Consider the following 45,290-nt stretch of genomic DNA (forward strand, 5'->3'; position numbering starts at 1 on the left):
CCAGATGCACGTGTCCCGCCTTTTGACCCGTGCTTTGGCGAAGCTTCGTGCGGAGCTGAACGGTGCGCTGTAATCGCGCTTAGAGCGGCGAGACACTCTGAGCTGGCTGGCCTCGCTCCGCTCGGCGGGCGACGTCAGCGGGCTCAGCGCGACTTTGGTTGCGCTCAAACCAAGAGGCCCCGATCGAAGATCGGGGCCTCTTTCTGCTGGCTGGTTACTGAGCGCCGCTGGCGCGCCAGTTCAGCTGGATCAGGAGCTGGCGGGCCTGGTCGGCTACCTCCGAGTCGGAAGTGACCGCGTACTGGCCGGCTACCAGGGAGCTGCGCGAGGCGAAGTCGCGGCGGCCACCGGTGGCGGCGTGCGCGATCGCGCCGAAGATGGCACCCCAGGCCGCGCCGATCAGCAGGCAGACCAGGATGACGCCGAACCAGCCGGAATCGCTGAACAGGCCGAACAGCAGGCCGATGAACAGACCGAACCAGGCGCCGCTGGCCGCCCCGGCGATCGCCGCCCGGGCGGTGGTGAGCCGGCCCAGGACGTTCTCCACCAGGCGCAGGTCGGTGCCGATGATGGCGGTGCGCTCGACCGGGAACTTGTTGTCGGACAGGTGGTCGACGGCCTGCTGGGCCATCGCGTAGTCGGGGTAGGTGCCGACCACCTCGGTCGGCACGCTCGGCCCGGCCGGCGCCTGCGCGGGCACGCTCGGCACCGCACCGCCCGGGCCGGGCGGGATCTGCCCGGCGGCGCTGCCGGGTGCGGCCGGGATCGGCGCGGTCGGAGCGGAATCGGTGGGGATCGTCTCGGTCGGTGCCGCGTCGGGGGCCACCCGGGGTGAGGGGATCGGGGCGGTCGGTGCGTTATCGGTGGCCGAAGTGGTGATCGGCTTGTCGGACGGAGTTGTCACTTGCTGCCTCCCTTGGTGCGGCGGCGGACCGCCGTCTTCGCCGGTGCGGTCTCCGGCTTGTCGCCGGACGCCAGCCGCACCCAGATCAGAAATGCGCCGGCCACGGCGGCGGTCATGCCGGCCGAGCCGGCCAGGAACGCGAACCGGCCGGAGACGAGGTCCGGCGTGACGCGTTCGGACATGGCCGTGGTGATCAGGCCGAGGATGCCGGCGGCGCCGGCCACGACCGTGACGATCAGCAGGACGACGGTGCCGACCCGGCTGTGCCGCTCGGCCGGCCCGAGGTGCCGGGATCGCCGCAGCCGGATCACGAAGGCCACCAGCGACGACCAGGCCAGCACCAGCAGGACCGCGGCGACGGTGTCGCTCGGGCGGTGCCACTCGGCCCAGACGGTCGCGATCGCGATGACCGTGACGTAGCCGGCGCCGATCATGGTGACCATGCCGCGGACGGCGGCCGGCAGCACCAGGATCAGCGCGAACGCCACCGAGGCGGCCGCCGCGGTGTGCCCGCTCGGGAACGAGTTGGGGGTGGTCAGGCCGTCGTAGTCGGGCCGGTCGAGGCGCATCTTCAGCAGCTGGCTGGTGCCGTTGGCGCCGATCACCAGCAGGGCGGCACCGACCGCCAGGTCGATCCGCTTGCGCAGCACCCCGATGGTGGCCGCGGCGAGGCAGACACCCACCAGGCTGACCAGGGTGGTGCCGTTCAGCGTGCGGCTGAGCACCTCGACCACGCGGGGGTGATCGACGTCGCCGCCGCGCATGGCGGTCGTGTCGACGTACTGGCCCAGGGACGTCAGCACGCAGACGCGGTACAGGGCGGCGACCCCGGCGGCGGCCAGGATCGCGACGGCCAGAGGGGCGAGGACATGCCCGGCGCCACCGCGCGCCTTCGCGGGGGTGGGTGCCGATTCGGTTCGGGACGCCAGGGCCGTCATCGGCGAGGTCCTCCTGCAGGCTGCTGATCGTACGAGACGGAGGGCGTTTGCCCAATCGTGCCCAGTTTCAAGCACGCGTAAGTCTCACGCGTTTCGCTGTGTCGCAACAGCCTCCTCCGGCGACCGTGGCAACTCAGCCGCAACCGGGATCGCTCTTGCCCCGCAACGCCCCCTCGGGACCTTGAAACGGACAAATGCCTGACCGAGACCGGGGGACGTTTCATGGGCTTCGACACCCGCCGACTGCTTGCCGCACCACTACTGGTGCTCGCCGCCGGTGGTGGCCTCCTGGTGGCTCCGGCCGCCGCCCAGGCCGCCGGGGTGACCGCGACCGTCGACGTGCGCACCGCGCCGCTGAAGACGCGCACGAGCCCGTCGCTGGCGTCCCGGATCGTCGGCACGCTGAAGAACAACCAGAAGGTCACCGTGATGTGCGCGGTTACCGGCCCGTCCGTTCGCGGGTCGGTCCGCACGAGCACGCAATGGGACAAGCTGTCCACCGGCGCGTACGTGAGCCACGCGTACCTCCGGACCAGCGGAAGTGTGCCGCGGTGCGCGACCAGCGCGCCGAAGGCGGCCCCGGCCGTGACGGCCAGGACCGGCACTGTGCGCAGCACCGACGGCTCGGTCAACGTGCGCACCGCGCCGAACACCAGCGCCCCGGTCAAGCGGTCGATCGCCAACGGCGGCACCGTGCAGGGGGTGTGCGGGGTGGTGGGCACGAAGGTGTCCGGCACCGTGCGCACGACCACGCAGTGGAACCGGCTGACCGACGGCGGTTACATCTCGCACGCCTACGTCGTCACGCCGACGCTGACGCTGTGCCCGGGCGCCTCGCTGACCCCGGCGGACGACACCCCGGCGATCACGCCGGAGCAGTTCCTCAAGGCGTCGGTGCCGGGTGCGCAGCAGGGCTGGCGGGAGTACGGCGTGCCGGCCTCGGTGACGATCGGCCAGGCGATCCTGGAGTCGGGCTGGGGCCGCAGCAGCCTGTCGGCCACCGACCGCAACTACTTCGGGATCAAATGCCAGAACGGGGCGTACGGGAAGCTGGCCAGCGGCTGCCACAACTACGTGACCACCGAGTGCACCAAGGCCGGCCAGTGCTTCTCCACCACGGCGACCTTCCGGACGTACGCCACGATGGGGCACTCGTTCCGCGACCACGGCAGCTTCCTGCGGGTGAACAGCCGTTACAAGCCGGCCTTCGAGTACTCCAAGGACGCGAACAAGTTCATCTGGACCGTCTGGAAGGCCGGGTACGCGACCGACCCGAACTACTACACCAAGATCACTAGCCTGATGGCGTCGTACAACCTCTATCAGTACGACATCTGGAAGTAGAAGCTTTGTATCACCCCCGTCGGCCGAAGCGGCTGACGGGGGTGATTTGCGCATTACGCTGGTTTTGGTGAGGCGACGGGGGAGCGCGGTCGCCGGGCGTCCCGGACACGGGCGCCTGGCCGCGTTTCTCGCCGTCGCCGTGATCGTCGTGGGCCTGACCGCCACCGGGCTGATCGTGTCGGGCCTGCGTTCCGGGCAACGGGAGAACGCCGAACGAGTCATGGACCAGCGAGCCGAGATGGCGAAGGCCGCCGTGCTGACCGAGACCGCGCGCTACCGGTCGCTGCTCGAGGCCACCGCCACCGGCCTGGCCACCGACAGCAACATGACCTGGGACGACTTCGACGCGGCCACGTCGTCACTGGCCAACGCCGGGCTCAAGGGCGCGTCCAGCGTCGCGTTCGTGGTGCCGGCCACCGACGCGCAGATCCCGGCGGTGCAGGCGCGGTGGCGCTCGCGCGGGGCCGACGGGCTCGTCCTGCGGCCCGCCGTGACCGGCCAGGAGCACTACTTCTCGATCTTCAACCGGGGGCTGCGCAGCTCCGGCACGACCAGCGGCATCGACCTGGCCGCGGCCCGCGAACCGGCCGAGGCGATGCGGGACGCGCGCCGGATGAGCTCGCCCGCCGTCTCCGACACGTACGTCCTGCTGCGCGACCGCAACCTGCCGGCCGCCCAGCAGCAGCACTCGTTCGTCTTCGCCGCGCCGATCTGGCCGCGCACCGCCGATCCGCAGTTCCGCGGCTGGATGGTGCTCGGCATGCGTGGCCAGGACTTCCTCAGCGCCGTGCTGGCCGCGGTCAGCCAGGGTCAGCTCAACGGCGAACTGCTCGCCGCCAACACCGACGGCAGCCGGCCGGCGGTGGCCCACTACTTCGTGCCCGGCGAACCCGACATGGAACGGGAGAGCCTGCTCGACGTCGCCGACCGGGAATGGACGCTGATCATCCGGGCCGATTCCGGCAACCTGCCCGGCGCGCACAGCCCGCTGCCCGGCCTGGTGCTCGGTGGCGGGATCGCCATCACGCTGATCGTGGCCGGGCTGGTCTACGTGCTGGCGTCGGCGCGCTCCCGGGCCGTCGCCCGGGTCGAGGCGGCCACCCGCGAGCTGCGCCAGGCCGAGCAGGAGAGCCGCCATCAGGCCGTCCTGCTCGCCGCGGTGATGGCCAGCATCGGCGACGGGGTCGGCGTGGTCGACGGGAACGGCGAGTTCATGCTGCACAACCCGGCCGCCAAGGAACTGCTCGGCATCGACCAGGACACCTCCGACATGGCCGCCTGGCAGGAGCACTACGGGCTGTTCCGGCCGGACGGCCGGACCCCGTTCCCGCACGACGAGCTGCCGCTGATCCGGGCCCTGTCCGGGGAGAGCTCCAACGGGGTGGAGATGCTGGTCCGCAACGCGGGGCGGCCCGAGGGCATCCTGATCAGCGTGGACGGGCGGCCGCTCGACCCCAGCGCCGGGGAGGCCGGCGCGGTCGCGGTCTTCCACGACATCACCGAGCTGCGCCGCTACGAGAACGACCTGGCCGTCTTCGCCGGGGTGGTGGCGCACGACCTCAAGGCGCCGCTCACCGTCATCCGCGGCCATTGCGAGGAACTCCTCGAGGACGGCGAACCCTCGCACTCGCTGCTGCGCATCGTCCGGGCCGTCGACCGGATGGCCGCGATGATCGACACCCTGCTGGCCTACACCACCGCCCGGGACGCGCCGCTGAACTTCACCGCGGTCGACCTGTCCGCGCTGGTCGGCGAGGTGGTCCAGGACCGCACCGGGCACCTGCCGGACGACCAGGTGCCGGACGTGTTCATCGGCGAGCTGCCGATCGTCGCCGCCGACCCGGCGATGCTGCGGCACGTCCTGGACAACCTGATCGGCAACGCGCTCAAGTACGTCAGCCCCGGCTCCGCCGCCCGCGTCGACATCACCGCCGGCCCGGTCGGCGACGGCTGGACCCGGGTGGCGATCGCCGACCGCGGCATCGGCATCCCGGACGCCGACAAGCCCGCCGTCTTCGAACGGTTCCATCGGGCCCACGCCGACGCCGGCTACGCCGGCACCGGGCTCGGCCTGGCCATCTGCAAACGCATCGTGGAGCGCCACGGCGGGGAGATCGGCGTCGCCGACAACCCCGGCGGAGGGACGCGCTTCCACTTCACCCTGCCATTGGAGGAGTACGCCATGAAGCTCAGGTCCACGAAGAAGGACGCGCCCACCGACTCCGACGACGACGAGGCGCGCGAGAAGCTCGAACGTGCGCTCGCCGAGCGGGCCGCCATGGAGAACACCCGGCTGCCGGGGCTCAGTGCCCTGCCGTCGTCGGCGCCGTCGGGCGGGGATCCGGCCGGCACCCGGCTGCGCTCGCCGGTGCCGCACCACCACCCCGCCGACCCGGAATAGATTGGGGCGCATGACCATTCCCGCCCTCCCGGTCGCCGGCAGCGACCTGGCCATGCCGCTGCTCGGCTTCGGCACCTGGCAGCTGCGCGGCGAGCAGGCCTACAAGGCCGTCCGCGCCGCCCTGGACGCCGGCTACCGGCACATCGACACCGCCACCATGTACGGCAACGAGGCCGAGGTGGGCCGCGCGCTCGCCGACTCCGGCGTGCTCCGCGACCAGGTCTTCATCACCACCAAGCTGCCGCCCGAGCGGGCCGGCAAGGAGCGCGCGACCATCTCGGAGAGCGTGCGTCTGCTCGGGGTGGACGCGGTCGACCTGTGGCTGATCCACTGGCCGCCGTCCCGGGGCCGGTCGGTCGCGGTATGGCGCTCGTTCGTCGCCTTGCGCGACGAAGGCCTGACGCGGGCGATCGGCGTGAGCAACTTTGACATCTCGGATATCGATTCCCTGGTCTCCGAAACGGGCGAGGCGCCGGCCGTCAACCAGATCCGGTTCGGACCGGCGCTCTGGGATGCGGGGCTGGTTTCCGCGCACCGCGACCGCGGGGTCATCGTCGAGGGCTACTCGCCGTTCAAGACCACCGACCTGCACGACCCGGTGCTCACCCGGATCGCCGCCGCGCACGACGTCGACCCGGCCCGCGTGGTGCTTCGCTGGCACGTACAGCATGAGATCGTGGTGATCCCGAAGTCGGCGTCGCCGGCCCGGGTATCGAGCAACTTCGACATCGGGGGCTTCGCGCTGACCGACGAGGAGATGGCGGCGGTGGACGGGCTCGCCAAGCGGCGTTAATCACCAGGCGTTTCCGGCGGGTTCCGCCTATTCTTGCTGCGCCATGTCGATAACACCCGCCTCGCTCCGCGCCCTTTTTCCCGACCTGCTCCCTCGGGACGAACGGCGGCTCCAGCGCAGGCTGGACGGCACCCGCCGGATTCGTGACGAGGCGGCCCGGGCCACCGCTCTGGCCGAGATCGAAGCCGAGGCGGTCGCCGCGCGGGGCCGCCTCGAGGCCAAGCTCGCCTCCGTCCCGGCCATCACCTACCCCGAGTCGCTGCCGGTCAGCCAGCGCAAGGACGACATCCTCGCCGCCATCCGCGACCATCAGGTCGTCGTGGTGGCCGGCGAGACCGGCTCCGGCAAGACCACCCAGATCCCCAAGATCTGCATGGAGCTGGGGCGCGGGGTGCGCGGCCAGATCGGGCACACCCAGCCGCGCCGGATTGCCGCCCGCACGGTCGCCGAGCGCATCGCCGAGGAGCTCGACCGGCCGCTGGGCTCCACGGTCGGCTACAAGGTGCGGTTCACCGATCAGGTGAGCGACGACACCATGGTCAAGGTCATGACCGACGGCATCCTGCTCGCCGAGATCCAGAACGACCGGATGCTGTACCGGTACGACACCCTGATCATCGACGAGGCCCACGAGCGCAGCCTCAACATCGACTTCATCCTCGGCTACCTCCGCGAGATCCTCCCGCGCCGCCCCGACCTGAAGGTGATCATCACCTCGGCGACCATCGAGACCGCCCGGTTCTCCGCGCATTTCGGTGGCGCTCCGGTCATCGAGGTGACCGGCCGCACCTACCCGGTCGAAGTGCGTTACCGGCCGTTGGTCTCGGTGGATGCCTCGGACGAGACCGAGGAGCCGATGGACCAGGTGGACGGCATCGCCGACGCGGTCGACGAACTCGGCCGGGACGGGGACGGCGACATCCTGGTGTTCCTCTCCGGCGAGCGGGAGATCCGCGACACCGCCGAGGCCCTGGGCAAGCGCAACCTGCGCAACACCGACATCGTCCCGCTGTACGGCCGGTTGTCCGCCGCCGAGCAGCACAAGGTCTTCGAGCGGCACTCGCAGCGCCGGGTCGTGCTCGCCACCAACGTGGCCGAGACCTCGCTGACCGTCCCCGGCATCCGCTACGTCATCGACCCCGGCACGGCCCGGATCAGCCGCTACTCCAACCGGCTCAAGGTGCAGCGGCTGCCGATCGAACCGGTCTCGCAGGCCAGCGCCAACCAGCGCAAGGGCCGCTGCGGGCGGGTCGCCGACGGCATCTGCATCCGGCTCTACTCGGAGGAGGACTTCGAGTCCCGGCCCGAGTTCACCGAGCCGGAGATCCTGCGGACGAACCTGGCGAGTGTCATTCTGCAGATGACCAATCTCGGTCTCGGCGACCTCGCCAAATTCCCGTTCATCGACCCGCCGGACCGGCGCAACATCACCGACGGCGTGAAACTGCTCGAGGAGCTCGGCGCGCTCGACGACCGCAAGCTCACGCCGCTCGGCCGCCAGCTCGCCCAGCTGCCGGTCGACCCGCGGCTCGCCCGGATGGTGATGGAGGCGGACAAGCAGGAGTGCGTCGCCGAGGTGATGGTGATCGCCGCGGCCCTGTCCATCCAGGACCCGCGCGAACGGCCCACCGAGAAACAGCAGCAGGCCGACGAGAAGCACGCCCGGTTCACCGACAAGGAATCGGACTTCTTCAGCTATCTCAACCTGTGGCGCTACCTTCGCGAGAAGCAGCAGGAGCTGTCCGGCAACCAGTTCCGCCGGCTGTGCCGCTCCGAATTCCTGAACTATCTGCGGGTCCGCGAGTGGCAGGACATCTACGCCCAGTTGCGGCAGGTCGCCCGTACCCTCGGATTGTCTCTTGTCGAAGACCGTGAGGACGTCGCCGAGGGTGCCCATGTGCACACCGCCCTGCTGTCCGGTCTGCTCAGTCACATCGGCCTCAAGGAGTCCGACAAGCGCGAATATCTGGGCGCCCGCGGCGCCAAGTTCGCGATTTTTCCGGGCTCGGCGCTGTTCAAGAAACAGCCGCGCTGGGTGATGTCGGCCGAACTGGTCGAGACCAGCCGGCTGTGGGGCCGGGTCAACGCCCGGATCGAGCCGGAATGGGCGGAGAAACTCGCTCCGCACCTGGTCAAGAGCTCCTACAGCGAGCCGCACTGGGAGAAGAAACAGGGCGCGGTGATGGCCTTCGAACGGGTCACGCTCTACGGCCTGCCGATCGTGCCGCGACGGAAGGTGCTCTATTCCAAGGTCGACCCGGTGCTGTGCCGCGAGCTGTTCATCCGGCACGCGCTGGTCGAGGGTGACTGGGAGACGCACCACAAGTTCTTCGGTTTTAATCGGGCGCTCCTGGAGCGCATCGAGGAGATTGAGAACCGGGCTCGGCGCCGGGACATCGCGGTCGACGACGAAACCGTCTATGCGCTCTATGACGCCCGCATTCCCGCCGACGTGGTGTCGGCCCGGCATTTCGACGCCTGGTTCAAGAAAGCCCGGCGGGACGATCCGGAACTGCTCCAATTCACCCGGGAGATGCTGGTCAACGCGGGCCGCGACGCGGTCGACCCGAACGCGTTCCCGGACGCCTGGCTGGCCGGTGGGGTGAAGCTGCCGCTCAGCTACTCGTTCGAGCCCGACTCGGTGGCCGACGGGGTGACCGTGCGGGTGCCGCTCGCCCTGCTCAACAAGCTCGACGCCGACGACTTCGGGTGGTCGGTGCCCGGCTTCCGCAAGGACGTGGTGATCTCGCTGATCCGGGCGTTGCCCAAGGCGCTGCGCACCAACTTCGTGCCGGTGCCGGACTGGGCCGAAGCGGTCCTCGACCGGGTCCCGGCCCGGCGCGGCCCGCTGCCCGACGCGATCGGCACCGAATTACGCCGGCTCACCGGCACCGTCGTGCCGGCCGATGCCTGGCGGCCCGACCAGGTGCCGGCCCACCTGCGGATCAACTTCCGGGTGGTCGACGAGAACGACAAGATCGTGGGGGAGGGGCGCGACCTCGACGTGCTGCGGCGCTCGCTCGCCCCCGCGGTCCAGAAGACGATCTCCGCGGCCGCGGGCGACATCGAACGCCGGGGCATCACCACCAACGACTTCGGCGCGCTGCCGCGCCGCCTTCAGCAGGTCCGCGGCGGGTACGAGGTGAGCGTCTATCCCGCGCTGGCCGACGAGGGGGACTCCGTCGCCGTACGGGTATTCGAGACCGAGGCCGAGCAGCGGCTCGCCATGATTGCCGGGACCCGGAAGTTGCTGCTGCTGACCCTGCCGCCGGCCGCCCGCTACCTGCAGGGGCGGCTCGACAATCGGGCCAAGCTGGAACTGTCCCGGGGTAATCCCTATCGGTCCATCGCCGACCTGCTCGACGACTGCGCCGGGGCCGCCGTGGACCGCCTCGTCGCCGATGCGGGTGGGCCGGCCTGGTCGTCGCCCGCCTTCGCCACGCTGCGCGACACGGTGCGGGAGGACCTCGTCGACGCGGTGGCCAACGTGGTGACCCAGGTGCAGGCGGTGCTGGCCACCACCTACGAGGTGTCGCAGCGTATCGCCAGCAGCTCGAACCCGGCCCTGCTGGCCGCCCTCGCCGACATCCGCCAGCAGCTCAAGGCCCTGGTCTACCCCGGGTTCGTGACCGCCACCGGCTGGCGTCAGCTGCACCACCTGCCGCGCTACCTGCGGGCCATCTCGTACCGCCTGGACCGGGTCGGCGGAAACCTGGCGCGGGACCGCCAGTTGATGGCGCAGATCCACGAGATCGAGGCGGAGTACCGCGAGCTGCGGGCCGAGCTCCCGCCCTCCGACGAGCTCACCGCGATCCGCTGGATGATCGAGGAACTGCGGGTCAACCTGTTCGCTCAGGCGCTCGGGACCGCCTATCCGATTTCGGACAAAAGGATATATAAGGCGATGGACCAGCTCCCGGCGTAGCGAGCCCGTAGGCGCTCGGGTGCCGTTCGGTTACCCCCCTGTTTCGGGGTGCCCGCAGGCCCTAGCGTTCTGGCCATGACGAACGAATTCCTCGCCTTCGCCCCGATTTCCACCGCCGCGGACATCCCGGTTCTCGACCCGGCCGCCGCGCTGCTGGACGAGATGATGGCGCGCGTCGGCGTCGACGGCCTCGCCGCCGCGCTCGCCGACCCGGGCCTGCTCGCCCTGGTCGACCAGCACGCCGCCGCGGTTCGGGACGCCATGATCGACGCCGACCGCGACCTCGACGCCGCCGGCCTCGCCGCCTACGCCACGTCGATCGTCGCCGCCGCCCGCCGCGGTGGCCGCACGGTGCCCGCCATCGGCGAGGCCGCCACCCGCCCCGCCGACTGGAAGGCCGCCGACTGGCACCTGCTGCGCCTGCTCGGCGTCTGCATGCTGGCCGAGGTTCTGGACGTTCTTCCGTAACTAATCCGGCAAAACGCGTTCTCATAGGTATGAAGATCGCAATTGCTCTAGCGGCGGCAGCCGGGATGCTCATCCCGGCGTCGCCCGCCCTCGCGGACACTCCCGGCACGCTCGCGCTGGTGGCCCGCTGGGACTTCAACACCGGCGCCACCGCCGGCAAGATCGCCGACACCTCCGGCCGCGGCCAGGCACTCAGTGTCCGCACCGCCGACCAGGGCGTGATCCGCTTCGAGGCCGGTGCGGCCGTCTTCCCCGCCGCCTGCGCCGCGGGCGCCGCGACCTGCTCGCGCGGCCTGATGGAGGCCCCGAACGCCGCCAACCTCAACCCCGGCACCCGGTGGTTCCGCTGGTCGGCCCGGATCCGCCTGACGAAGGCGCAGCTGGGCGGCTCGGCCAACATCATGCAGAAGGGTGTGGCCGGCACCGGCAGCCAGTGGAAGATGCAGCTGGGCGCCACCAACGGCCGGGCCCACTGCGTCATGTCCGGCACCGGCAGCGCGACGGCGTACTTCGCCCGCTCCAGCGCACCGGTCACCGACGGCCAGTGGCACAAGATCCTCTGCCAGCGCCAGGGCACCAACCTGGCGATTTACGTCGACAACGTGCTGCGCGGCCAGACCACCATCCCGGCGACGCTGTCGATCAGCAACTCGCTGCCCCTGCGCATCGGCGGCCCCAACTTCAATACCCGCAGCGACATGTACCACGGCGCCCTCGACGACGTGTACGCCGAACTGGGCTGACACCCGCTCCCACTCCCGCTGATCGCCGGGCCGGGCTACTTCCGGCACCGGTCGCGTTGGCCGCCGGGCCGGGCTGCTTGCGGCACCGGTCGCGTTGGTCGCCGGGCCGGGCAGCTTCCCGGCACCTGTCCCGTTAGTGGCTCGGCCGTTCGGCCGGGCCACTTCCGGTGCCGCCCGTGTCGGCTTCTTGTGCGCGGGGAGCCCGGCGGGCGGTTGCCTGCCGGGCTCCCCGATGCGCAGCGGACCGCGCGGGCCGGCCTAGCTTCGGCGGAAGGCGTAGGAGCGGGACTTTCCGCCGCCGCTGCGGGCGTGGTCGCGTTCGGACCGGCCCCGAGCCGCCTGCCGGCCGTCCCGGGCACCATGGTGAACGGCTTCCGGCGCGGCGTCCGGACCGGCTGCGGTCTTCGCGGCGGGCCGGCCGAGGGCGGCGGCGAGATCCTGTTTGACGAGATCGTCCTGGTCTACGTGGACGGAAAAGCTCTGCGGGGGCATACGTACCTCCTTCGCGCCCCGCCCCGGGCGCCGGACCGCATGCGGCGGCCAGGCCCGCGAGGCCGGGCTGGTCAGGGTGAAGCCGTGGAAGAAAACAGACTGCTCCGGGCGTCGGCGCGCCGGTGTCTCCACGGCGGACAACCCGCCGGAGCACCCGGAGCCGGAACGCTGGGGCCGCGACCGCGGCCGGCGAGCATCAGGAGATCATGCGTGCCACGCTAGCCGGACGCCTCGACCGGCGCGACCGAATTAATTCGGCGCGGGTGCTCGCTTGCGGTCGTGCCGCACGATCGGTTCCATGATGCTCAATGTTCACGTGACCGGCCGCCGCGTCGTGGCGACCCTGCTCGACGGCGTGCTGTTCGGTTTCGTGGCCTCGGCACTGGGCGTCCAGCAGGACAACACGACCTACCAGCTGAGCAACGTCTCCTCGGCCGGCGGGCTGTGGTTCGTGCTTTTCGTGTTCCTCTACTACGTGCTGCTCGAGGGCCTGACCGGCCGCACCGTGGGCAAGCTGATCACCGGCATCCGCGTGGTGGACGCCGAGACCGGCGGCCGCCCAGGCTTGCTGTCCGGCATCGTCCGCACGCTGCTGCGCATAATCGACGGTCTGGTGGGCTACCTGGTGGCCCTGATCGTCGTAGTCAACTCGAAGAACCGCCGCCGCCTCGGCGACATGGCCGCCAAAACCCTGGTCGTCCGAGCCTGAGCACCACCGCCACCGGCCACGGCCGAGTCAGCTTTGATCGCCGGCCGTATTCGGAGTCGGCAGCCCGGCACTGGCCATGGTCGAGTCGGCAGCCGACGCCGGTCACCAGCGAATCGGACGGAACCGCCACCCGATCGCCAGGGACAACGACGGCGTAGCCACTCCGTAGCCCGGAACGTCCGACTCGTCCGGTCGACGTGGAGGCGAGAGCGGCTCGCCGTTCCCACCCATCGGCGACGCGTTCCACGATGCGGGCCGATCGCCAAATGCTGGACCTGGCTCCCGCATTCCGGTCGGAGGCGCCACATGATGGACACCGCTGGCCAGATAAATCCATTTATTTCATGCTTGACGCCGCGTGGTCGGGGTGCCGCCGGCTCAAAGTCGTGGATTTGCTGCTCGCAGCGAGCAGCAAATCCACAAGATCGGCCCAAGGAACCGCAGCCGAGAGAAGCGGCGGGCGCGGCGGTGCGCCGCGCCGGGTGCATCGATGCGGCGGCGACGGTGATGCGGCGGGCGGGGCGTTGCCGGCGTGCGGTGGGCCGGGCGGTGCCACGGGCGGTGATGCGGTGGGCGGGGCGGTGCTGGCGGGCGGCGGGTGACGGTGATGGGGCGGGCCGGGCGGTACCGGCGCGCGGTGGGCCGCGCGGTGCCACCGGGCCGGGCGATGCGGTGGGCCGGGCGGTGCTGGCGGGCCGGGCGATGCGGTGGGCCGGGCGGTGCTGGCGGCCGGCGGGTGACGGTGATGCGGCGGGGCGGTGCCGGCGCGCGGTGGGCTCGGCGGTGCCACTGGGTTGGGCGATGCGGCGTAAGGGCGGCGCCAAGATAGTGCGGTGCCGGATGATCTGCCGGGCCGGGCCGGGCCGGGCCGGGCTGGGCTGGGCTGGGAGAGGCGTGGACGGGGCGGGGTTACGGGGATAGGCGGGACAGGCCGGCGTCCAGCACGGACAGGGCTCTTGGGTAGTCATGTAGCTGGTCGCGGATCACCTGCAGGCCTGCTCGCAGGGCGGGGGACGGGACGCCGCGGGCCTGGAGTACGTCGTTGGTCCAGTCGACGAAGTCGGTGAAGATCTGGGGCTCGCTCAGGTACAGGGCGGAGGCCAGGAAGTCGACCACGTGGCCCATGTCTTCCAGGGTGGAGTCGGTCTGCTGGTCGTTGTAGGACGCCATCGCGGGGAAGGCGGTCATCAGCGAGCGCATGCCGGTGACGATCAGGTCGGGGCGGTGGCGGACCACATGGGTGTACTCGTCGTCGCCCAGGAAGGCGTGCACCTGGGGGTCGCGCGGTGGGGGTGGCCACGACGAGGCCAGGCGGGCCACGGCCTCCTCGGCGCCGGCCGCCCAGGCGTCGGCGCCCAGGGTTTGTGCGTAGCGGCCGCCGGGGCCGAAACCGCGGCCGCCGGCGATCACCGGGATGCCGGCCGAGCGGCAGGCCGTGATGGCGGCGTGGGCCCGGGGCAGGCGGGTGGAGATCATGCAGCTCAGGGCAACCGCGTCGGGGCCGGTCTGGTGCAGGTGGGTGACCAGGTGCGGGCCGGGGACCGAGGGGCCCAGGAAGTCGACCCGCCAGCCGTCCAGGCGGAGCATCTCGGCCAGGATGCGGACCGGCAGGGCGTGCCACTCGCCATCGACGCAGGCGATCGTGATGCGGCCGCGGTCGGGGCGGCGCGGGGTGTGGGCCGCGAGGGCCGCCAGGGCTCGTTCGGCGGTGGCGGTGGCGGCGTGTTCGCGGGCGACCGTCCACTCGTTCGCCGCCCAGAGCTCGCCCACCCGGGACTGGGTGCGGGCGATCAGGTCCATCATGATGCGCTGCGGCGGGATGTCCTGTTCCAGCAGTGCGGTGACCACCTCGACCGCGCCGTACTCGTCGCCGTCGCCGACCAGGCGGAGGAAGTGTTCGCGCAGGCCGGGATCGTCGAGGTCGAGTGGCGGGTTGGGCGTGAAGACAGTCATGAGCGCTGGCGGACCCTACGGGTGTTGAGGGCGAAGGAGGACTGGGTCTGGCCGCCGTCGCGCAGGCTCAGGGCCGTGCGGACGGGGGCGCGCACCGCCAGCATGGCGATGTCGTCGCGGGCGCCGCCGTGCATCCAGTCGGAGACCAGCTGGCGGACTCGCTCAACGGTGGCCGTGGCGGGCAAGCCTTGGCAGGTGGAGAGGGCGGCCTTGAGGCGAGCCTCGCCGTACTGGGCGGTGGTGGTCGGGCCGCCCCGGGCCTCGAACAGGCCGTCGCTGTAGAGCAGGCACAGCTCGCCGGGGGCCAGCTCCACCTCGGCCGGGCGGACCACCGTCTCGGTCACGGCGCCGATCAGGGTGCCGCTGACCGGCACCTCCTCGACGGTGCCGTCGGCCCGCAGCACCAGCGGTGGCGGGTGGCCGCCGGTGGCCAGGGTCAGCCGGACCCGGCCGTGGTCGGCCCGGCGCAGTGCGCCGACGACCAGCGTGACGAAGCGGTGCTGGCGGCCGGACTGGAGCAGGGCCTGGTTGAGCACCCGCAACATCTCGGCGGGGTCGGCGTCGACCAGGTGCAGGGCGCGCAGGGTCTGGCGGACCTTTCCGGTCAGGACCGCGGCCTCGGGGCCGGTGCCGCACACGTCGCCGAGGGCCAGCACGGTGTCGCCGCCGGGGTGGGTGGGCTCGAAGACGTCGTAGAAGTCGCCGCCGATCCGCAGCGCCTCGCGGGCCGCCTGGTAGGAGCCGACCAGCTCCACGCCGTCCATCTGGAGCAGCTCGGGCGGCAGCAGGTCGGCCTGCAGGACGGCGGCCGTGTCGGCCTGCTCGCGGTAGAGGGCGGCGGCCGAGATGGCCGAGCCGGCCCGGGCCGCGAAGATGCGGGCCAGGATCTCGTCGTCGGTGGTGAAGGTGCTCCCGCGCTTGGCCAGGATCAGCGCACCGGCCGGTTCGGCGGTGCCGGGCAGCGGGGTGACCAGCAGCGCGCCGATCTCGCCCAGGCCGAGCCAGGACGGCGCCTGGGCGGCGTCGAGCCAGCGACTGGGGATCGGCGGGAAGCCGCCGAGCACCTCGACCATGCCGGGCACGTCGGACAGCTGGCTCTCGGCGACCGAGCCCTCGACGATCCGCTCGCCACCGGTGAGTCGCAGCCAGGTGCTGCGCCGGCGGTGCGGCGGCAGGATGACGACGGCCGCGTCGGCCAGGTGGGCGACCGCCAGCTCGGCGGTGGTGCGCAGGCAGCGGCCCTGGTGCAGGGAGGCGGACAGGCGGCGGCCGGCGTCGGCCAGGAACGCCGTGCGGGCGCGCTCGGCGGACAGGGCGGCGGCGCGGTTGACCTCTTCGGTGCGATCGCGCAGATACCACGCGTAGTGATCTTCGTCGAGCGTGCGGCGCCGGCCGGCTATGTGGCGCCCGGCGTGTTCGACGGTGAAGGTGTCGGCCCCGGCGGTGAGAGCGCCGCGCAGCGTGGCGACGTCCGGCACCAGGTTCGCGGCGGCGGTGTTGACCAGCAGGATCGTGTCATCGGCGGTGCCGCAGAGGAGGACCGCCTCGGAGGCGGCGTCCAGAGCGGCGCGGAGCAGAGCCGGTGCGGGCACCAAGGCGCGCACGTCGCCGGCGACAGCCGGCGATTGCCCGGTCAATGATTTCCCCTTTCGGTCTCCCGCCGATGTGATCGTTCCGCACAGCCTAATCCTTGAACGGTGGCGCGGCTCGGTAGGACTGGCCGATCATGGAAGGTCATCCATCGATGTCGACGACGATCGGGGCGTGGTCGGAGGGGCCTTTCCCCTTGCGGGCCTCCCGGTCGACCACCGCGTCCGTCACCCGGTCGGCGACCGACGGGGTGGCCAGAACCAGGTCGATCCGCATGCCCATGTTCTTGTGGAAATTTCCGCCGCGGTAGTCCCAATAGGTGAACGGATGGTCGCCCTTCATGGGCCGGGCCGGGATGTCGCGCAGGCCCGCGTCGCGGATCGCGGCCAGGGCGGCCCGCTCGGGCAGGGTGACGTGGGTGGAGCCGACGAAGACCGCCGGGTCCCACACGTCGTCGTCGGTCGGTGCGACGTTGAAGTCACCGGCCACCACGGTCGGACCAGCCGATATATCCGAGAGAAGCGAATCCCGCAAAGCGGAAAGCCAGGCGAGTTTGTACTGGTAATGCGGATCGTCCGGGGTGCGGCCGTTGGGAACGTAGACCGACGTGAAGCGAATCCCGCCGCAGGAAGCGCTGATGGCCCGTGCTTCCGGGTCCGGATAACCGGGCTCGCCCGGGAAGCCCTGGCGCACGGCGGACAGGCCGATGCGGGACAGCAGCGCCACCCCGTTCCACCGGCCCTGCCCGTAAGCGGCGATCTCGTAGCCGAGGGCGGCGACGTCGGCCGAGGGGAAACCGTCGGCCGCGACCTTCGTCTCCTGCAGGCACAGCACGTCGGGCTTCGTGTTCGAAAGCCACTCCAGCAGCCGCGGCAGGCGGGCGTTGACCGAGTTGACGTTCCAGGTGGCGAAGCGCATCAGGCAAGCATGCCGGAGTCAGCGCACCGCCGCTGCCAACGCCGCGGCGAGCCCGACGGTGAGCACGAGCAGGGCTCCCACCATGGCGGTCATGTCGTCCTCCTCCCGGTATGGGCTGTGACGCCGGTTACCTCAGGGGAGGAATGATGCCCGAGTGGTACGACTCCTGCCAAGGGCCGTTCGGAAGGTTTTACCTTTGACGCTCAGTAAGGCCGGCGGCGAGGGTGGCCGCGGTGCCGGTGGCGTGCCAGGCGGCCGCGAATTCGGCCGGTGCCACCGCGGGACCCCAGAGCCAGCCCTGTCCGATGGTCACCCCGACGGCGGCGATCGCGTCCCGCTGCACCCGGGTCTCGACCCCCTCGGCGATCACGCTGAGTCGCAGGGCCTGACTCATCGCCACGATCGCGCGGACGATCTCGCCGGCCTCCTCGTCGGCGCCCAGCCCGACCACGAACGAGCGGTCGATCTTGACGCCGGTAACCGGGAACCGGCGCAGATAGCCGAGGCCGGAGAAGCCGGTGCCGAAGTCGTCGATGAGCAGTTTCACGCCGAGCTCGCGCAGCTCGTAGACCGTCCGGGCGCTGGTGCCGGAGTTGTCGACCATGACCGACTCGGTCATCTCCAGCGCCACGCACCGGGCCGGCACCCCGAACCGCAGCAGCTCGGCCGACACCACCAGCGGGAAGGTCGACACGGTCAGCTGCTTGGCGGAGACGTTGATGGACAGGTAGAAGTCGTCGTCGACGGTGCCGTCGGCGCGCCACGCCGCGAGCTGGCGCAGCGCCTCCTGGCGCACCCAGTCGCCGAGCATGCCGATCAGGCCGGCGTCCTCGGCGATCGGGATGAACACGGCCGGCGAGATCGGGCCGCGCTCCGGGTGCGACCAGCGGACCAGCGCCTCCGCGCCGATCGCCCGCCCGCCGTCGACGTCGATGAGCGGCTGGTACGCCACCCACAGCTGCTCGTCGACGATCGCCTGGCGCAGCGCCACCTCCATCTCGATGCGTTCGCGCACCTGGTCGTGCATGGAGACGTCGAAGAACGTGGTGTTGCCGGGCCCCTCGGACTTGGCCTGGTACATGGCGGTGTCGGCGTCCCGCATCAGCTCCTCGGGCTCGCCCTCGGGCCCGGCGAACGCGATGCCGAGCGACGCGCTGATCTTCAGCTCCACGTCGCTGACCACGAACGGCCGGTCGAAGCAGCCGAGCACCGTCGCGACCAGCCGCTCGGCGTCGGCCCGGTCGCCGAGCGCCGCGACCAGGAACTCGTCGCCGCCGAGCGCCGCCACCGGCATCTCGTCGGGGAAACCGGACCGCAGCCGCTCGCCGACCTCGATGACCAGCCGGTCACCGGTGTCGTGCCCCCACGTCTCGTTGATGTACTTGAAGCCGTCCAGGCCCAGGACCAGCACCCAGGTGGACTCGGGACCGCCGGCCGGGGTCTTGCCGAGCAGCCGTTCGATCGACGTGGTGATCAGCCGCCGATTGGGCAGGCCGGTCAGCGCGTCGTGGGTGGCCTGGTGCTCGGCGTAGTGCTGCGCGACGGCTTGGGCGCGGACCGCCGCGATCGCCCGGACCAGTAGCAGCGACACGACCAGCAGGCCGATCACGGCGATCGCCACCCGGTGCCCGGTCGCGTCGCCCACCGTCATGAGCAGGATGAACGGGGTGGCCAGGGCCGGCACCAGCAGCACCATCCGCCGCCCGGACCAGGCCGGCACCGGCGGCCGGGCCGGCCTGCCCATCTCCACCGCCGACGGATGGATCGGGGTCACCCCGAAGGCCGTGTACGCGAGCAGGAACGGGGCGTCGAGCAGGGGAGTGGTGTAGAGGTGGCCGGACGCGCCGACGATCGCGTACCCCAGGTCGCCGACGAACAGCAGCGCCATCGCCACCACCATGCTGATCAGGCTGGGTGGCCAGCTGCGCGCGGTGAAGGTCAGGCTGAGCACCAGCATCAGCAGCACGACGTCGAACAGCGGGTAGAGGCCGGCCAGCGCGGACACGACGTCGGAGCGGTCCGGCACCCGGACGGCCGGCACGGCGAGCAGAAGCGTGCTGGCCAGTCCGCCGGCCAGGCAGACGATCATGCCGTCGATCACGGTGTGCCACTCGACGCTCTGCCGGGCGCGCAGCAGGACGATGAAGAAGCCGCAGAACAGGAAATAGCCCGGGATCGTGCAGGCGTCGGCGAGCAATGGCAGGCCGGCGTCGGTGGCGAAGGGCCGGACGATGATGCCGAGCAGGAAGATGATCCCGGCCCAGCCGACCAGCTGCCAGGCGCGGCGGGGCTGCGCGCCGTAGCGGCGCGGCCCGGCGAAACACGCCCAGACCGTATTGCCCCCGATGATCAGTGTGCACACGGCATTGATCACGGGGTTCAGGTCGAGCAGGTACACGACCGTCGCCGTCACCCCGGTGAGGGCGAGCAGTCGCCATTTTTCGGTCATCAACCGTCAGATCGGCTCTTTTGCCAGGGGAGTTAGCGTGCCAGCGCCTTTGTCGTCCCGGAGGGCGTCCGCTGGGCCGGCACCGCTCGGCCGTGCACGAAGATAGTCGGGCTGGCCGCCCGATGCAGTACTTCTCGCGCAACTGATCCCAGCAGACCGGCGCCCCGCGTTCCCCGCGGTCCCACCACGATCACCCGGGCGCGGGACGACGCGTGCACCAGGCTGGGTCCGGGCTCGCCGGCCAGCACCCGGGTGCGGAACCGGCCCAGTTCCGGCACCGCGGCCAGGGCGTCGGCGAGGATCTGCCGGCCCTGTTCCTCGTGCCGCCCGCCGTACTCCTTCACGACGTGCACCACCTCGACGCCGACCTTGCGGCGGCGGCCCTCGGCGGCGGCGTGCCGCAGCGCCTGCACTCCGCTGGCCGAGCCGTCCACGGCCGCCATCACCACGCCCGAGGGCGGGCGTGGCCCGCGCGCCACCAGCACCGGGCAGAACGACCGGGCCACCGTCTGCACCAGCACCGAGCCGGGCGGCAGCCACGGGGTGGTGGCCAGGCCGTCGTCGCCCAGCACGAGCAGCACCGCGCTGCGGCTCAGCCGTAACAGCACGCGATCGGGCAACCCGTCCACGAGTTGGCCTGCCACTCGCACCCGAGGTGTGGAACGCTTGGCGGAGGCGACCGCCTCGTCGAGCACCTGCGAGGCGGCCCGGCGGGCCCGGTCGTAATCGAGACCGGCACCCGGGACACCCTGACTTGGCCAGGTGAAAGCGTGAATCACTCGGAGCTGACAACCGCGCGAGACCGCCTCACGCGCGGCCAGTCGCGCCGCGGCCAGGCCGGCCGACGTGCCGGTCACGCCTACCACAACAGGGTTCCGCACGGGCCCCACCTCCGTTGGTGTTCTACCCACCATTATCTATGCAAGAACGCCACTCTTCGTGATCAATCCCTCAGCGGGTGGCCACCTGATGACCCATTCAGGTTGAGGGTTTACGGTGAACGACAAATTCTTGTGGACATCTGCCGGTGAAGTGAGGGAAATACATGACGGATGTCAAGCTCGACCACCCTGGTGGCCAGTTGTCGATGGCGGTGCGTGAGGCCGTCGAGGGTCCGGGCGGCATCGACGTCAGTGCCCTTCTCAAGGAGACCGGCTTCGTCACCCTCGACCAGGGTTTCGTGAACACGGCGTCGACGACCTCGGCCATCACCTACATCGACGGTGACGCGGGCATCCTGCGTTACCGCGGTTTTCCGATCGAGCAGCTCGCCGAGAAGTCGACCTTCCTCGAGGTCTCCTATCTGCTGATGCACGACGCGCTGCCGACGCCGGCGCAGCTGAAGGACTTCGGCGACAAGATCCGGGTGCACACGCTGCTGCAGGAGGAGATGCGCTCGTTCTTCTCCGGCTTCCCGCGGGACGCGCACCCGATGGCCGTGCTGTCCTCCGCGGTCACCGCGCTGTCGACCTTCTACCAGGACGCGCTCGACCCGCTCGACCCCGAACAGGTCGAGATCTCGGGCATCCGACTGATGGCGAAGCTTCCGACCATCGCGGCGTACGCCTACAAGAAGAGCATCGGCCACCCGCTGCCCTACCCCGACAACTCCCTCGACTACGTCGAGAACTTCCTGCGCATGACCTTCGGGCTGCCCACCGTGCAGTACGACGTGGACCCCAAGGTCGCCAAGATCCTCGACATGCTGTTCATCCTGCACGCCGACCACGAGCAGAACTGCTCCACGTCGACGGTCCGGCTGGTCGGGTCGGCGCAGGCCAACCTGTTCGCGTCGGTGTCGGCCGGCATCAACGCGCTGTCCGGCCCGCTGCACGGCGGCGCCAACGCGGCGGTGCTCGAAATGCTCGAGCAGATCCGCAAGGACGGCGGCGACGTCAACGCGTTCGTCACCCGGGTGAAGAACAAGGAAAAAGGCGTCAAGCTGATGGGCTTCGGCCACCGGGTCTACAAGAATTACGACCCGCGCGCCGCCATCGTCAAGAAGGCCGCCCTGGAAATGCTCAACACCCTCGACAAGCCCGACCCGCTGCTCGAGATCGCGTTCCAGCTCGAGGAGATCGCGCTCAGCGACGACTACTTCGTGAGCCGGAAGCTTTACCCGAACGTCGATTTCTACACCGGCCTCATCTACAAGGCGATGAACTTCCCCACCAAGATGTTCACCGTGCTGTTCGCCATCGGCCGGCTTCCCGGCTGGATCGCCCAGTGGTCCGAGATGATGGTCGACCCGGCCACGAAGATCGGCCGCCCGCGCCAGCTCTACACGGGTTTCGCCGAGCGCGAGTTCGTCCCGATCGACAAGCGCTGATTTTCGGTCAGTTCTTGGTTGCGCCCCGCCGGTTCTCTTCCGGCGGGGCGTTTCTTTTCAACCCCGATGAGTACGCATACCCCGTCCCCAACCGCACTATCGCCGCCCCGCCGAGGCGGCGGCCTGGGTGCGACACCGGGCCGTCGCGGGCTTCCGGCCGGGACGTCGGCGGCCGGTCGGACGGCTCCGGCATACGCTCAGTTCATGGACTCGACACCGGCTGTACTGCGACATGCGGTCGGGGCCCTGCTGAAGTGGCGGGAACCGGCCGTCCGCGCGGTGTCGCGCCTGATCCCGGCCGACGTGCTGTGGTATGTGGACACCGGCGAGCCGGTCTTCGCGCTGACGTTCGACGACGGTCCCGGGCCGGAGACCACGCCCGGCCTGCTCGAGGTGCTCGGACGGCATGCCGCGAAAGCCACGTTCTTCCTGATCGGGGAGCGGGTGCGGGCCCATCCGGAGCTGGTTGCGGCGATCACCGCGGCCGGCCACGAGATCGCCAACCACCTGATGCGCGACGAGCGTTCGGCCCTGATTCCCGACGCGCGGTTCCGCCGGGACCTGGCCGAGGTCACTGAGCTGCTGGCGCCCTACGGCCCGGTGAAGTGGTTCCGGCCCGGGTCAGGGGTGTTCACGCCGCGGATGCTGCGCTCGGCGGCCGAGCAGGACCTGCGGGCCGTGCTGGGCACGCTGGTGGCCGCCAACCGGGACGGACCGGCCGACGCGCGGATCGCCCCGGACCTGGCGGTGGGCGTCCGGCCGGGCTCGATCGTCGTGCTGCACGAGGGAACACCGCGCCGGCGCGGCGTCGTCGAGACGACCGACGAGCTGCTCGGGATCCTCAGCCGACGAGGGCTGTCGGCGGTCACCGTCTCCGACCTGGTGACCCGCTGAGGGGTCGCTCCGGGCCGGAAGCTCGCGACGGCCCGGTGTTGCAGCCAGGCCGCCGCCTCGGCGGGACGGCGATGGTGCGGTTGGGGAGCGGGTGGCGCGTACCTTTGAATGATCTTCTTTAGAATGCTTCCCGTGACGCATCCTTTTCGTGCCGCGATCGAAGCCGGTGACATCGAAGCCGCGGTCGGGCTTCTCGCCGACGACGTCGTTTTCCACAGCCCGGTCGCCTTCAAGCCGTATGCGGGGCGGGCGGCGGTCGCGACGATTCTGCGGACCGTGCTCACCGTGTTCGAGGATTTCCGCTATGTGCGGGAGATCGGCGCCGATGGGGCCGCCGATCACGCGCTGGTGTTCGAGGCGCGGATCGGCGACAAGCAGCTGACCGGCTGCGATTTCATCCACGTCGATGCCGATGGGCGGATCGACGATTTCATGGTGATGGTCCGGCCGTTGCGTGGCGTGCAGGCACTGGCCGAGGCGATGGGGTCGCGGCTCGCTACTTCCTGACCCAGGGTGCGAACGCGTTGGCCCCGGCCGGCAGGTGGGCGGCCAGTTCGGGGCAGTGGCGGTGGATCAGGGCGGTCATCGTGGTCTCGGCGATCCAGTCGAGGCCGAACTGGGTGTAGATCTCGGGGCGGTAGTCGGGTCAGGAAGCGGCCGCTCTGCAGCCGCCGCGACGCCATCAGGATGAACACCCGGAACGCCGTGTCGGAGAAGCCGAAACCGGCCGGCGGGGTCTCGGCGAACAGGCCCACCATCGTGTCCACCTCGTCGATGCCGCGGTAGACGGTGCGCAGGCGGCGTACCGTCTCCGGATCTTGACTGAGGTCCTCCCAGCGCTCGATGCGGGGCATGTGCAGCGCCGCGCGGAAGTCGTTGTAGCGGGGGACGCCCCGGGCGCGGGTGCGCACCAGGTCGACCACCGACAGGTCGACGATCTCGCCCTCGCGTTCCAGGTTGAGCAGCGCCTTCGGGTAGTTGCGCAGGGTGATCGCACCCGGGTGGGCGGTGCCGAACGAGTAGAGCGCGTTGGTCAGGCCGATCTCCCGCAGCACGTCGTCGGCCTTCTCGCCCTGCAGATCCAGGAACGTGTCGCTGCGCAGGTGCGCGCCGGTGGCCGCGTCCTGGAACGTGTAGTCGTCCGGGATCAGCGGGTGCATGCGGTAGACGGTGACGAAGTCCTCGGTCAGCGAGTACGGCGCACCGTGGTGGTCGGGCGTCGTCTTCGGGATGCCGTGCAGGGCGTTCGCGTCGGTCAGCCACAGCCCGATCCGGCTCAGCCAGTCCTTGGCCGGCACGCCGTACCAGTTGACGTGCATCCCGCGGTCGAGCACCTCGGTGGCGAGGATGGCCGGCGTCCACTCCACGGTGTGAATCTTGGCGATCAGCGCGGCCACGATCAGTCGGGCGGTCTGGTAGATCCGCTCGTCGTCCCACTGCGAGTTGCGGTCGCGCAGCTCGACGCAGAGGGCGTTGTGCTCCCGCGCGAACAACGTGTGCATGGTGCCGAGCCCGAGCCACCACGCCTCGTTGAAGCCGGTGATCTCCGAACCGTGCACGTCGACCGGCAGATAGCCGTCCGGCGTCAGCCGCAGTGCGGCGCCGTCCCGGAGGGTGTTCGCGCTATCGGTGCCGTACACCTCGGAGCCGTCCCACCAGTGCGAGGCGACGTTGCCGAAGAGCAGCTCGTGGCCGTCCGCGCCGACGCCCTTGCTGATGTTGCCGCCGATCCGCATCTCCGGCTCGAGCGGGCCGCCCGGGGTGTTGCGCCAGCCCGGCACGTCCGGTGGCAGCGGCACCCGCACGTCGTCCACGCCGAGTGGATGCCGGGCGTGCACCACCCAGTCGTGCACCTGGAACTGGATCCACGCGGCGGCCAGGATGTTCAGCGTCGTCGCCGGCTTGAAGGTGTCCCGGTGCAGCAGCTGCCGGCTGACCGTCACCGGGTTGGGCTCGTCGCTGTTCCGAATGCCCGGCACGTTGCGGCCGAAGGCGGCCCCTACGGCACCCATCGACGGCTCGGACAGGTCGTTCCCGGTGCCGTCGGGCGTCCGGAAATCCCGGTTCCCGGCCGGCTCCGGGACCGGGCGGACCTGGGGCGGGGCCTCCCGCACCTCGGTGTCGATCAGGTTGTCCCGGCGCAGCACGTCCCGCAGCGCGGCCAGGTTGAGCAGGGACAGCGCGGTCGGCAACTGGTACCAGGGGCCGGAACCGGTTGACCGTGCCGAAGATGCCGCGCATGGCGGCGCTCGCTATCCGGTTGCGCAGCGGGACGTCGGTGATCCAGCGCTCCCGGTTGCGGTGCGCCGAGCTGGCGTCGTAGGCGGCCTTGCGAACCCGGTTGAGGTTTTGCCCAGCGGGCGGAATTCCGCGGTGGTGTTCCACGGGTTGAGGCGCAGCTTTCGGGCCTCGGCCGAGTCCTCGGAGCCGGAGTGGATGGTCAGCACCGCGATCGGCTCGGGCGGCGCCGACGGCGATCGCCAGTCGACGGCCGCGTCCTCGATCGGGGTCGCTCGGGGGTCGCGGAACCGTTGCACGCACAACTCGAAGGTGACTTTCCCGCCGGCCAGCCGCTGCCGCATCTCGTGGCCGAGGAAGTCGGTCCCCGGCCGGCGGATTCGCGCCCTTCGTCGCGTCCAGGGGCCGCAGAAGGTACTGCAGCGCGATCTCCTCGCCCCAGGTGATCGGGGTGCGGCTCCAGTACGTCTCGGTGGCCACGCTCGCGGCCTTCTTCCTGCCTGGACATTTCGCACCATTCTCCGGGTCTCGGCCGGCCCGAGCACGAACATCAGCCGGACCAGCCCCAGGTAGCGGCCCACGCCGCCGCCCGCTGTGGCCAGCGCAAACTCGGTGAACTGGCGGGCGTCGCGGGCGTGCGCCACCGGGGCGCTGGTCATCAGCAGGTCGTGACCTTGGCCTGGAACCCGGCCACGACCGGCCCGCCGGCCGCCTTCCGGTTCTTCGCCTGCGTCTGCATGATCTTCACGGCCATGCGCTCGAACTCGCGCCGTTCGGCCTCCGGCGAGCCGCCCAGATAGGTCTCCCGCCACGACGCCCTGATCCCCGTGGTCATCCGTCCACCCCCGACTGAGTTGGCGTCGTTCATCGAAGCGCATCCGCGCCACCATGGGTGCCTCGTGTCGGTTTGCCGATATCCGGCGCGGCCCGTCAACCCAGCCAGTCGACTACCGGCGCGGCGCCGTCCTCCGCGCGCAGGCGGGCGGAGAGGGCCTGGGCGCGCGCGGCGTAGTGCGGGTTGGTGGTGACCTCGCGCAGCGCGGCGGTCAGCGCGCCCACCTCCAGGGGAATCGGTGGTGGGGCCGCGCCCAGCCGGTGCAGCCGGCGGGCCCAGAACGGCTGGTCGGCCAGCCGGGGAACCGCGATCGCCGGCACTCCGGCGCGCAGGCCGGCCGCGGTGGTGCCGGCGCCGCAGTGGTGCACGACCGCCGCGACCCGCGGGAACAGCCACTCGTGCGGCACCGCGCCGATGCTCAGTAGGTCGTCGCCGCCGCCGTCGGCGGCCAGGCCCGACCAGCCCGCCTGGAGCACGGCCCGAACACCCGCCCGGCGGACCGCGGTCACCACGATCTCGGCGAGTTCCGCGCCGCGGCCGGGGGCCATGCTGCCGAAGCCGATGAAAACCGGCTTCCCGTCCGCCAGGAAGGCCTCGAGTCCCTCGGGTGGCGGGGTGGGCGACGGCGGGGTGGGGGCCGGCCACCAGTAGCCGGTCACCCGCAGTGCGGGGTGCCAGTCCCGGGGGCGGGGCACCACCGCCGGGCTGAAGCCGTGAAACGTGGGTTCGCTGAACTCCTGCTCCCGGCGCAGCACCCGCAGGGACCGGCGGGGAAGACCCAGCTCGTGGCGCAGGTCGCGGATCGTCGTGGCGTAGAGCGACTCCACCGCCCGGAACGTCAGGGCGCCCATCGCCAGGTTGCCCAGCGGGCCGAAGGATCGGCCGCCGGTCAGCACCGGGCCGAACTCCCGCGACGGGTGCACCGGCTGGAGGAAGACCGCCGCCCGCCGTACGCCGAAGGCCTCGGCCACCTGATGGCCGAGCGGCGCGACCAGCGTGGAGAGCAGGATCGCGTCGGGTTTGTTCGCCTGCACGGCGGCCAGCACCCCGGCTGCCAGCTGCGCGACGAGGGGACGGGCCAGCGTGTACATCCGGGCGAGGGCTCGCGGGCCGCCGCCCTCGACGGCGAGCTCGAGGGTGGTGCGCAGGTCGCCGGGGATCGGGAGGAAGCCCAGGCCGAGCGCTTCGATCACGGCCCGGAACGGCTCGTGGGTGGCGATCGTGACCGCGTGGCCGGCCTCGCGGAGCCGGGCGGCCAGGCCGGTGTAGGGCGCGACGTCACCCATCGAACCGGACGTGATGATCAGAACCCGCATGCCCTCAATTGTTCAGCAGGCCGGTGGCCGGCAGGCCGCAGGCGCGCTGGGCCTGGCGGGCGTGGCCGTTCACCGAGGCGGCGACCATCAGCAGCTCGGCGAAGCCGCCGCCCAGCACGGCGTTCTCGGCGCTTCCGGACGAGCCGAGCAGGTTGGCGATGTTGTCGACGTCGTCGGCCAGGCCGTTCACCGCGGAGCGCAGGTCGCGGTCGAACACCAGCATCCGGGCGCGGCCGCGCAGGTCGTCGGCCTCGCCGTGCATCCCGTCCAGCTCCGCCTGGGTGACCCGGCCGTCGGACGCCGACGTCGAGGAACCGCCGAGGGTGGAGTTGTCGGCCATCGTCGAACAGACCGAATGCCGGGCGTACGCGTTGACCGCGGTCGCGCCGGCCCCGAGCGCCACGACCACGGCCGCGACCAGGCCGATGATCAGTAGCTTGTTCGGGCCGCGACGGGGTGGCGGGCCGTAGACCGGCGGTATCGGCCACGGCGCGGGGCCGGGCGGGTATCCCCAGCCGGGCCCCGGGCCGGGCGTGGCCTGGAAGTGTTCGGGTGGGGGCTGGAGGTACTGCGGGTGTCCCGGCGGCGCCCATGGCGACGGCGGCTGCTCCGGTTGCATCCGGCGGCACCTCCCTGCGATCTGTCGATCATGTGTCGCTTCGGCAGGTGCCGAGGAAAGCTGAGCGGCCCGGCCGCTTCCCTCAGGTTCGGGATCGATCGGCCGACGGTGGACACATGGTGCCGCTCCTCGTCTCCGCGATCGCGGTCTCGCTCAGTGGTGCCTGGCTGGTGGCCGGCTTCTTCCACGAGTGGGCACACCCGGTGATCGGGTGGCTGCCGCTGCCGGTCACCTCGGTCCTCGCCGGGTACGCCTGCTGGGCCGCCACCCGCCGGGCCGGCCTGGACCCGAGCACCCGCCGCTTCTGGCGGCACCTGACGATCGCCTGCGCCCTGTTCACCGCGGGCATCATCGCCAACGCCGCCGACGCGGTGGGCGGCCCGGAACCCTCCCAGCGGGTCGGCCCGGCCGCCCTGGTCTTCTATCTCGGCGTACTCGTCCTGGTGATGTGGGCGCTGCTGCGACTGCCGTCGTGGCAGCGCAGCCGCAGCGACTGGCTCCGCTTCGGCGTCGACGCCTGCGTCGTGCTGATCACCGTGGCCGCGTTCGTCTGGCGGTTCTCGCTCCGCGACCACCAGGTCTGGGTCAAGCAGACCGGCTCGGCCGGCGCGATGCTGGCCATCGCCCTGCTGACCGCCCTGTCGATGGTCACCTTCATGAAGGTCGCGTTCGCCGGGGCCGGCCGGCTGGACCGGCGCGCCACGTACATTCTGGCGGTCGGCGCCGCTGTCGCCGCGTCGTTCGGCGGGATGTCGCCGTTCCTGATCGACAAGCCGTACCTGTCCAGCAGCCTCATCTCGGTGCCGGTGGCCGCGTTCGCCATCCAGCTCGCCGCGGTCAGCCAGGCCCGGGCCGGCAACCGCGCGCCCCGCGACCGCGGCGTCCACCGGCGGATCAGCGTCGTCCCCTACCTCGCGGTCGCGGTCACCGACGGCCTCCTGCTGACCACCAGCGCCCGGACCCCCGGCGAGACCAGGGCGATGCAGGTCGTCGTGGTCGCGCTGACCGTGCTGGTGATGAGCCGGCAGATCATCGCGCTGCGCGACAACAACCGCCTGATGGCGACGGTCGAGAGCCACCAGGCGGAACTCACCCGCCAGGCCACCCACGACAGCCTCACCGGGGTCGCGAACCGGGCCCTCCTCGAACAGCGCACCCGGGAACTGCTGGCGGACGGCGAGCCGATGCAGGTGCTCCTGTTCGACCTGGACGACTTCAAGACCGTCAACGACCGGCTCGGTCACCAGGTCGGCGACCGGCTGATCGTCGAGACCAGCCGCCGGCTCACCGCCCTGGTAGGCGACGACGGCACCGTGGGCCGGCTCGGCGGGGACGAGTTCGCCGTGCTCCTGCCGGCCGGGCCGGACGTCGAGGCGCTGCTCGATCGCCTGGTCGCCGCGGTCGGCGAACCGGTCGACCTGGCCGGGAACCTGATGGTCACCGGCGTCAGCGCCGGCATCACCCGCAGCCGGGCCGGCGACGACCCGGCCGAGCTGCTGCGCCGTGCGGACGTGGCGATGTACGCGGCGAAGGCGGCCGGCGGCAACCAGTGGCACTGGTTCGACCCGGGCATGGACCGGGCCGCCGACGAGGCCGCCCGGATGGCCGCCGAGCTGAGCCAGGCCCTGCTCCGTGACCAGATCTTCGTGCTGTTCCAGCCGATCGTCGACCTGAACACCGGCACCGCGGTCGGCGCCGAGATGCTGATGCGCTGGCGCCACCCCGAGCAGGGGCTGATCCCGCCGGACGTCTTCATCCCGGTCGCGGAGCGCACCGGCACCATCATCGAGCTGGGCCGGTGGGTGTTCGAACAGGCCTGCCTCCGGTCCGCCGACTGGGACCGCCGCTTCGGCACCGCCGCCCCCGAGAAGATCAGCGTGAACGTGTCGGCCCGCCAGCTCGCCGACCCGGCCTTCGTCGCGACGGTCCGGGACATCCTCGACCGCACCGGCGCCGATCCGGCCCACCTGATGATCGAGGTGACCGAGACCGCGGTGCTCGACACCGGGGACGCGCTCACCCGGCTGGATGCCCTCCGCGCGCTCGGCCTGCGGGTGGCCCTGGACGACTTCGGCACCGGCCACTCGTCGCTGAGCCTGCTGCTGGACCTGCCGGTGGACGTTCTGAAGGTGGACAAGTCCTTCGTCAGCGGCGAGGCCGCCGAGCACGCCGGCGCGATCGTGGTCCGCAACCTGATCGGCTTCACCGACGACTTCGGCATCGACGCGGTCGCCGAGGGCGTGGAGACCAGCGCCCAGGCCGACCGTCTGCGCAGCGCCGGCTACCGGCTCGCCCAGGGTTATCTCTTCGGCCGCCCGATGCCGGCCGCCGACTTCGAGGCCTCGTTCCGGCGAGCGACCGCGGCCGCCTGACGGCGGTCGCCTGAACAGTGCGCCGTTTCGGGAGCATGCGCGGCGGATAGGTTGAGGACATGACGGACGTCGTGATCGGGATCGACACCGGGACCACCGCCACCAAAGGGATCGCCGCCGGGCTCGACGGCAAGCTGCGCGCGCACGTTTCGGTGCATTACCCGCTGGCCGTGCCGGCCGCCGGGCGGGCCGAGCTCGACCCGGCGCACCTGCGCGACGCCGCCGTCAAGGCGCTCACCGACGTGGCCGCCGCCTGCCGGGACAACGGCGACCGGGTCGTCGCGGTCAGCCTCAGCGCGTTCCTGCACGCCCTGGTGCCGATGGACACCGCCGGAAACCCGCTCGGACCGCTGGTCACCTGGGCCGACGCCCGCTCCGGCGAGCAGTGCGACCGCATCCTCGAAGCGGGCCAGGCCAAGTCGCTGCAGGCCCGCACCGGCACCCCGGTGCACCCGATGTCGCCGCTCACCAAGCTGGCCTGGTGGCGCGACAACGACCCGGACCTACTGCGGGACACCCCGCGCTGGGGCGGCGTGAAGGAACTGATCCTCTCCGCGCTCACCGACGAACCGTTCCTGCTCGACCTGTCGGTCGCCTCCGGCACCGGCCTCTACGACATCCACGCCCGGCGCTGGGACCCGGAGGCGCTCGAGATCGCCGGGGCCCGGGTCGGGCAGCTCGCCGAGGTGGTGCCGACCACCACGGTGCTGCGGCTCAAGAAGGGTCTCGCCGGTCTGCCCGACGGGCTCCCGCTGATCATCGGGGCCGCCGACGGCCCGCTCGCCAACCTGGGCGTCGGGGCCACCCCGGCCGGGGTCGCGGCCATTTCTCTCGGCACCAGCGGAGCCTTGCGTACGGTCGTCGACCGGCCGACCGCCGACGCCGACGGCCGGCTGTTCTGCTACGCGCTCACCGAGGACCGGTGGGTGATCGGCGGGGCCGTCAACAACGCCGGCTCGGTGGTGCGCTGGGCCGGGCAGAGCTTCGCGGCCGGGTTCGAACGACCCGGTGCCGAGGGGGAGGACGCCGACGAACTCGACGCCGCCCTGCTCATGGAGGCACAGAGCGCGCCACCCGGCAGCGACGGGCTGCTCTGCCTGCCCTACCTGCTCGGCGAGCGGGCACCCTGGTGGCGGTCCGGGCTACGCGGCGCCTACCTCGGGCTGCGTCGCGAACACGGGCGGGCTCACCTCGTACGCTCCGCGGTTGAAGGGGTTTGCCAGCAGTTGGCCCTGGTGCGGGACTCGTTCGCGACGGAGGGGTTCGCCGTGAGCGAGGTGCGCGCCACCGGCGGTGCGGTCGCCTCCGAACTGTGGGTGGGAGTGCTCGCGGCCGCCCTCGACCTGCCGGTCGCGGTGGCCGACACCCCCGAGGGCACCGCGCTCGGTGCCTGCCTGCTCGGCTGGCACGCGGTGGGCGAACTGCCCGACCTCGACCACGCCGCCGCGCTCATCGGAATCGGCGAACCGACCGTGCCCGACCCGAAGAACGCCGACCTCTACCGGCGGCTGCGGCCCCTCATCGAACAGTCCGCCCTCGCGATGATCGACACCGTCAAGGAACTCGACCGGCTCGCCCCGCCGCCGACGCCTGCGATTCCCGTCACCGGCGGCCGCGTTGACGCCACGCACGGCGGTGAGAAAGAGTGACAGCCGAGCGGTAGCGGAGGAACCCGGTGAAAATCCGGGACGGTCCCGCCACTGTGACCGGGAAGCGACTCGCGGTGTTGTGCCACGGCCGGCGACGGCCGGAAGGCGCGCGGGCTCGTGGTGATCCGGGAGCCAGGAGACTCCGGCCGCTCGTGACACCGGTCGCGTGGGCGTGGACACCCGCGCAGGAGGGACTTTCGTGACGCCGTACCCGTTCTCGGCCGTGGTCGGACTGACCGACCTGAGGCTCGCACTGCTGTTGACCGCCGTCTCGCCGCACGTCGGCGGAGTGCTGGTGCGAGGCGAGAAGGGCACCGCGAAGAGCACCGTCGTCCGCGCCCTGGCCGCGCTGCTGCCGCCGGTCTCGGTCGTGCGCGGCTGCCGCTTCGCCTGCGACCCGGCGGCCCCCGACCCGCAGTGCCCCGACGGGCCGCACCCCGCCGACTCGCCGGCGCTCTCGCGCCCGTCGGCGCTCGTCGAGCTCCCGGTGGGAGCCACCGAGGACCGCGTCGTGGGCACTCTGGACATTCAGCGTGCGCTGGCCGACGGCGTCAAGGCGTACGAGCCGGGGCTGCTCGCCGCGGCCCATCGCGGAGTTCTGTACGTCGACGAAGTGAACCTGCTCCCCGACCACCTCGTCGACCTGCTGCTGGACGCGGCCGCGATGGGACGCGCGCACGTCGAGCGGGACGGGGTGTCGGTCAAGCACGCGGCCCGGTTCCTGCTGGTCGGCACCATGAACCCGGAGGAGGGCGAGCCCCGGCCGCAGCTCGTCGACCGGTTCGGGCTGGTCGTCACCGTGGCGGCACCCCGCGAGGCGAAGGAGCGGGCCGAGGTCGTCCGGCGGCGGCTCGCCTACGAGGCCGATCCGGACGTGTTCGCGGCGCGCTTCGCCGACGACGAGTCGGAGATCGCCGGACAGATCGTCGCCGCGCGGGCCCGGCTGCCCCGGGTGGTCCTGCCCGACCACGAGCTCGACCGGATCGCCCGGGTCTGCCTGGCCTACGGCGTCGACGGGATGCGCGCCGACATCGTGGTGGCCCGCTGCGCGGTGGCCCTCGCCGCCTGGAACGGCCGGGACGTGGTCACCGCCGATGACGTACGGGATGCGGCGCGGCTGGCGCTCCCGCACCGGCGCCGGAAGGACCCGCTCGACCCGCCCGGCACCGACGAGGAACGTCTTGACGACGCGCTCGAGCAGGCGGCCACGGAGTCGGAGCAGGACGGTGATGACGATCCCGAGCCCGACGGCGGCCCCGGCGGGGGACCGCCGCCGCCACCGGACCCCGACGGGCCGCCGGCCGGTGGACCCCCTCCCGGGGCGGCCACCGAGCAGCGTGACAGCGGCCCGGGCGACTCCGGCCCGCGTGGCCGGAGCGACTCCGGTCCGGAGCAGACTGGCAGCGACTCCGACCCGGGCGACAAATCCGAAAAGTCGGTTACGGGGTCGGCGGCTGCGGCCGGGAACGCCTATCGGACCCGTACGCTCCGAATTTCTTCTCGCGGAACCGGCGGTCATTCCGGACGCCGCTCGCCGTCGATCGCCCGCCGGGGGCGGGTGATCGGATCCCGGGTGCCGGTCGGCAAGCTGGCCGGCGCGCCCCACCTGCCCGCCACCCTGCGGGCCGCGCTGCACCGCGGCGACCGCGTCGTGCGGCCGCGTGACCTGCGCGAGGCCGTGCACGTCGGGCGGGAGTCCAACCTGGTCCTGTTCGTGGTGGACGCCTCCGGATCGATGGCCGCCCGCCGCCGGATGACCGTGGTGAAGACCGCCGTGCTGTCGCTGCTGCGGGACGCCTACCAGCGGCGCGACCGGATCGGCATGATCACCTTCCGGGGGCACGAGGCCGAGCAGGTGCTGCCGCCGACCTCCAGCCACGAGGTGGGAGTGTTGCGGCTCGCGTCGCTGCGGACCGGCGGGCGTACGCCCCTCGCGGCCGGCCTCCGCGCCGCCGCCGCGACCATCGCCACCGAGCGGCGCCGCGATCCGCGCCGCCGCCCCCTGCTGATCGTCGTCACCGACGGCCGCGCCACCAGCGGACCCGACCCGGTGACCGTCGCGCCCGCCCTGGCCGGCGTCGCCGCGGTGGTCGTCGACTGCGAGTCCGGGCCGGTCCGGCTGGGACTGGCCGGCCGCCTGGCCGCCGCCCTCGACGCCGACCTGATGCCCCTCGACCAGCTCGAAGCCGGCGCCGGCGCCGCACCCCGGAGGGTTGCCTGATGCCGCAGGGCAAAGTCAGCGTGGTGCCGGACGACGGCCTCACCACCCGGCAGCGGCGGCGGCAGGCCGTGCTCGCCGTGCACACCGGGCACGGCAAGGGTAAATCGACGGCGGCGTTCGGGATGGCGCTGCGGGCGTGGAGCGCGGGCTGGCCGATCGGCGTGTTCCAGTTCGTGAAGTCGGAGAAGTGGAAGGTCGGCGAGGAGCAGGCCCTCAAGTCCCTCGGCAACGTCACCTGGCACAAGATGGGCGAGGGCTGGTCCTGGATCCAGCGGGCCGGCACCGAGCGCGACCACGCCGCCGAGGCCGCCGAGGGCTGGGCGCAGATCAAGCGTGACCTGGCCGCCGAGACGTACAAATTCCTGGTGCTGGACGAGTTCACCTACCCCATGAAGTGGGGCTGGGTCGACGTCGACGACGTCGTCGCCACACTGGCCGCCCGCCCCGGCGTCCAGCACGTGGTGATCACCGGCCGGGACGCGGCACCGGCCCTGCTGGAAGCCGCCGACCTGGTCACCGAGATGACGAAGGTCAAGCATCCGATGGACGCCGGCCGCAAGGGACAGCAGGGCATCGAGTGGTGAGAATCCCCCGGGTCGTGATCGGCGCCCCCGCCTCCGGCCACGGCAAGACAACGGTGGCTACCGGCCTGCTGGCGGCGTTTGCCCGGCGCGGCGTGCCCGTAGCACCGTTCAAGGTCGGCCCCGACTACATCGACCCCGGCTACCACGCCCTGGCCGCCGGCCGCCCCGGCCGCAACCTGGACCCGGTCCTGGTCGGCGAGAACCTGATCGCGCCACTGTTCGCACACGGCGCCCAGGACGCGAAGCTGGCGATCGTCGAGGGCGTGATGGGCCTCTACGACGGCCGCACCGGCGCCGGCGACACCGGCTCGACCGCCCAGGTGGCCGCGCTGCTGGAGGCACCGGTGATCCTGGTGGTCGACGCGGCCGCCCAGGGCCGCTCGATCGCGGCGCTGGTGCACGGTTTCCGCAGCTTCGGCAGCGTCCGGCTGGCCGGCGTGATCCTCAACCGGGTCGGCTCCGACCGGCACGAGTCCATCCTGCGAGAGGCCTGCGAGGAGGTCGGCACCCCCGTCCTGGGCGCCCTGCGCCGAGCCGACGCGGTGGCCGCCCCGTCCCGCCACCTGGGCCTGGTCCCGGCCGCCGAACGCCGAGCCGAAGCCCGGGCCTCGGTGGACGCCCTGGCGGCTCTGGTCGCCGCCGCGGTGGATCTGGAGGAGGTGGAGGCGATCGCCTACTCCGCCCCGCCCCTGCAGGTCGAGCCGTGGAGCCCGTCGTCGGCGATCCGACCCGGCCCGCATGATCAGGTGGAAGCGTCCGGCGCCGCAAGCGCTCGGCCGGTCATCGCGATCGCCGGTGGCCCGGCGTTCTCCTTCTCCTACGCGGAGACGCCCGAGCTGCTGACGGCGGCGGGCGCCGACGTCGTGACGGTCGATCCGCTGCGCGACGAAAAGCTTCCGGCGGGGGCGCGCGGTCTGGTGGTCGGCGGCGGCTTCCCTGAGGTGTACGCGGCGGAGCTCTCCGCCAACGAACCCCTCCGCCGAGCCGTGGCCGCCCTGGCCGCCGAGGGCGGACCGATCGTGGCCGAGTGCGCGGGCCTGCTCTGGCTGTGCCGCACCCTCGACGACGCTCCGATGTGCGGTGTCCTCGACGCCGACGCCGCGATGACCCCGACGCTGACCTTGGGTTACCGTGACGCGGTCGCGCTGGCCGACAGCCCGCTCGCCCCGGCGGGCACCCGGGTGACCGGCCACGAGTTCCACCGCACCACCGTCCACCCCCGTTCGGGCCTGCTGCTCTCGCCGGCCGCCGGCGGGGCGTGGCAGTGGCGCGGCAGCGACCCGGAGGGCTTCGCCACCCCCGCCGTGCACGCCTCTTACCTGCACCTGCACTGGGCCGGAACGCCGTCGCTGGCCCGGAACGTGGTAGCGGCGGCGTCCGCGGTCTGAGGAGGGCGCCGGGCCGGGGCGTGGCCGCGGTGGCGTCGAGCGGCTGGGTGGTGGGGCCATCGGCTGCGGTGGGGGGCTGGGGTGGAGGACGGTGGGGTGACTGGGTCTCGGGGCCTCGTGGTGGGGCTGGGGGCGCGGGCCGGTCGGTCGGCGGAAGTTCTCGTGGCGGCGGTGCTGTCGGCGCTTTCCGAAGTCGGTGCGGGGCCGGGGGACGTGCGGGTGCTGGCCACTCTTGATCGGCGGTCGGCCGAGGACGGTGTGCGGGCGGTTGCCGTCGCGTACGGCTGGGAGCTTGTGTCGTTCGCGGCGGCGCAACTGGCGGCTCAGGCCGTACCCAATGCCAGCGAAAGGGTCGCCGCGGCCGTGGGAACCCCCGGCGTCGCGGAGGCGGCGGCGCTCGCCGCGGCCGGGTCCGGAGCCGTGCTTGTCCTGCCGAAACGGGTGTTCGCGGGGGTGGTCGTGGCGGTGGCTTCTACACTCCCGTCGTGATCTTGCGGTGGGCGGTGGCGGCGGGCCGGTACAACCGGCAGGTGCTCCTCGGCGGCGTGGCGCTGGTGGCGGCCGTGGTCCTGGCGGTGCTGTTCGGCGTCGACCGATCGCGACCGGCGGCCGGGCTCGGGGTGCTCACCGGGGTGATCCTGGTACTCCTGCTTTCCCTGTTCTTCTCGCCGACGGTGCGGCACCCGCCCGCGGTGTTGCTGGTGTCGGAGGCTGATCGGTCGTTCGGCACGCATCGGACCGTCGTCCACACCCTCGCCGCGGTCGCTCATCTGGCCGCGTTCAGCATCCTCCTGCTCTACCCGGCCGAGCTCTGGGCCGGCGGGCTGAGGGACAAAGGCGCGGTCCTCGTGGCCGCCGGGTTGTTCGCGTGCTACCCGCGGGCGATGTGGCGGGGCCTGGGGGTCGTCATCAACGCCGACGGGATCCGTGCGGAGAAGTTCGCGGGCGTTGTCATCGTGCCGTGGGAGGCTCTCGCCGCGGAACCGGCCGAACCCGAGCGCGGCGGGGGCGTGGTTCTGACCTACGACCGACCCGACCTGGTCCGGGTCGTCGGTGGCTGGTCGGTCAACCGGCGGCAGCTGCTGGTCGAGGCCACCGACGTGCAATTTCTCGCGGCGGTCGTCGACCACTATCGGGCGAACCCGGAGGAGCGCGCCGGGATCGGCACTCCGGCCGAGCTCGACCGGCTCCGGGTGGCACTCGACCAAGCCCCGCCGGGGGAGAAGGCTGCGGAGGGCGAGCCGATCGGCCGCGGGGCGGCGGTGGCGGCTGTCGTCTTCTTGTTGCTGACCGCGGTCGGCACCCTCGCCGCGGGCAAGTGGGCCGAGGGTCGTTTCGGCGAGGATTCACTGATCGCCTGGCTGTTGGGGCTGATTTCCGTGGCCCTCGCCTTCGCTGCCGGTGGGGCGATCCTCACCGCGGTGAGGGAGTTCCGCAAACCGCGGTGAGGACCCCGGACATCAGTGGTCGACGGGCAGCCCCGCCGTGGCCCAGCTCTGGTTGGCGGCCGTGCCGAGGGTGAACGACACGGTGCCGCCGCGCTGCACGAACGACTCCGGCAGCCATGACCGGCCGAGCGCCGACCCGTTGTAGGTCACCCTCTGCACGTATGTGTCGGTGGATGACGCCTTGACGGTCAGCCGCACCCCGTTGCTGCGGGTGAGCACCACCCGGGTGAAGACCGGTGACCCGAGCAGCATCTCGGCCCGCCCCGGCACCTGCGGGAAGAACCCCATCGCGGCGAAGACGTACCAGGCGCTCATCGTGCCGAGGTCGTCGTTGCCGGGCAGCCCGGACGGCCCGACGCCGTAGGCGGTGTCGACGATCTGCCGCACCGTCTCCTGCGTCTTCCACGGCTGCCCGAGTCCGTTGTAGAGCCACGGCGCATGGATGCCCGGCTCGTTGGTCGGGTCGTAGCGCAGGGCGTTCCCGCCGAGCACCGCCCAGTTCCCGTTCTCGTCGTGGAAGAACCCGTCGAGCCGCGCGGCGGCGGCCGGCCGCCCGCCCATCAGGGTGGCGAGCCCGGACACGTCCTGCGGCACCATCCAGGTGTAGGTGGCGCTGGATCCCTGGGCGAAGCCGGCGTCGGTGGCGGGCGTGAACCCGGTCTGCCAGCTGCCGTCGGCTTTCCGGGCGGCCTGGTAGCCGACCGCGGTGTTGAACGTGTTCTTCCAGTAGTCGCCGCGGGGGAGCAGCTGCCGGTACTGGTCGTTGCGGCCGGCCCGCTGTGCCCACATTGCGAGCGAGAAGTCGGCGAGCGAGTTCTCCAGGGTCTCGGCCGCGCCGCCCCAGCAGTGGCAGATGTCGTTCGCCGCGTAGTGCAGCGCCAGGTAGGTGTTCAGCGTCGGCCGCTGCCCGGTGCACTGCCCGGGGCAGCCGGCGTCGGAGAGCGCGTCCGGGTTCTGCACGGTCGCCTGCCGCACCAGCGAGTCGAGAGCCGCCAAGGAATCGAATCGGGCTCCCATCGCGTACCAGGTGGCCAGAGTCGGCGCCGCCGGGTCGCCGGTCATCACGTGGGTCGGCGCGCCGAGGTGCAGCCACCGGTCCCAGATCCCGTTGTTCTGCGCCGCGAAGTCCAGCATGGACGTTGCCATGTCCCCGGCGACGTCCGGGCGCAGCAGCCCGAGCAACTGGATCTGCGCCCGATACTGATCCCAGCCGGAGAACGTGCCGTAGGCGGCCCTCTGCCCGGCCCGGATCGTGTGCACCTGCTGATCCGCCCCCAGGTAACGACCGTCGAGGTCACTGAGCGTCTGCGGTTGCATGAGGCTGTGGTAGACGGAGGTGTAGAACGCGGTCGTCCGCGCGGGAGTCCCGCCACCGACGCCGATCCGGGCGAGTTCGGTGTTCCAGGCTTCGCGCGCCTGCGCCGCGATCGAGGCCGGCGTCGCTTGCGCCGGGATCTCTCCGTCGCGGTTGGCGGCGGCTGCGCCGAGGCTTGTGTACGAGATACCGACGCGCATTCCTACTCGGGTATCCGAGAACCCGACCCAGCCGCCCGATCCGCGCCCGGCCCGGTCCGCACCGGTCAGATATCCCTCCCCGCCGGTGGTCGTCGTGCCGCCCGGGGTGAGCGTGCTGTTCTGCCAGGTCCCGGTCGAAGCGAAGTCCCGGTCGAAGACGGCGCTGAAGTACAGCCGGTAGTAGGAGCGCCGGTTCGGGTTGGTCGCCCCGCCGCCGTTGCCGCGCCGCCCGCAGAACCCGCCGGTGAGCACCGAGCCGCTGACCGTCCGGGTCGCCGGGTCGATGCTGATCGAGGCGTCCTCGCTGCCGTTGAGCGAGTTGGACGTGCGGAACAGCAGGTTCGCGGCGGCCCCGGCCGGGAAGGTGAAGTCGGCGATGCCGGCCCGGGTGGTGACGGCGAGGTCGCTGCGCACGCCCGAGTCGAGGGTGACGGCATACCGCCCGGGTGTCGCGGACTCGTTGGCGTGACTGTAGGTGCCGACGAATTTCGCGTCCTTGGTGTCGGCCGTGGGGGAGGAGTCGACTTCACCGGCGTACGGAAGGATCGGAATGTCCCCGGCGGCGCCGGGTGCGCAACCGGCCCCGTTGACATGGGTGAGGCTGAAGCCACGCAGTTTGGTGGTGTTGTATTCGTAGCCGTTCGCGGCGGGTGCGTTCGTCTGGTCGCCGCTGGTGCCGGTGGGGCTCCAGGCGATCATCCCGAACGGCCGGGTGGCGCCCGGCCAGGTGTTGCCGCCGCGGGTGGTCCCGATGAACGGGTCCACATAGCTCGCCGGGTCGTCGACCAGCGGCACGGCCGGCGCGGGCGCGGCGGCGCCGGCGGTGAGCGCGAGCGCTACGGCCAGCAGGGCACGTATCGACATGCGTAGTCCCTTCGTAGGTTCGCGGCCGAACCTACGCGGGTGATGATGATCATCAATCTGCTTTCACGTGAAGGTTTCCTAAATGCCGGGGACATCGCAGAAAAGCAGATTTCCGGCGTGGGGTGAACTTGAATACGAGGCGTGGTTACCTATCGGGCCGCTCGCGACCGGAGGTTCGCCGTTCCGGCCATGGCGGCGGTACTACTGGCCCTGTTCCTGTCGTTCGGGTCCGTCCCGGCCACCGCGGCCGGTTCTCTCGCGGACGCGGTCACCGTCACGGTCGGCGGTGCCGTCATCGAGCCGGGGCAGTCCGGCACGGCGACCGTCACCCTGCTGGCCACGGCCGACTACGACGACCTCGTACTGACCGTGCCGATCGACGCGCTGCCGGCCGGTCTCACCCTGGGCCAGGCCGCCCTCGGCTCCGACGCGTGCACGATCGGTGCCACGAGCGTCGTCTGCACCGGCGTGGCGCTGGTCGCCGGCACGGCCCGCACGCTGCGGCTCCCGGTCAGCGTTTCCGCGTCGACCACCGCCGGCACAAGCTGGCAGGTCACCGGGATCACGCTGGCGCCCGCCGCCGACGCTACGGATCAGGTGCTCGCCGACGGTCTGCTGGTCAGCACCGCGGCGGCTACGTTCTCGATGAGTGTCGCGGTCAGCGCGGTGTCGAACACGTCCCCGGCGCCCGGCGCCACCACGAACCTGCCGATCGTCCTGACCAACGCGGGGCCGGGCGAGGCCGACCGATACCCGGTGACCGTGCTGCTGCCGACCGGCCTGACCTACGAGTCACTGCCGTCCTTCTGTACGGAGGACGCCACCGGCCGGATCGCGTCCTGCGCGATCTCGGTGCCGGCGATCTCGTCGGTCCGGATGACCCTGCCGCTGGTGGTCGGCGACGATCTCGAGCCGGGCGCCGTGCTCACCGGCGGGTGCCTGGACGAGGCGCTGAGCACCGGCACGCCGGACTTCGACGACGTCTGCGGCGGCGATGCCGACGTGGCCATCCCCGATCTCACGGTCGGGCCGTTCGGCGTGGACCTGCGGATGTCCTACGACGGCACGGTCGTCCCGGTCGTCACCGGAAACCAGCCGGTGGTGCTGATCTCCTACGCCAACGACGGTTCGGACAAGGCCGGCGACGTGCGCTTCGCGGTCGGACTACCGCCCGGGCTCCTGCTCGCGCAGGCGGAGCTCGTGCCGGCCAGCTCCTCGGCGGCTGAGGGCGATGCCGCTGCGCACGGCGATGCCGGCTCGCAGGGCGAGGCTGGTGCGCAAGGCGATGCCTCTGCGCAGGGCGAGGCCGGTGCGGAGGGGGCCGACACGGCGGGCGCGGTCCGGGCGGAGTGCGCGAAGTCGCCGACGGCCGGTGCCGGCACGGTCACGTGCGCCGCGCTGGACCTGGTCGCCGGCGCCGGCGGCGTTCTGCGGCTGACCCTCGCCCTCGATGACGACGCGCAGGACGGTTTCGCCATCATGGAGGTCGCCGTCGCCGCCGACGATGAGGACGGGGGGACCGCGAACAACACCGTGGACGTGCCGGTGGCCCTCGTCGCCGCGAGCGACGGTGCGCTGCCCACCACCGGCACCGACGCGGCTCGGCTCGGCCTGGTGTCGGCGATCATGGTCGCGTTCGGTGTGGTGCTGGTCATCGGCGTACGCGAGAAGGCAGCCGTGCCCGTCGCCGGCCGCCTCGCCGTACGCGATCGGCCGGACCGCAAGCCGCGCCATGCGCGACCGAACCTCCTTCGCCGGGCCTTCCGGCCCGGCGAGAAGATCAGGCCGACGGGTACGGCCACTCGTGCACCGGCCGGTTCTCGTGCATCAGTGGAAGGTACTGCCGGAGCATCTCGTGCAGTGCGTCCTGCCGGTCGTGCCCCTCGGCCTCCAGCGCATGCAAAGTCTGAACCTGCCAGGCGGCACCGTTCCGATGGGTCAGGCAGCGCTGCTCGATGATGCCGAGGAGGCGGTCGCGTTCGCCCGGGGAGACACCCCAGCGGTCCAGACCCTGGGCGGCCAGCGGCAGCAGCCGGCGCAGCACCAGCTCGGTGACCGCGATGTAGCCGAGGCCGGGCCAGAACACGCTGGCGTCGATGCCGTGCCGGGCACAGGCGTGGAAGTTCTCCTCGGCCGCGCTGAAGCTCATCTGCGTCCACAGTGGCCGCTCGGCCTCGGCCAGGGTGCGGATCAGTCCGTAGTAGAAGCCCGCGTTGGCCAGGGTGTCGAGCACCGTCGGCCCGGCCGGCAGCACGCGGTTCTCCACCCGCAGGTGGGGGCGGCCGCGCACCACCGCGTAGATCGGCCGGTTCCACCGGTAGATCGTGCCGTTGTGCAGCCGCAGCTCGCTCAGCTCGGGTACCTCGCCGCGCTCCAGGATCTCGCCCGGGTCGGCCTCGTCGCAGATCGGCAGCAGCGCCGGGAAGTAGCGGACGTTCTCCTCGAACAGGTCGAACACGCTGGTGATCCAGCGCTCGCCGAACCACACCCGGGGCCGCACCCCCTGCGCCCGGATCTCCTCCGAGCGGGTGTCGGTGGCCTGCTCGAAGAGCGGGATGCGGGTCTCCCGCCACAGCTCCCGGCCGAACAGCAGCGGCGAGTTGGCGCCGAGCGCCACTTGGATGCCGGCGATCACCTGGGCCGCGTTCCAGTACGCCGCGAACTGCGCCGGGCTGACCTGCAGGTGGAACTGGGTGCTGGTGCAGGCCGACTCGGGGGCGATGGTGTCGGTGGTGACGGCCAGCCGGTCCACGCCGTCGATCCGGATGTCCAGGTCCTCGCCGCGGGCCGAGAAGATCTGCTCGTTGAGCAGCTTGTAGCGCGGATTGGCGCTCAACGCGTCGAGCGTCATGTGCTCGCGGCGCAGCGTCGGCAGGATGCCGATCATCACGGTGTGCGCGCCGACCGTACGGGAATGTTTCTCCGCGCTGTTCAGGCTGGCCCGCAGCGTCCGCTCGAGGTCGGCGTTCTCGTCGCCGGCCAGGCGGCGCGGCGGAACGTTTATCTCGATGTTGAACTGACCGAGCTCGGTCTGGAAGTCGGGGTCGGCGATGGCGCCCAGAACCTCGGCGTTACGCATCGCCGGGTCGGCGTTCTCATCGATGAGGTTGAGCTCGATCTCCATGCCGGTCAGCGGCCGCTCGAACTCGAAACGCGACTCGCGCAGCATCGCCGCGAACACGTCCAGGCTTCGACGGATCTTGTGCCGGTACCGGGCCCGATCTTCCCGGGTGAAGTTGGTCTGTTCGACTTCCTCGCCCATCGGCACACCGCCTATCTCGAGTAATTTAAAACTCGCATACCTCATCGGTCTGCGCCAGGCGTCGCGCCGGTACCCTGCGCAAATTGATCTCAAACCGGCCCGGGGTCCGGTGGCCGAGCCGACCGGCCCGCACGCCGTGTGGTGGCGGCGTCATCACGCCACCTCGTGGCCAGGACGGCAGGACAGCGGAGAGTGAGCAACGGCGACAGGCCGTAAACACCGAGAGCCGCGCCGGAGGCGACGCTGCCTTCGACGCGGTGGCCGATTTCGATCAGGCGTTTCGGTGTCCGGAAAGCGGGACCCGGCGGCTCGATGACGGCGGCGGTGCCGCTCGGCCGGCGGTGATCGCGGGCGGTCAGGCCAGCCAGACCGCGGCAACCACGATCGCCAGGGCGGCGCCGAGCATCGCCTGCAGCAGCAATGCCGGGCCGAGGTGCGACCACATCGTCGGGATGCGCGGAGTGAGCGGCTGCATGGTGGTCAGATTGACCACCTGCACCAGCCGCACCGGCAGCCGATGATCCTTCTGCGGAACCGTCCTGAGCTGGATCAGGTCACCCCGGTGCAGCGCGGACTGGGGCAGGTGACCGTGCATCTCGACCTCGTAGGTCTGGCCCAGGTCGTCGCGCACCCGCACCGGTGTCACGAGAAACTCGGGCCCCTTCTTCAACTCCTTGAAACTGCGGCGGGTGGCCCGCATGCGCAGCAGCGAGCCGATCAACTGGACGACGGCGGCGGTGACGTAGACGACGATCAGTAGCGGCTGGCCGACCTTCACCTCACGGGTGTAGGCGGCCTGGTAACCGGCGAACCGGCCGGTGATGACGGGGCTGACGTGCCGGAGGATCTGCTCTCGGTACAGCTCGACCTCGTCCATGGGGGATCACCTCCTGGATGTCTTAATATCGTACGGAGAGCAACTGATTCCGTACCGTGAGTGAATCTTGGCTCTTCTTTCTCTTCCTCTGAAATGCGGAAAAAGGCGCGAATCACCGCAAGGAAAAGGTGAACTTGACTCGGAACCGTGCGGTCGCGCGCGGGGAAGGGGTCAGGGACAGTGGCACCGACAGAGACCTTCGTCGATCCGGAGAGCGTCCTCGCGCAGACCGCACGAGAGATGCTCGCGACGCACGCCGGCGGCGCCGGACCCAGCGAGGGCATGACCGAGTGCCCCGTCTGCGGCGAGCCGCTGCCGTGCCCCGCCGGCCGCTCCGCCGCCGAGGTACTCGAGGCAGCCGGCCTGGCCGAGGCGTCCGGGCTGATCTCGGTGCATCGGCAGGGCCTGCCCGGCCCCGCAGCCTACGAGGAGGAGCAGGCGTACGCGTCACCGCTCGCGTTCGGCTCGCCCCCCGATGTCCCCGCCGAGACGTACGACGGCCCGGCCTGGAACGGCCCGTCGGCCGGCACCCCCTACCTGGACAGCAGCCCGGTCGAGGTGTCCTTCGCCCCGGCCGAGCCGTCCCTGATGCCGGAGCCACCCCGCTACAAGCCGCCGGTGCCGACCGGCCTGTCGTTCGACCTGCCCCCGGTCGAGAACCCGGCCCCCGCCACCGACCCCGGCCGGGATGACGAGCCCCGCCTGAGCGGCATGACCGTGGCCTCCCTGAGCCAGCACGACGACCTGCGAGGCACCCCACCCCCCGAGCCGATCGGCCCGGCCGGCCTACGCCCCGGCCCACTCCCACCCGCGGGCCCGCCCGACCCGTCCACCGCCGGCTGGTCCACCCACGCCGAGTCATCCTGGTCCACCCAGCCGGACCCAGCCGGCTCCGCGCTCGCGGCACCGGCCGGCTCCCGTCGGCCGTCGGCGTTCTCCGCCCAGAGCGATCCGTCCGGCCCGGGGTGGTCCTCCACCCAGTCGGAGACGTCCGGTTCCGGGCTTTCCGCCGCAGGCGCCTGGCCCTCCGCTCTCGCCGAGCAGTCCGGCTCCGCGCTTGCCGCCCAAGCCGGGCCGTCCGACCCCGGCTGGTTGCCCACCCAGCCGGAGTCGTTCGGCTCTTCGCTCGCGGCCCGCGCCGGCTCCGCCGACTGGCCGTCCGGTCAGGCCGAGCCGCCGGCTTCGGGGCTGTCAGGCCGGCCCGGTCCGTCGAGTGCCGACCGGTCGTCGGCCGAGGCGTCGGGTTCGGCGT

The 45,290-nt window shown here is 71.6% G+C and carries 32 protein-coding genes, 1 pseudogene and 1 riboswitch; of the genes and pseudogenes, 18 read left to right on the forward strand and 15 right to left on the reverse strand.

Going from position 1 to position 45,290, the window contains the following annotated elements:
* Positions 1-214: 214 nt before the first annotated feature.
* Positions 215-796 (reverse strand): YflT domain-containing protein, encoded by a 582-nt coding sequence (locus Ato02nite_RS20840; RefSeq protein WP_438873060.1) that lies wholly within the window; start codon positions 794-796, stop codon positions 215-217.
* 104 nt (positions 797-900) lie between these two features.
* Positions 901-1,842, reverse strand: a complete 942-nt coding sequence (locus Ato02nite_RS20845) for a phosphatase PAP2 family protein (RefSeq protein ID WP_213008268.1) — start codon at positions 1,840-1,842, stop codon at positions 901-903.
* Between the two features lie 222 nt (positions 1,843-2,064).
* Between Ato02nite_RS20845 and gsmA the strand changes: the two genes are divergently transcribed.
* The 6 genes from gsmA to Ato02nite_RS20875 all read left to right on the forward strand — a co-directional run bounded on the left by gsmA (position 2,065) and on the right by Ato02nite_RS20875 (position 11,516).
* The gene (gene gsmA / locus Ato02nite_RS20850; protein WP_213008269.1) at positions 2,065-3,186 is read left to right on the forward strand and encodes a sporangiospore maturation cell wall hydrolase GsmA; all 1,122 of its coding nucleotides are present in this window, start codon (positions 2,065-2,067) and stop codon (positions 3,184-3,186) included.
* A 67-nt stretch (positions 3,187-3,253) separates the two neighbouring features.
* Entirely contained in the window at positions 3,254-5,587 is a 2,334-nt protein-coding gene (locus Ato02nite_RS20855) for an ATP-binding protein (protein WP_246607266.1), read from the forward strand.
* Between the two features lie 10 nt (positions 5,588-5,597).
* On the forward strand, positions 5,598-6,380 hold the full coding sequence (locus Ato02nite_RS20860; protein WP_246607267.1) for an aldo/keto reductase: 783 nt from the start codon (positions 5,598-5,600) through the stop codon (positions 6,378-6,380).
* Positions 6,381-6,423: 43 nt separating this feature from the next.
* Positions 6,424-10,305: an ATP-dependent RNA helicase HrpA gene (gene hrpA, locus Ato02nite_RS20865; RefSeq protein ID WP_213008270.1), complete on the forward strand. Its 3,882-nt coding sequence runs from the start codon at positions 6,424-6,426 to the stop codon at positions 10,303-10,305.
* A gap of 75 nt (positions 10,306-10,380) precedes the next feature.
* The gene (locus Ato02nite_RS20870; RefSeq protein WP_213008271.1) at positions 10,381-10,773 is read left to right on the forward strand and encodes a DUF6401 family natural product biosynthesis protein; all 393 of its coding nucleotides are present in this window, start codon (positions 10,381-10,383) and stop codon (positions 10,771-10,773) included.
* A 29-nt stretch (positions 10,774-10,802) separates the two neighbouring features.
* Complete coding sequence (locus tag Ato02nite_RS20875) at positions 10,803-11,516, forward strand: LamG-like jellyroll fold domain-containing protein (protein WP_213008272.1); 714 nt, start codon at positions 10,803-10,805, stop codon at positions 11,514-11,516.
* A gap of 258 nt (positions 11,517-11,774) precedes the next feature.
* Here Ato02nite_RS20875 and Ato02nite_RS20880 read toward each other — a convergent pair whose 3' ends face one another.
* Entirely contained in the window at positions 11,775-12,008 is a 234-nt protein-coding gene (locus Ato02nite_RS20880) for a hypothetical protein (protein WP_213008273.1), read from the reverse strand.
* Between the two features lie 298 nt (positions 12,009-12,306).
* Between Ato02nite_RS20880 and Ato02nite_RS20885 the strand changes: the two genes are divergently transcribed.
* The gene (locus tag Ato02nite_RS20885) at positions 12,307-12,717 is read left to right on the forward strand and encodes an RDD family protein (protein ID WP_213008274.1); all 411 of its coding nucleotides are present in this window, start codon (positions 12,307-12,309) and stop codon (positions 12,715-12,717) included.
* Positions 12,718-13,626: 909 nt separating this feature from the next.
* On the opposite strand, the gene Ato02nite_RS20890 is transcribed toward Ato02nite_RS20885, so the two are convergent.
* From Ato02nite_RS20890 to Ato02nite_RS20910, 5 genes are all read right to left on the reverse strand, one after another.
* Positions 13,627-14,670: a cobalamin B12-binding domain-containing protein gene (locus Ato02nite_RS20890; protein WP_213008275.1), complete on the reverse strand. Its 1,044-nt coding sequence runs from the start codon at positions 14,668-14,670 to the stop codon at positions 13,627-13,629.
* On the reverse strand, positions 14,667-16,307 hold the full coding sequence (locus Ato02nite_RS20895) for a PP2C family protein-serine/threonine phosphatase (RefSeq protein ID WP_246607268.1): 1,641 nt from the start codon (positions 16,305-16,307) through the stop codon (positions 14,667-14,669). The genes Ato02nite_RS20890 and Ato02nite_RS20895 overlap by 4 nt, the downstream gene beginning before the upstream one ends.
* A 97-nt stretch (positions 16,308-16,404) precedes the next feature.
* On the reverse strand, positions 16,405-17,178 hold the full coding sequence (locus tag Ato02nite_RS20900; RefSeq protein ID WP_213008276.1) for an exodeoxyribonuclease III: 774 nt from the start codon (positions 17,176-17,178) through the stop codon (positions 16,405-16,407).
* Between the two features lie 190 nt (positions 17,179-17,368).
* Positions 17,369-19,627, reverse strand: coding sequence for a putative bifunctional diguanylate cyclase/phosphodiesterase (locus tag Ato02nite_RS20905; protein WP_213008277.1), 2,259 nt, complete (start codon positions 19,625-19,627; stop codon positions 17,369-17,371).
* 32 nt (positions 19,628-19,659) lie between these two features.
* On the reverse strand, positions 19,660-20,508 hold the full coding sequence (locus tag Ato02nite_RS20910; RefSeq protein ID WP_213008278.1) for a universal stress protein: 849 nt from the start codon (positions 20,506-20,508) through the stop codon (positions 19,660-19,662).
* A 164-nt stretch (positions 20,509-20,672) separates the two neighbouring features.
* Between Ato02nite_RS20910 and Ato02nite_RS20915 the strand changes: the two genes are divergently transcribed.
* The 3 genes from Ato02nite_RS20915 (at position 20,673) to Ato02nite_RS20925 (ending at position 23,357) form a co-directional block, all read left to right on the forward strand.
* Positions 20,673-21,956, forward strand: a complete 1,284-nt coding sequence (locus tag Ato02nite_RS20915; RefSeq protein ID WP_213008279.1) for a citrate synthase — start codon at positions 20,673-20,675, stop codon at positions 21,954-21,956.
* Positions 21,957-22,160: 204 nt separating this feature from the next.
* On the forward strand, positions 22,161-22,850 hold the full coding sequence (locus Ato02nite_RS20920; protein ID WP_213008280.1) for a polysaccharide deacetylase family protein: 690 nt from the start codon (positions 22,161-22,163) through the stop codon (positions 22,848-22,850).
* Between the two features lie 132 nt (positions 22,851-22,982).
* Positions 22,983-23,357 (forward strand): nuclear transport factor 2 family protein, encoded by a 375-nt coding sequence (locus Ato02nite_RS20925; protein WP_246607269.1) that lies wholly within the window; start codon positions 22,983-22,985, stop codon positions 23,355-23,357.
* Between the two features lie 200 nt (positions 23,358-23,557).
* Here Ato02nite_RS20925 and Ato02nite_RS51735 read toward each other — a convergent pair.
* The 4 genes and pseudogenes from Ato02nite_RS51735 to Ato02nite_RS20940 form a co-directional block, all read right to left on the reverse strand.
* Positions 23,558-24,862: pseudogene (locus tag Ato02nite_RS51735) on the reverse strand (peroxidase family protein); the annotation flags it as partial.
* A gap of 884 nt (positions 24,863-25,746) precedes the next feature.
* The gene (locus tag Ato02nite_RS20930; protein WP_213008282.1) at positions 25,747-25,923 is read right to left on the reverse strand and encodes a hypothetical protein; all 177 of its coding nucleotides are present in this window, start codon (positions 25,921-25,923) and stop codon (positions 25,747-25,749) included.
* A gap of 95 nt (positions 25,924-26,018) precedes the next feature.
* Complete coding sequence (locus Ato02nite_RS20935) at positions 26,019-27,239, reverse strand: glycosyltransferase (RefSeq protein ID WP_213008283.1); 1,221 nt, start codon at positions 27,237-27,239, stop codon at positions 26,019-26,021.
* 4 nt (positions 27,240-27,243) lie between these two features.
* Positions 27,244-27,858, reverse strand: a complete 615-nt coding sequence (locus Ato02nite_RS20940; protein ID WP_213008284.1) for a hypothetical protein — start codon at positions 27,856-27,858, stop codon at positions 27,244-27,246.
* Positions 27,859-27,974: 116 nt separating this feature from the next.
* Between Ato02nite_RS20940 and Ato02nite_RS20945 the strand changes: the two genes are divergently transcribed.
* The 7 genes from Ato02nite_RS20945 to Ato02nite_RS20975 all read left to right on the forward strand — a co-directional run bounded on the left by Ato02nite_RS20945 (position 27,975) and on the right by Ato02nite_RS20975 (position 37,520).
* Positions 27,975-30,230, forward strand: coding sequence for a putative bifunctional diguanylate cyclase/phosphodiesterase (locus Ato02nite_RS20945; RefSeq protein WP_213008285.1), 2,256 nt, complete (start codon positions 27,975-27,977; stop codon positions 30,228-30,230).
* Positions 30,231-30,289: 59 nt separating this feature from the next.
* Complete coding sequence (locus tag Ato02nite_RS20950; RefSeq protein WP_213008286.1) at positions 30,290-31,879, forward strand: gluconokinase; 1,590 nt, start codon at positions 30,290-30,292, stop codon at positions 31,877-31,879.
* A gap of 16 nt (positions 31,880-31,895) precedes the next feature.
* Positions 31,896-32,022: riboswitch (cobalamin riboswitch) on the forward strand.
* Positions 32,023-32,078: 56 nt separating this feature from the next.
* The gene (locus Ato02nite_RS20955; protein ID WP_213008287.1) at positions 32,079-34,100 is read left to right on the forward strand and encodes a VWA domain-containing protein; all 2,022 of its coding nucleotides are present in this window, start codon (positions 32,079-32,081) and stop codon (positions 34,098-34,100) included.
* Entirely contained in the window at positions 34,100-34,684 is a 585-nt protein-coding gene (cobO, locus tag Ato02nite_RS20960; RefSeq protein ID WP_213008288.1) for a cob(I)yrinic acid a,c-diamide adenosyltransferase, read from the forward strand. Before Ato02nite_RS20955 ends, cobO begins: the two co-directional genes overlap by 1 nt.
* Positions 34,678-36,072, forward strand: coding sequence for a cobyrinic acid a,c-diamide synthase CobB (locus Ato02nite_RS20965; RefSeq protein WP_213008289.1), 1,395 nt, complete (start codon positions 34,678-34,680; stop codon positions 36,070-36,072). The genes cobO and Ato02nite_RS20965 overlap by 7 nt, the downstream gene beginning before the upstream one ends.
* Positions 36,073-36,168: 96 nt before the next feature.
* Positions 36,169-36,561: a cobalamin biosynthesis protein gene (locus Ato02nite_RS20970; RefSeq protein WP_213008290.1), complete on the forward strand. Its 393-nt coding sequence runs from the start codon at positions 36,169-36,171 to the stop codon at positions 36,559-36,561.
* Entirely contained in the window at positions 36,558-37,520 is a 963-nt protein-coding gene (locus tag Ato02nite_RS20975) for a hypothetical protein (protein WP_213008291.1), read from the forward strand. Before Ato02nite_RS20970 ends, Ato02nite_RS20975 begins: the two co-directional genes overlap by 4 nt.
* Before the next feature lie 12 nt (positions 37,521-37,532).
* On the opposite strand, the gene Ato02nite_RS20980 is transcribed toward Ato02nite_RS20975, so the two are convergent.
* From Ato02nite_RS20980 to Ato02nite_RS20990, 3 genes are all read right to left on the reverse strand, one after another.
* Positions 37,533-39,899 (reverse strand): GH92 family glycosyl hydrolase, encoded by a 2,367-nt coding sequence (locus Ato02nite_RS20980; protein ID WP_213008292.1) that lies wholly within the window; start codon positions 39,897-39,899, stop codon positions 37,533-37,535.
* A 1,780-nt stretch (positions 39,900-41,679) separates the two neighbouring features.
* On the reverse strand, positions 41,680-43,161 hold the full coding sequence (locus Ato02nite_RS20985) for a glutamate-cysteine ligase family protein (protein WP_213008293.1): 1,482 nt from the start codon (positions 43,159-43,161) through the stop codon (positions 41,680-41,682).
* Between the two features lie 355 nt (positions 43,162-43,516).
* The gene (locus tag Ato02nite_RS20990) at positions 43,517-44,038 is read right to left on the reverse strand and encodes a hypothetical protein (protein ID WP_213008294.1); all 522 of its coding nucleotides are present in this window, start codon (positions 44,036-44,038) and stop codon (positions 43,517-43,519) included.
* A 180-nt stretch (positions 44,039-44,218) separates the two neighbouring features.
* Between Ato02nite_RS20990 and Ato02nite_RS20995 the strand changes: the two genes are divergently transcribed.
* The coding region (locus Ato02nite_RS20995) for a hypothetical protein (RefSeq protein WP_213008295.1) at positions 44,219-45,290 on the forward strand (1,072 nt) is incomplete at its 3' end.

The sequence above is a fragment of the Paractinoplanes toevensis genome (genome assembly GCF_018332695.1).
Classification (GTDB): domain Bacteria; phylum Actinomycetota; class Actinomycetes; order Mycobacteriales; family Micromonosporaceae; genus Actinoplanes; species Actinoplanes toevensis.

Bases quoted from the DNA above. Each gene is read 5' to 3' on its own strand.
- Ato02nite_RS20845 (WP_213008268.1), bottom strand. From the start codon at position 1,842: ATGACGGCCCTGGCGTCCCGAACCGAATCGGCACCCACCCCCGCGAAG.
- Ato02nite_RS20905 (WP_213008277.1), bottom strand. From the start codon at position 19,627: ATGACCGAAAAATGGCGACTGCTCGCCCTCACCGGGGTGACGGCGACG.
- Ato02nite_RS20990 (WP_213008294.1), bottom strand. From the start codon at position 44,038: ATGGACGAGGTCGAGCTGTACCGAGAGCAGATCCTCCGGCACGTCAGC.
- Ato02nite_RS20875 (WP_213008272.1), top strand. From the start codon at position 10,803: ATGAAGATCGCAATTGCTCTAGCGGCGGCAGCCGGGATGCTCATCCCG.
- Ato02nite_RS20945 (WP_213008285.1), top strand. From the start codon at position 27,975: ATGGTGCCGCTCCTCGTCTCCGCGATCGCGGTCTCGCTCAGTGGTGCC.
- Ato02nite_RS20870 (WP_213008271.1), top strand. From the start codon at position 10,381: ATGACGAACGAATTCCTCGCCTTCGCCCCGATTTCCACCGCCGCGGAC.
- Ato02nite_RS20980 (WP_213008292.1), bottom strand. From the start codon at position 39,899: ATGTCGATACGTGCCCTGCTGGCCGTAGCGCTCGCGCTCACCGCCGGC.
- Ato02nite_RS20915 (WP_213008279.1), top strand. From the start codon at position 20,673: ATGACGGATGTCAAGCTCGACCACCCTGGTGGCCAGTTGTCGATGGCG.
- Ato02nite_RS20985 (WP_213008293.1), bottom strand. From the start codon at position 43,161: ATGGGCGAGGAAGTCGAACAGACCAACTTCACCCGGGAAGATCGGGCC.
- Ato02nite_RS20860 (WP_246607267.1), top strand. From the start codon at position 5,598: ATGACCATTCCCGCCCTCCCGGTCGCCGGCAGCGACCTGGCCATGCCG.
- gsmA (WP_213008269.1), top strand. From the start codon at position 2,065: ATGGGCTTCGACACCCGCCGACTGCTTGCCGCACCACTACTGGTGCTC.
- Ato02nite_RS20930 (WP_213008282.1), bottom strand. From the start codon at position 25,923: ATGACCACGGGGATCAGGGCGTCGTGGCGGGAGACCTATCTGGGCGGC.
- Ato02nite_RS20885 (WP_213008274.1), top strand. From the start codon at position 12,307: ATGATGCTCAATGTTCACGTGACCGGCCGCCGCGTCGTGGCGACCCTG.
- Ato02nite_RS20890 (WP_213008275.1), bottom strand. From the start codon at position 14,670: ATGACTGTCTTCACGCCCAACCCGCCACTCGACCTCGACGATCCCGGC.
- Ato02nite_RS20935 (WP_213008283.1), bottom strand. From the start codon at position 27,239: ATGCGGGTTCTGATCATCACGTCCGGTTCGATGGGTGACGTCGCGCCC.
- Ato02nite_RS20900 (WP_213008276.1), bottom strand. From the start codon at position 17,178: ATGCGCTTCGCCACCTGGAACGTCAACTCGGTCAACGCCCGCCTGCCG.
- Ato02nite_RS20940 (WP_213008284.1), bottom strand. From the start codon at position 27,858: ATGCAACCGGAGCAGCCGCCGTCGCCATGGGCGCCGCCGGGACACCCG.
- cobO (WP_213008288.1), top strand. From the start codon at position 34,100: ATGCCGCAGGGCAAAGTCAGCGTGGTGCCGGACGACGGCCTCACCACC.
- Ato02nite_RS20920 (WP_213008280.1), top strand. From the start codon at position 22,161: ATGGACTCGACACCGGCTGTACTGCGACATGCGGTCGGGGCCCTGCTG.
- Ato02nite_RS20880 (WP_213008273.1), bottom strand. From the start codon at position 12,008: ATGCCCCCGCAGAGCTTTTCCGTCCACGTAGACCAGGACGATCTCGTC.
- hrpA (WP_213008270.1), top strand. From the start codon at position 6,424: ATGTCGATAACACCCGCCTCGCTCCGCGCCCTTTTTCCCGACCTGCTC.
- Ato02nite_RS20950 (WP_213008286.1), top strand. From the start codon at position 30,290: ATGACGGACGTCGTGATCGGGATCGACACCGGGACCACCGCCACCAAA.